General features: G+C 71.2%; 53 protein-coding genes and 1 pseudogene (2 of these 54 only partly in view). 42 read left to right on the plus strand and 12 right to left on the minus strand.

From position 1 onward, the window contains the following. Positions 1-675, plus strand: partial view of a CU044_5270 family protein gene (locus tag ACQP10_RS02420; protein WP_346017941.1) — the 3' portion only. Its footprint begins 495 nt before the window's first position; 675 of the gene's 1,170 nt are visible here — the last part of the coding sequence; its start codon lies beyond the left edge, outside the window; its stop codon occupies positions 673-675. Positions 676-764: 89 nt separating this feature from the next. Here the strand turns inward: ACQP10_RS02420 and ACQP10_RS02425 are convergent, their stop codons facing one another. Beyond that, the gene (locus ACQP10_RS02425) at positions 765-1,262 is read right to left on the minus strand and encodes a hypothetical protein (protein WP_346017940.1); all 498 of its coding nucleotides are present in this window, start codon (positions 1,260-1,262) and stop codon (positions 765-767) included. A 164-nt stretch (positions 1,263-1,426) separates the two neighbouring features. Here ACQP10_RS02425 and proC point away from each other — a divergent pair, with 164 nt between their 5' ends. The 7 genes and pseudogenes from proC (at position 1,427) to ACQP10_RS02460 (ending at position 7,484) form a co-directional block, all read left to right on the plus strand. Further along, positions 1,427-2,221 (plus strand): pyrroline-5-carboxylate reductase, encoded by a 795-nt coding sequence (gene proC, locus ACQP10_RS02430; protein WP_179820586.1) that lies wholly within the window; start codon positions 1,427-1,429, stop codon positions 2,219-2,221. A gap of 381 nt (positions 2,222-2,602) precedes the next feature. Next, a complete protein-coding gene (locus tag ACQP10_RS02435) occupies positions 2,603-3,766 on the plus strand; it encodes an acetoin utilization protein AcuC (RefSeq protein WP_346017939.1) in 1,164 nt (387 codons plus the stop codon). 125 nt (positions 3,767-3,891) lie between these two features. After that, positions 3,892-4,695, plus strand: a pseudogene (locus ACQP10_RS02440) (phosphatase); the annotation flags it as partial. Between the two features lie 322 nt (positions 4,696-5,017). Continuing rightward, on the plus strand, positions 5,018-5,221 hold the full coding sequence (locus ACQP10_RS02445) for a helix-turn-helix domain-containing protein (protein WP_179820581.1): 204 nt from the start codon (positions 5,018-5,020) through the stop codon (positions 5,219-5,221). Positions 5,222-5,488: 267 nt separating this feature from the next. After that, positions 5,489-5,587: a 30S ribosomal protein bS22 gene (locus tag ACQP10_RS02450; RefSeq protein ID WP_018654693.1), complete on the plus strand. Its 99-nt coding sequence runs from the start codon at positions 5,489-5,491 to the stop codon at positions 5,585-5,587. 23 nt (positions 5,588-5,610) lie between these two features. Further along, the gene (locus tag ACQP10_RS02455; RefSeq protein WP_389991887.1) at positions 5,611-6,636 is read left to right on the plus strand and encodes an NAD-dependent epimerase/dehydratase family protein; all 1,026 of its coding nucleotides are present in this window, start codon (positions 5,611-5,613) and stop codon (positions 6,634-6,636) included. Beyond that, on the plus strand, positions 6,633-7,484 hold the full coding sequence (locus ACQP10_RS02460; RefSeq protein ID WP_346017937.1) for a lysophospholipid acyltransferase family protein: 852 nt from the start codon (positions 6,633-6,635) through the stop codon (positions 7,482-7,484). The genes ACQP10_RS02455 and ACQP10_RS02460 overlap by 4 nt, the downstream gene beginning before the upstream one ends. A gap of 47 nt (positions 7,485-7,531) precedes the next feature. Here the strand turns inward: ACQP10_RS02460 and ACQP10_RS02465 are convergent, their stop codons facing one another. The 3 genes from ACQP10_RS02465 to ACQP10_RS02475 all read right to left on the minus strand — a co-directional run bounded on the left by ACQP10_RS02465 (position 7,532) and on the right by ACQP10_RS02475 (position 10,074). Beyond that, on the minus strand, positions 7,532-8,413 hold the full coding sequence (locus ACQP10_RS02465) for an HAD family hydrolase (protein ID WP_179820574.1): 882 nt from the start codon (positions 8,411-8,413) through the stop codon (positions 7,532-7,534). Positions 8,414-8,565: 152 nt separating this feature from the next. Further along, entirely contained in the window at positions 8,566-9,279 is a 714-nt protein-coding gene (locus ACQP10_RS02470; RefSeq protein ID WP_346017936.1) for a DUF5667 domain-containing protein, read from the minus strand. 153 nt (positions 9,280-9,432) lie between these two features. Then, positions 9,433-10,074: a sigma-70 family RNA polymerase sigma factor gene (locus ACQP10_RS02475; RefSeq protein ID WP_179820568.1), complete on the minus strand. Its 642-nt coding sequence runs from the start codon at positions 10,072-10,074 to the stop codon at positions 9,433-9,435. A 201-nt stretch (positions 10,075-10,275) separates the two neighbouring features. Between ACQP10_RS02475 and ACQP10_RS02480 the strand changes: the two genes are divergently transcribed. Next, entirely contained in the window at positions 10,276-11,916 is a 1,641-nt protein-coding gene (locus ACQP10_RS02480) for an antibiotic biosynthesis monooxygenase (protein WP_399498863.1), read from the plus strand. 21 nt (positions 11,917-11,937) lie between these two features. On the opposite strand, the gene ACQP10_RS02485 is transcribed toward ACQP10_RS02480, so the two are convergent. Beyond that, positions 11,938-12,186 carry a glutaredoxin family protein gene (locus ACQP10_RS02485; RefSeq protein WP_179820562.1) on the minus strand — a complete coding sequence of 83 codons (249 nt, stop codon included), beginning with the start codon at positions 12,184-12,186 and terminating at the stop codon, positions 11,938-11,940. A gap of 338 nt (positions 12,187-12,524) precedes the next feature. Here ACQP10_RS02485 and ACQP10_RS02490 point away from each other — a divergent pair, with 338 nt between their 5' ends. The 6 genes from ACQP10_RS02490 (at position 12,525) to ACQP10_RS02515 (ending at position 19,151) form a co-directional block, all read left to right on the plus strand. Then, positions 12,525-13,232: a redox-sensing transcriptional repressor Rex gene (locus tag ACQP10_RS02490; RefSeq protein ID WP_346017934.1), complete on the plus strand. Its 708-nt coding sequence runs from the start codon at positions 12,525-12,527 to the stop codon at positions 13,230-13,232. 97 nt (positions 13,233-13,329) lie between these two features. Beyond that, the gene (locus tag ACQP10_RS02495) at positions 13,330-14,634 is read left to right on the plus strand and encodes a glutamyl-tRNA reductase (protein WP_346017933.1); all 1,305 of its coding nucleotides are present in this window, start codon (positions 13,330-13,332) and stop codon (positions 14,632-14,634) included. Continuing rightward, a complete protein-coding gene (hemC, locus tag ACQP10_RS02500; protein ID WP_179820554.1) occupies positions 14,601-15,551 on the plus strand; it encodes a hydroxymethylbilane synthase in 951 nt (316 codons plus the stop codon). Before ACQP10_RS02495 ends, hemC begins: the two co-directional genes overlap by 34 nt. Beyond that, entirely contained in the window at positions 15,548-17,128 is a 1,581-nt protein-coding gene (locus ACQP10_RS02505; protein ID WP_346017932.1) for a uroporphyrinogen-III synthase, read from the plus strand. Before hemC ends, ACQP10_RS02505 begins: the two co-directional genes overlap by 4 nt. A 129-nt stretch (positions 17,129-17,257) precedes the next feature. After that, positions 17,258-18,244, plus strand: coding sequence for a porphobilinogen synthase (gene hemB / locus ACQP10_RS02510; RefSeq protein ID WP_433540798.1), 987 nt, complete (start codon positions 17,258-17,260; stop codon positions 18,242-18,244). Between the two features lie 265 nt (positions 18,245-18,509). Then, entirely contained in the window at positions 18,510-19,151 is a 642-nt protein-coding gene (locus ACQP10_RS02515; RefSeq protein ID WP_433540799.1) for a bifunctional DNA primase/polymerase, read from the plus strand. A gap of 135 nt (positions 19,152-19,286) precedes the next feature. On the opposite strand, the gene ACQP10_RS02520 is transcribed toward ACQP10_RS02515, so the two are convergent. After that, entirely contained in the window at positions 19,287-20,465 is a 1,179-nt protein-coding gene (locus tag ACQP10_RS02520; protein WP_346017929.1) for a TerC/Alx family metal homeostasis membrane protein, read from the minus strand. A gap of 793 nt (positions 20,466-21,258) precedes the next feature. Further along, positions 21,259-22,554, minus strand: a complete 1,296-nt coding sequence (hemL, locus tag ACQP10_RS02525) for a glutamate-1-semialdehyde 2,1-aminomutase (RefSeq protein ID WP_179820533.1) — start codon at positions 22,552-22,554, stop codon at positions 21,259-21,261. A 706-nt stretch (positions 22,555-23,260) separates the two neighbouring features. Between hemL and ACQP10_RS02530 the strand changes: the two genes are divergently transcribed. The 6 genes from ACQP10_RS02530 (at position 23,261) to ccsB (ending at position 29,254) form a co-directional block, all read left to right on the plus strand. Further along, positions 23,261-24,166 carry a LysR family transcriptional regulator gene (locus tag ACQP10_RS02530; RefSeq protein ID WP_346017927.1) on the plus strand — a complete coding sequence of 302 codons (906 nt, stop codon included), beginning with the start codon at positions 23,261-23,263 and terminating at the stop codon, positions 24,164-24,166. A 192-nt stretch (positions 24,167-24,358) separates the two neighbouring features. After that, on the plus strand, positions 24,359-24,997 hold the full coding sequence (locus tag ACQP10_RS02535) for a histidine phosphatase family protein (RefSeq protein ID WP_179820523.1): 639 nt from the start codon (positions 24,359-24,361) through the stop codon (positions 24,995-24,997). A gap of 154 nt (positions 24,998-25,151) precedes the next feature. Continuing rightward, positions 25,152-25,736 carry a TlpA family protein disulfide reductase gene (locus tag ACQP10_RS02540; RefSeq protein ID WP_389991866.1) on the plus strand — a complete coding sequence of 195 codons (585 nt, stop codon included), beginning with the start codon at positions 25,152-25,154 and terminating at the stop codon, positions 25,734-25,736. 30 nt (positions 25,737-25,766) lie between these two features. Further along, the gene (locus tag ACQP10_RS02545) at positions 25,767-26,501 is read left to right on the plus strand and encodes a cytochrome c biogenesis CcdA family protein (RefSeq protein ID WP_433540800.1); all 735 of its coding nucleotides are present in this window, start codon (positions 25,767-25,769) and stop codon (positions 26,499-26,501) included. 34 nt (positions 26,502-26,535) lie between these two features. Further along, on the plus strand, positions 26,536-28,227 hold the full coding sequence (gene resB, locus ACQP10_RS02550; RefSeq protein ID WP_346017924.1) for a cytochrome c biogenesis protein ResB: 1,692 nt from the start codon (positions 26,536-26,538) through the stop codon (positions 28,225-28,227). Continuing rightward, positions 28,217-29,254, plus strand: coding sequence for a c-type cytochrome biogenesis protein CcsB (gene ccsB, locus ACQP10_RS02555; RefSeq protein WP_346017923.1), 1,038 nt, complete (start codon positions 28,217-28,219; stop codon positions 29,252-29,254). Before resB ends, ccsB begins: the two co-directional genes overlap by 11 nt. Positions 29,255-29,380: 126 nt before the next feature. Here the strand turns inward: ccsB and ACQP10_RS02560 are convergent, their stop codons facing one another. Then, positions 29,381-29,674: a PLD nuclease N-terminal domain-containing protein gene (locus ACQP10_RS02560; protein WP_346017922.1), complete on the minus strand. Its 294-nt coding sequence runs from the start codon at positions 29,672-29,674 to the stop codon at positions 29,381-29,383. Between the two features lie 116 nt (positions 29,675-29,790). Between ACQP10_RS02560 and ACQP10_RS02565 the strand changes: the two genes are divergently transcribed. Both ACQP10_RS02565 and ACQP10_RS02570 read left to right on the plus strand, forming a co-directional pair. Continuing rightward, positions 29,791-30,723 carry a hypothetical protein gene (locus ACQP10_RS02565; protein WP_433540801.1) on the plus strand — a complete coding sequence of 311 codons (933 nt, stop codon included), beginning with the start codon at positions 29,791-29,793 and terminating at the stop codon, positions 30,721-30,723. An 11-nt stretch (positions 30,724-30,734) separates the two neighbouring features. Continuing rightward, on the plus strand, positions 30,735-30,974 hold the full coding sequence (locus ACQP10_RS02570; RefSeq protein WP_179820507.1) for a hypothetical protein: 240 nt from the start codon (positions 30,735-30,737) through the stop codon (positions 30,972-30,974). 135 nt (positions 30,975-31,109) lie between these two features. On the opposite strand, the gene ACQP10_RS02575 is transcribed toward ACQP10_RS02570, so the two are convergent. Further along, entirely contained in the window at positions 31,110-31,349 is a 240-nt protein-coding gene (locus ACQP10_RS02575; protein ID WP_179820504.1) for a BldC family transcriptional regulator, read from the minus strand. A gap of 293 nt (positions 31,350-31,642) precedes the next feature. On the opposite strand from ACQP10_RS02575, the gene ACQP10_RS02580 reads away from it, so the two are divergent. Further along, positions 31,643-31,840: a DUF4229 domain-containing protein gene (locus tag ACQP10_RS02580; RefSeq protein WP_346017920.1), complete on the plus strand. Its 198-nt coding sequence runs from the start codon at positions 31,643-31,645 to the stop codon at positions 31,838-31,840. Here ACQP10_RS02580 and ACQP10_RS02585 read toward each other — a convergent pair whose 3' ends face one another. After that, a complete protein-coding gene (locus ACQP10_RS02585; protein WP_433540802.1) occupies positions 31,841-33,238 on the minus strand; it encodes a hypothetical protein in 1,398 nt (465 codons plus the stop codon). Between the two features lie 78 nt (positions 33,239-33,316). Between ACQP10_RS02585 and ACQP10_RS02590 the strand changes: the two genes are divergently transcribed. The 17 genes from ACQP10_RS02590 to ACQP10_RS02670 all read left to right on the plus strand — a co-directional run bounded on the left by ACQP10_RS02590 (position 33,317) and on the right by ACQP10_RS02670 (position 52,056). Then, complete coding sequence (locus ACQP10_RS02590; protein ID WP_346017918.1) at positions 33,317-34,042, plus strand: demethylmenaquinone methyltransferase; 726 nt, start codon at positions 33,317-33,319, stop codon at positions 34,040-34,042. A gap of 145 nt (positions 34,043-34,187) precedes the next feature. After that, complete coding sequence (locus ACQP10_RS02595) at positions 34,188-35,465, plus strand: geranylgeranyl reductase family protein (protein ID WP_179820496.1); 1,278 nt, start codon at positions 34,188-34,190, stop codon at positions 35,463-35,465. Positions 35,466-35,592: 127 nt separating this feature from the next. Further along, on the plus strand, positions 35,593-35,952 hold the full coding sequence (locus ACQP10_RS02600; protein ID WP_179820493.1) for an NADH-quinone oxidoreductase subunit A: 360 nt from the start codon (positions 35,593-35,595) through the stop codon (positions 35,950-35,952). A 2-nt stretch (positions 35,953-35,954) separates the two neighbouring features. Further along, a complete protein-coding gene (locus tag ACQP10_RS02605; protein WP_179820475.1) occupies positions 35,955-36,506 on the plus strand; it encodes a NuoB/complex I 20 kDa subunit family protein in 552 nt (183 codons plus the stop codon). Between the two features lie 58 nt (positions 36,507-36,564). Then, entirely contained in the window at positions 36,565-37,239 is a 675-nt protein-coding gene (locus ACQP10_RS02610; protein WP_179820472.1) for an NADH-quinone oxidoreductase subunit C, read from the plus strand. Beyond that, a complete protein-coding gene (locus tag ACQP10_RS02615; protein WP_346017917.1) occupies positions 37,236-38,564 on the plus strand; it encodes an NADH-quinone oxidoreductase subunit D in 1,329 nt (442 codons plus the stop codon). The genes ACQP10_RS02610 and ACQP10_RS02615 overlap by 4 nt, the downstream gene beginning before the upstream one ends. Next, positions 38,561-39,250, plus strand: coding sequence for an NADH-quinone oxidoreductase subunit NuoE (gene nuoE / locus ACQP10_RS02620; RefSeq protein WP_346017916.1), 690 nt, complete (start codon positions 38,561-38,563; stop codon positions 39,248-39,250). The genes ACQP10_RS02615 and nuoE overlap by 4 nt, the downstream gene beginning before the upstream one ends. Further along, the gene (nuoF, locus tag ACQP10_RS02625; RefSeq protein WP_346017915.1) at positions 39,247-40,533 is read left to right on the plus strand and encodes an NADH-quinone oxidoreductase subunit NuoF; all 1,287 of its coding nucleotides are present in this window, start codon (positions 39,247-39,249) and stop codon (positions 40,531-40,533) included. The genes nuoE and nuoF overlap by 4 nt, the downstream gene beginning before the upstream one ends. Next, positions 40,530-42,953 (plus strand): NADH-quinone oxidoreductase subunit G, encoded by a 2,424-nt coding sequence (locus tag ACQP10_RS02630; RefSeq protein WP_399498870.1) that lies wholly within the window; start codon positions 40,530-40,532, stop codon positions 42,951-42,953. The genes nuoF and ACQP10_RS02630 overlap by 4 nt, the downstream gene beginning before the upstream one ends. Further along, the gene (nuoH, locus tag ACQP10_RS02635) at positions 42,950-44,287 is read left to right on the plus strand and encodes an NADH-quinone oxidoreductase subunit NuoH (protein ID WP_179820461.1); all 1,338 of its coding nucleotides are present in this window, start codon (positions 42,950-42,952) and stop codon (positions 44,285-44,287) included. The genes ACQP10_RS02630 and nuoH overlap by 4 nt, the downstream gene beginning before the upstream one ends. Then, positions 44,274-44,789, plus strand: a complete 516-nt coding sequence (nuoI, locus tag ACQP10_RS02640) for an NADH-quinone oxidoreductase subunit NuoI (protein WP_179820459.1) — start codon at positions 44,274-44,276, stop codon at positions 44,787-44,789. Before nuoH ends, nuoI begins: the two co-directional genes overlap by 14 nt. Beyond that, positions 44,782-45,738 carry an NADH-quinone oxidoreductase subunit J gene (locus ACQP10_RS02645; RefSeq protein ID WP_346017913.1) on the plus strand — a complete coding sequence of 319 codons (957 nt, stop codon included), beginning with the start codon at positions 44,782-44,784 and terminating at the stop codon, positions 45,736-45,738. Before nuoI ends, ACQP10_RS02645 begins: the two co-directional genes overlap by 8 nt. Next, entirely contained in the window at positions 45,735-46,031 is a 297-nt protein-coding gene (gene nuoK, locus ACQP10_RS02650; RefSeq protein WP_179820454.1) for an NADH-quinone oxidoreductase subunit NuoK, read from the plus strand. The genes ACQP10_RS02645 and nuoK overlap by 4 nt, the downstream gene beginning before the upstream one ends. Positions 46,032-46,101: 70 nt before the next feature. After that, positions 46,102-47,970 carry an NADH-quinone oxidoreductase subunit L gene (gene nuoL / locus ACQP10_RS02655; RefSeq protein ID WP_346019675.1) on the plus strand — a complete coding sequence of 623 codons (1,869 nt, stop codon included), beginning with the start codon at positions 46,102-46,104 and terminating at the stop codon, positions 47,968-47,970. After that, complete coding sequence (locus ACQP10_RS02660) at positions 47,970-49,499, plus strand: NADH-quinone oxidoreductase subunit M (RefSeq protein ID WP_179820451.1); 1,530 nt, start codon at positions 47,970-47,972, stop codon at positions 49,497-49,499. Before nuoL ends, ACQP10_RS02660 begins: the two co-directional genes overlap by 1 nt. Beyond that, positions 49,496-51,046, plus strand: coding sequence for an NADH-quinone oxidoreductase subunit NuoN (nuoN, locus tag ACQP10_RS02665; RefSeq protein ID WP_389991838.1), 1,551 nt, complete (start codon positions 49,496-49,498; stop codon positions 51,044-51,046). The genes ACQP10_RS02660 and nuoN overlap by 4 nt, the downstream gene beginning before the upstream one ends. 14 nt (positions 51,047-51,060) lie before the next feature. Next, the gene (locus ACQP10_RS02670; protein WP_346017912.1) at positions 51,061-52,056 is read left to right on the plus strand and encodes a polyprenyl synthetase family protein; all 996 of its coding nucleotides are present in this window, start codon (positions 51,061-51,063) and stop codon (positions 52,054-52,056) included. Positions 52,057-52,085: 29 nt separating this feature from the next. Here the strand turns inward: ACQP10_RS02670 and rarD are convergent, their stop codons facing one another. Further along, positions 52,086-53,009, minus strand: coding sequence for an EamA family transporter RarD (rarD, locus tag ACQP10_RS02675; protein WP_179820444.1), 924 nt, complete (start codon positions 53,007-53,009; stop codon positions 52,086-52,088). Between the two features lie 166 nt (positions 53,010-53,175). Here rarD and msrA point away from each other — a divergent pair, with 166 nt between their 5' ends. Then, the gene (gene msrA, locus ACQP10_RS02680; protein WP_389991834.1) at positions 53,176-53,835 is read left to right on the plus strand and encodes a peptide-methionine (S)-S-oxide reductase MsrA; all 660 of its coding nucleotides are present in this window, start codon (positions 53,176-53,178) and stop codon (positions 53,833-53,835) included. A gap of 292 nt (positions 53,836-54,127) precedes the next feature. Here the strand turns inward: msrA and ACQP10_RS02685 are convergent, their stop codons facing one another. Beyond that, a protein-coding gene (locus ACQP10_RS02685) for a tetratricopeptide repeat protein (RefSeq protein WP_433540803.1) crosses the window boundary here: on the minus strand, positions 54,128-56,567 show its 3' portion. It continues 641 nt past the right edge of the window; the window shows 2,440 of its 3,081 coding nt (coding positions 642-3,081); the start codon falls outside the window, past its right edge; the stop codon is at positions 54,128-54,130.

Genomic DNA, 56,567 nt, shown 5'->3' on the forward strand with positions numbered 1-56,567 from the left:
GAGGACGTGGCCGCCTGGCGAGAGCAGGGCGCCCCGCGCCGTCAAGGTCCCAAGGACGCCCTGCGGCCTGGCGGCCCGATCGCGGAGTGCGCCGGGGAACCGGGCTGCACGCCGAAACCGGTGGGGTGCACCTACTCCTGGCAGGTCGACCCGAAGGGGATCCTCTACGACCGCAGGATGGCCGAGCTGACCTTCGCCGACCTGGAGGCGCTGCCCAGGGACGCCGGGACGCTGCTCGAACGGTTCAAGGCGGCCAGGAGGGGGGACCAGAGCCCGTCGCAGGAGCAGAACTGGTCCTTCTCCGCGGTCTCGCTGCTGAACCTGCCGAGCCCGCCCGATCTGCGGGCGGCGGCGCTGCGGGTCCTCGCCGGCCTTCCCGGGACCCGGGTGGTCGGCGAGATCACCGACCCGCTCGGCCGCCCGGGGGTCGCGGTGCGGATCAACGCCGGTGAGACCGGCGAGACCGGAATGGGCGACGCCATGGTCCCCGTCGACTACCAGATCATCCTCGATCCCGTCACGGGCGAGATGACCGGCGAGCGCTCCACCGTCGTCCGGGACGCCGAGGGCGTGGCCGCCGGCACGGTGATCGGCTACGCGGCCTACACCGAGCAGGGATGGACCGGCGAGCGGCCCGAGCGGCCCGAGGGATGCAAGGAGGGCCCGGTCGGGTGAGGCCGGCCGCGCCCGCGCGGCTCTCCGGGAGCGGCCCGGGTCCGGTGGGGCCGGTGTGCCCCGCGGGCCCTCCCGGAAGCGGCCTCGCGTCAGCGCGCCCCGTCGACCACCTTGCGCTTGCCCAGGGGGGCCTTGAGCTTGACGGTCGTCACCTTCTTGATGGCGATGTCGATGCAGGCGACGTTCCGCGCCTTGCCGCTCGGGCCCTCCCAGAGGGTGACGGTCACCCGCCGGGCCGTCTCCTTGACGCTCACCCGGTCGAGGACGGTGCAGGGCTCCACCCCCGACCACCAGACGATCCGCAGGCTCCGGCCGTCCTTGGACGGCTTGGCGGTGAGCCATCCGGCCTTGCGGGGGTTGACGGTGTGGCCCTCGGGCCTCACCGGCTTGGGGGTGCCGTGCGTGGGCTCGGTGCGGGGCGCCACGGGTGGCACGGTGTGCGAGACCGGCTGCGAGGGGCCGGTGGCCGTTCCGGCGCCGTGCCCCGCCGGGGCGGTCGTGGTGACCGAGGCCGCGGTGCCACCGTGCTCGGCGCCGCAGGCCGTGGCCAGCAGCAGGCTTCCAGCCAGGAGAGAGGTCGCGATCATCCGCATACCCCTACAACGTCCCGGACGGCGGACCGGTTCAAGGAGACCGCGCGTCCCGCCGAGCCGGGTGGCCGGGGGTGAACGTCGCCCGGTGTCACGTGGGCGGACCCCTTAGGCTGGGGATTCACTTCTCCCGATGGTCCTCTCACGCGAGGTGCGCCGAAATGATCGCGATTCTGGGAACCGGCAAGATGGGCGAGGCCCTGCTGTCCGGGCTGCTCCGGGCCGGTGCGAGGCCGGGCGAGGTGCTGGCCACCGCGCGCCGCGCCGAGCGCGCCGCGGACCTCAGGGAGCGGTACGGAGTGCAGGTGGTCTCCAACGTCGAGGCCGCCAAGACCGCCGACACGCTGATCCTCGCGGTCAAGCCCCAGGACATGGCCTCCCTGCTGGCGGAGATCGCCCCGCACGTCCCGGGCGACCGCCTGGTGGTCACGGCGGCGGCGGGCATCACCACCTCCTTCGTGGAGGCGCGGCTGGGCGGCGAGATCCCGGTGGTCCGGGTGATGTCCAACACGCCGGTGCTGGTGGACGAGGCGATGAGCGTGATCTCGGCGGGCGCCCACGCCTCCGAGGCGCACCTGGAGCTCACCGAGAACCTGCTGCGGCCGGTCGGCAAGGTGCTGCGCATCCCCGAGTCGCAGCAGGACGCCGCGACCGCGCTGTCCGGCAGCGGCCCGGCCTACTTCTTCTACCTCGTCGAGGCCATGGTCGACGCGGGCATCCTGCTCGGCATGCCCCGCGCCGCGGCACTCGACATGGTCGTCCAGTCGGTCGTCGGGGCGGCCATCATGCTGCGCGACTCCGGGGAGCACCCGGTGATCCTGCGGGAGGCGGTCACCTCCCCGGGCGGCACCACCATCTCGGCCATCGCCGAGCTGGAGCGCCACAGCGTCCGGGCCGCCTTCCTGGCGGCCATCGAGGCCGCCCGCGACCGTAGCCGCCAGCTCGCCGCCGGCTGACCGGCGTCCGCCGTACCCGCCGACCGGTCAGCCGCCGGTCGACCGGCACCCCACCGTCCCCCGCCCGGGTGCCCCGGCCGTACGGCGTGTGCGCCCGGCCGTACGGCGGACGCTCTCGCCGCGGCTTCGCGGCGGTCGGCGTGTTGAGGCGAATAAATATGGATATTTCGCTTAGATGAAAAGCGCTCGCTCCTCCGGAGCCCCCGCTCCGGCCCCTGGGCCCGGGTGCGGTAGCGTCGGCCGGAGCGGGGGGACCCCGGGAGGGCGCGGCGTCGTCGCGCCCGGCGGGGGAGAGCCCGTGTGCGAGCAGCCCGTGAGCGAGAGCGGGGGGCGGGCCGGGGAACGCGGCGGCCCGCGCACCAGGCCGGCGAAGGAGGACCCGTGAGCCGTTCCGTGCGGGTCGTCTGGGACGACGCCCTCACCTCATACGACTTCGGGCCGGGTCACCCGCTCGCACCCGTCCGGGTCGAGCTGACCATGGCCCTGGCGCGGGAGCTGGGCGTGCTGGACGCGGTGGAGATGACCGGCTGCGCGCCCGCCACCGACGACGAGCTGGCACTGGTCCACACGCGCGACTACATCGAGGCCGTCAGGCGGGTGTCCGCGACCGGGCGGCCCGATCTGCTTCACGGGCTCGGCACCGAGGACAACCCGGCCTTCACCGGGGTGCACGAGGCGTCCGCGCTGATCACCGGCGCCAGCCTTGCCGCCGCCCGCGCGGTCTGGACCGGTGAGGCCGAGCACGCGGTGAACGTGGCGGGGGGCCTGCACCACGCGATGCCCTCCACCGCGAGCGGATTCTGCGTGTACAACGACCCGGCGGTGGCGATCGCCTGGCTGCTCGCCCAGGGCGCGACGAGGGTCGCCTACGTCGACGTGGACGTCCACCACGGCGACGGCGTCCAGGCGGCGTTCTACGACGACCCCAGGGTCCTGACCGTCAGCCTGCACGAGAGTCCGCAGACCCTCTTCCCCGGCACGGGCTTCCCCGGGGAGACCGGCGCGGAGGGCACCGCGGTCAACGTGGCGCTGCCGGCCGGATGCGGCGACGGCGGCTGGCTGCGGGCCTTCCACGCGGTGGTGCCGCCGCTGCTGCGGGAGTTCGCCCCCGAGATCCTGGTCACCCAGCACGGCTGCGACAGCCACGCGCTGGACCCGCTGGCCCACCTGATGCTCAGCCTGGACGGCCAGCGCGCCGCCTACGCCGCGCTGCACGAGCTGGCACACGAGACCGCGGGCGGGCGCTGGGTCGTCACCGGAGGCGGGGGATACGAGCTGGTGCAGGTCGTGCCCCGGGCCTGGACCCACCTGATATCCGAGGTCGCGGGCCGCCCGCTCGCCCCGGCCACCGCGACCCCGCCGGAGTGGCGCCGGATGACCAAGGAGCGGACGGGCCAGACGGCGCCGCTGACGCTGACCGACGGCAGGAAACCGGAGTTCGCCGACTTCTCCGCCGGATACGATCCGGCGGACCCGATCGACCGGGCCGTCATGGCGACCAGGAAGGCCGTCTTCCCCCTCCACGGACTGGACCCCCTCCCGTGAGCCGGCCGGGCCCGCCCGCTGCCTCACCGGGCTCTCCCGAGACCCGGCCGGATCCCTCCGCGACCCCGCCGGGCCCTTCCACGGCCCCATCCGGCCCTCCCGCGGCCCCGCCGGGTCCCTCCGCTTCTCCGCCGGACCGGGCGGCCCTCCGCGACCACCTCGTCCGCACGCGGATCGCCGGTGACGTGGCGACCAGCCGGGAGAACAACCTCGACCACTACCGGTCGCTGGCCAACCGTGACCCCTACCACCTGTTCGGGCTGACCCTGCGGGGCCGCTGGTCCTACCGGGACGTTCTGGAGCTGATGGCCCGATCCGCCGGGGTGGTGGCCGACCCGGGGCATCGGGAGGGCCAGGACACCATCGACCCGGACCTGACGATCGCCGCGGTGGAGGCGATGGGCGACACGATCGCCGGGGTGCTGCGCCGCGGGGCCCCGCGGGTCCTGATGGCCACGGGCCATCCCACGGGCCTGCTCACCGTCCATCTCGCCCTGGCCCGGCTGCTGCGGAGGCACGGCGCGATCATGATGAGCCCGGCCGAGGGCTGGTCCTACTGGGGCTCCGGGTACGGCCGCAAGCGCAGGATCCGGTACATGGACGACGTGGCCATGCTGGACGATCGGGGCGCCTTCGTGCACACCCACGACCCGGCCCCGATGCAGGCCATGCTCGGCCGGCTCGCGGAGCCCGCGGGGCCCGGTGACGGCCGGCCGGACCTGGTGATCGCCGACCATGGCTGGGCCGGCGCGGCCGGTGAGGCGGGCCTCCTCACGGTCGGGTTCGCCGACAGCAACGATCCCGCCCTCTTCGTCGGTGAGGCGGAAGGCAAGATCGCTGTCACCGTGCCGCTCGATGACAATGTGCTACCGAGGTATTACGATCCGCTTACGAAGTATCTGGTCGAGAGGGTCGTGCGGGCACTGTGAGGCGCGGGGGACGTCGTTGGGGACATCCCTATACCGGCTTTTCGCGCCTGCATTCCGCCCGCCTCGACGACCGTTTGTCAACTTTTTGGAGATTGTGGGCGACTCTAATAGGAGACAGTTGGTCCGTTCCAAGATCTAGGCGAGGGGCACGGTCCGGCTGCTGGCCAGCGAGTTTCTCCATTTCGCTGACGCGGGACTGCAGAGGCTGACAAAGTAGGGGGTTTGCGCACTCCGAGTCCCGACTTACGCTGACGGCAGTACACGTGCGTGAGCAATGGCACCAGTGGGGATAACCCGGAAACACGTGCGGAAGAGGCGTCCGATGGCTGCAGGCGAAAGACCTCTCAGTGAGGTGAAGTTCCTGACCGTGGCCGAGGTGGCCACAGTCATGAGGGTGTCCAAGATGACCGTTTACCGACTCGTGCATTCGGGCGAGCTGCCGGCCATCAGGGTCGGCCGATCCTTCCGGGTGCCGGAGCAGGCGGTTCACGACTATCTGAGGGACGCCTACATCGAGGCGGGTTGAGGCGGTGAGCCCCCCGGCGCAGGTCGGGGGGCACCGGCCGCGGGCCGTACGGAAGGGGCGACCGGCCGGCCGCCGGTCCCCGGATCCGGCCGGTGACGACGGAGCAGGAAGAGGTAGCGGCGCGCGCGGCGGCGCCGTGAGTTCCCAAAACATCCCCCGGGCATCCCCCAGGGCCGATCTACCGTGGATCGCCGGTAGTCTGTTGAGCCGGTGTGTTGTTTCGCGCACCGGTTTGACAATCTCGGCTACCAGCTACCTGGGGGTCCCGTGGGCTCTGTGATCAAGAAGCGCCGTAAGCGCATGGCGAAGAAGAAGCACCGCAAGCTTCTCAAGAAGACCCGCATCCAGCGGCGTAACAAGAAGTAGCGAAGCGGATCTGCGAGGCGTCGATGACCCACACCGTGCTCGTCACCGGGGTCTCGCGCCACATCGGCGCCCGGGTGGCGAGCGTTCTCGCGGCCGACCCGGAGATCGGCCGGGTCATCGGAGTGGACACGGCGCCGCCGCCCTCGCTGTCAAGTGATGGCGGCGTCCCCCTCGGCCGGACGGAGTTCGTCCGCGTGGACCCGCGCGGCCCCGACATCGCCAAGGTGATCTCGGCCGCCGACGTCGACACGGTGGTCCACATGAGTCTGGTGAGCGCTCCCCCCCGGAGCGGCGGCCGGGCGCTCATGAAAGAGCAGAACGTCATAGGCACCATGCAGCTGCTCGGTGCCTGCCAGCGGTCCGCCACGGTCCGCCGTCTCGTCGTGCGCTCGACCACGGCCGTCTACGGCTCCTCCCCGCGTGACCCGGCGGTCTTCACCGAGGACGCCGAACCGGCCGAGCCGCCGGCGCACGGCTACGCCAAGGACGCCTGCGAGGTCGAGGGTTACGTCCGCGGGTTCACCCGGCGGCGCCGTGACGTGACCGTCACCACCCTCAGGTTCGCCAACTTCATGGGGCCCGGCGTCGACTCGCCGCTGACCCGTTACTTCACCCAGCCCGTCCTGCCGACGGCGCTCGGTTTCGACCCCCGGCTGCAGTTCGTCCACGAGGACGACGCGGTCGAGGTGCTCAGGCGGACGGCCACCGAGGACCACCCCGGCACGTTCAACGTGGCCGGGGACGGCGTGCTCCTGCTGTCGCAGTGCGCCCGCCGGGCCGGGCTGGTCACGGTCCCGGTGCCCTCCTCGGCCTTCCAGCTCATGGGCGAGCTCGCCCGCGGCGCCGGCCTGGTCGACTTCTCCCCCGAGCAGCTCCGCCTGATGCGCCACGGCCGGGTCGTCGACACCACCGCGCTGGCCGCGGCCCTCGGCCGGCGGCCGGCGTTCTCGACCGCCGCCGCCTTCGACGACTTCCTCCGGGCCCGTGACATCGCCGGCGGCCTGCCCGCGGCCCTGATGGACCTGCTGACCCGGGCGGTGGCCCGATGAGCGACGTCGACCGGCGTGTCGCCGAGCTGCTGGCCCTCCTGCGCCGCCGCGTCACGGGCGAGTACGAGGTCGACGAGTTCGGCTTCGACCCCGAGCTCACCGACAAGGTGCTGCTGGAGCTGGTCCGCCCGCTGTACCGCGACTGGTTCCGCGTCGAGACCACCGGCATGGAGCACGTGCCGGCCGACTCCGGCGCCCTCGTCGTGGCCAACCACTCGGGCACCATCCCGCTGGACGGGCTCATGCTCCAGGTGGCCCTGCACGACCACCACCCCGCGCGCCGCGCGCTCCGGCTCCTCGGCGCCGACCTGGTCTACCGGCTCCCGCTGCTCGGCCACCTGGCCCGCAAGTCCGGTCACACCCTGGCCTGCCGGGAGGACGCCGACCGCCTGCTACGAAAAGGCGAGCTGGTCGGGGTCTTCCCCGAGGGGTTCAAGGGCGTCGGCAAGCCGTTCTCCGAGCGATACCGGCTGCAGCGGTTCGGCCGCGGCGGGTTCGTCGCCTCGGCCATCCGCGCCCAGACGCCGATCGTGCCCTGCGCCATCGTGGGGGCGGAGGAGATCTACCCCAAGATCGGTGACCTGAGCCTGCTGGCCAGGGCACTCGGCCTGCCGTACCTCCCCGTCACCCCGCTGTTCCCCTGGCTGGGACCGCTCGGCGCGGTGCCGCTGCCGTCCAAGTGGGTGATCGGGTTCGGCGAGCCGGTCAGGACCGACGAGTTCGACCCCGCCGACGCCGACGACCCCATGGTGGTCTTCCACCTCACCGACCAGATCCGCGAGATCATCCAGCAGCAGCTCAACGAGCTGCGGCTGCGGCGGGGCCACGCCTTCCCGCCGTTCTTCTGACCCGGCCTTCCCGGCGAGCCGTCCGACGGGCCGCGGCCGTACGGAGGTCAGCGGGCTCGGTGGAGGCGGCGCAGCGCGACGGCGGCCGCCACGCCCCCGGCCAGCGCCCCCACGCCCGCGGCGATGGGCAGGCCGATCATGGTGGCCTTGCGGCCGGTGCGGAAGTCCTTGATCGCCCACTGGTTCTGCCGGGCGTGGTCGCGCAGCTCGGCGTCGGGGTTGATCGCGGTGGCGTTGCCGACGATGGACAGCAGCGGCAGGTCGTTGGCCGAGTCGCTGTAGGCCGAGCATCGGCTCAGGTCGAGGCCCTCCCGGCGGGCCAGCGCGCGCACGGCCTCCGCCTTGGCGGGGCCGTGGAGCAGGTCGCCGACCAGGCGGCCGGTGTAGACGCCGTCGCTGGTCTCCGCCACGGTGCCGAGGGCGCCGGTCAGGCCGAGGCGCTGGGCGATCACCCGGGCGAGTTCCACCGGGGTCGCGGTGACCAGCCAGACCCGCTGGCCGGCGTCGAGGTGGCTCTGGGCCAGGGCGCGGGTGCCGGCCCAGATGCGGTCGGCCATCACCTCGTCGTAGATCTCCTCGCCCAGCTGGACGATGTCCTCGACCTTGTGGCCCGCCACGAACGCCAGCGCGGCCTCCCTGGCCTCGGCGATGTGCTCGGGGTTCTCACCGCCGCGGACCCGGAAGACCGTCTGGCCGAACGCGAACCTCAGCAGGTCGCGGGTGGTGAACAGGCCGCGCGAGGCCAGGCCGCGGGCGAAGTAGTAGATGGACGCGCCGCGCATCATCGTGTTGTCCACATCGAAGAAGGCGGCGGCGGTCGGGTCGGGCTCGACCATCGGCAGCGCGACCGCCGCGGCGGCCGCCACCTCCCCGGCTGCCACCTCTCCGGCCGTCCCCGCCCCACCCCGGTCTCGCAGTAGCCGCCTCATAGCCCTCAGCTTAACCGGAGCAGGCGGGTTAAACCGGTATACAACGCGTGGCCGTGAGGCGACGTACGGCGGGCGGGCGGCCCTCCGGCGGCCCGATGACGGCCCGGCGGCCGGCCCCCGCGGCGGCCCAGAACGGGGCCCGCGACGGCCCGTCAGCCCGGGGGAGCCAGCTGGATGATGTAGTGCAGATAGCCGTTGGCCCGGCGCTGATCCTCGACGTCCAGCTTGGGGAGCATGCCCTCGATCTGGTTCCGCTGTTTCTGGACGAAGCGCTTGAGCTGGCGGGAGTCGCGGACGTCGCGGCGGCGCACCCGGGTGAGGGAGGAGACCGCCGAGCGGGTGGTGTCCTCCATGTCCTTGAGGGTCTGCCGGATCAGGCGCTTCTCCCGCCGGGAGGAGCCGAGGAGCTCCTCGACCTCGTGGGCGCGGGTCTCGGCGTAGCCGAAGGAGCGGTCGGCCCGCTCGGCCTCGTCGGCGCTCAGGTGGAACAGCGTGCTCTCGGCGGCCCGCTTGAGCGGGTAGAGCGTCTCCCCGGGCATCGACCGGTAGGTGGCCAGGCCCGCCACCAGCATCACCGCCACCAGCACCGCGCTCACCAGCCGGTAGAGCGGGCCCGGGCGCGGGCACCGCACCCGGACGCCCCGCCGCCCGCGCCGCCGGTGCCGGGCGCGGCGTGCCGGGACGGCCGGTTCCGCGGGCTCGTCGGCCCCGGCGAGGTCCTCCCGGGCGGCGTTCGTCAGGCGCTCGCGCAGCCCCGCGCGGAACTCCGGCCGGGGCGCCCCGCCCATCCGGGTGCCGAGCCTCGTGACGTGGCTCCGGGCGCGTGCCCGGGACCCGCGCGAGATGCCCGGCGGCCACTCACCCATGAACGCTCCCTGCCGCCCCAGATCCGTGACGCATCGTGTCACCTGCCTAACGACGGCCCGGCGCGGCGGGTTACGCGCCGCGCGTACCGGGCTTCGCGCGCCCTCACGGGGGCCTCGCGGGGCTCCGCCGGGCCTCGCGCCGCCACACGCGGTTCAGCCGAGGTCCGACGGCAGCGCGCGGGCGAGCGCCCGGATCGCGCGGAACTGCAGCGCCTTGATGGCGCCGCTCTTCTTCCCCATGATCAGCGCGGTCTCCGCCAGCGACATGCCGTGCAGGAACCGCAGGACCACGCACTCCTGCTGCTCGGGTCCCAGATCGCGGACCGCGCTGAGCACCCGGTCGCTGACCATGGCGGTGACGACGGCGTTCTCCGGGATGTGGGGGCCGTCGAGCGGGGTGTCGATCACCTCGGCGGTCGAGACCTCCAGCCGGTACCTGCCGGACTTGAAGTGGTCGGCGATCAGGTTCCTGGCGATGGTCACGAGCCAGGCCCCGAAGTCGCGGCCCTGCCAGGTGAAGTCGGCGATCCGGCGCAGCGCGCGGAGGAAGGTCTCGCTGGTGAGGTCCTCGGCCAGCGGATGGGAGCCGACCCGGAAGTAGACGTAGCGGTACACCAGGTCGAGGTAGCGGTCGTAGAGCGCGCCGAACGCGTCCGTGTCCCCGGTCTTGGCCCGCAGGACGAGCTCGCGGAGCTCCTCCACGGCGTCCGCGCGCGCGGCGGGCTCGTCGCCGCGGGCGGGGGCCGTCCCGACGGCGGTGGGGAGGTGCCCGGCGAGCGGCCACGTGTCTGGCATCCGGTATCCCTGTGGGGGAGAGGGTGCGGCGTGCCCGCTCACTCTAGGAATCAAACGGGTGATTCCACAATCCAAACGCCAATTCATGACTTACGGTAATCGTCCGGTGTCGCGGCCTCGGGGCCGGTCCGGCCGCCGTACCGGGCCGTTCGGTCGCCCGGCTACCCGTAGGGGGCCGATGTCCGGCAGCATGGGGACACCATGGAAGTCCTCGTCGCTGTCATCGCATTCGCCGGATCGCTCCTCGCGGCCGTCGCCACCGCCGCCCTCGTCGGCCGGTTCCGCAGCGAGCCCACGGGATGGGCGGTCGCCTGGAGCCTCACGACGGCGGCGCTCTGCGTGTCACTCGGAGTGATCGGCGCAGGTCACCTGCTGGGATTCGGGGCGGGCACGTTCCGCGTCTACCAGCTGACCGGCTCCCTGCTGGCCCCGCTGTGGCTGGCCGTCGGGGTCGTCCAACTGCTGGTGCGCGGGGCCGGTATCAGGTTCGCCTCCTGGCTCGTGGGCGCCGGGTTCACGATCGTCGGCGCGGTGATCCTGGCGGTCGACCGGGTCGAGGAGGAGAAGAGCTTCGGCCGGTCCCTTCCGGTCGGGAGCGTCCACTGGGGCCTGCCGCCGACCTACGTCCTGCTGGCCGTCCACGTCGTGGCCGCGCTCGTCCTGGTGGCGGGCGTCGCGCTGACGGTGAAGCGGTGGAGGGGCGGCGACGAGTACGACGCCGACAACATGCACGCCCTCCTCGTGCTGGGCCCGACCGGCCTGGCCCTCGTGGGGGCGATGAGCTTCGCCGTGCCGGGGATGTTCACCGCGCTGCTGCTCTGCGTCACCGCGGCCGCGGTCTGGTACAGCCTGCTCCGCCCGCTGGCGCCGTACGAGGACGACGAGGACGAGGACGGGTACGACGAGGCCCCGGCGGGCGGCGCCGCCGGTGGGCGCGAGCCGGCGGGCCGCCGCGCGGCCTTCGGGCAGCCTCCCGCGGACGTCCAGGTCGCGGGGCGGCGCGCCCTCGCCGAGGAGTCCCCGCGCCGCTCCGGCCTCGGCGATCTCGTCGCCGAGTACCGTGCGGGCGAGCCGGAGCCCCAGGCCGCGGGCCGCGGGCACCGGTCCACGCCGCCCCGGCCCGCCGGGGACGACCCGTTCGGCGGCCCGGCCACCGGCATGTTCATGGCGGGCGAGTACGGCATGCCGCCCGCCGCGGGCGGGCACGACGGGCAGGCCGGCCCGGCCGACGACCGGGCCGCCTCCACCGGCGAGTACAACGTGCCGCTGAACGAGTACGGCAGGCACTCCGGCGGCCCCAGCACCGGTGAGTTCGCCGCCCCCGACTCGCCGCTGCAGCCCATGTCGGCGGACCAGGCGTTCGGCGCCCCGCAGTCCCGGCACGGGCGCTCCGCCGAGCCGTCCCCGGGCGTGCCGGGTGCCCCGGGCGGCCGCGGCCGGACACCCGGGCCGCCGGAGACCGGCGCGATGTACCCCGGGGCGGCGGCCGGGCGACCGGGCGGGGCCGGGCGCCCCTCGCCGAACATCTTCGGCCTGCTGACCGTCTTCACCCTGATCGACGGCACCGGCGAGATGTTCGACCGGCTGGCCGAGGAGACGGTCGAGGCCGTCCGCGGCGCGGAGCCCGACACGCTGATCTACGCCTGTCACGCCGTGAAGTCGGCCCCGCTCCAGCGCATCGTCTACGAGATCTACCGCGACGAGGTCGCCTACACCGAGCACCAGCGCCAGCCGCACGTCGAGCGGTTCGTCAGCGAGCGCCAGAACATGGTGCTCGCCACCAACGTGATCGACCTCAGGGTGAACGCCGCCAAGGTGCTCCCGCTGCCGACGTCCTTCTAGCCCCGGCGGGCCGGCCGTCCCTCAGGAGGCCAGCGCGGCGCGCAGCCTGGCCTCGTCGACACGCCAGAAGTCGTGCTGCACGCCGTCGACCAGTGTGACCGGGATCATCTCCCAGTACTTCTCCTGGTCCTCGGCGGAGGCGGTGATGTCGCGCTCCTCCCAGGGGACGCCCAGCTCCGTGGCGACCCGCTCGATCACCGCCCGGGCGTCGTCGCACAGGTGACAGCCGGGCTTGCCGAGCAGGGTGATGCGGTGGTCCTGCGGTGCCATGGCAGCCACCGTAGCCGAGCCGTACGGCGGTGCCGCGATCGGCGTGCCCCGCCGCGCGCCCGGAGGCGCCGCCCCGGAGGAACGCCCGGGACGCCCGAAGACGCCGTCCCGGAGAAAAGCCCGGAATGCCCGCCGGACTCCGGACACCGCAGGACGTTCAAGGACGCCGCAGGACATTTGGGGGCATCGATGACATCAGGGCCGCACGAGCGCGGATGCGTGAAGTTTCACTTTGTGCATCGCTTCACAAAGGGACTAACCTGAAAGACAGTGGCCTCACCTCGTCATCCGCCGCGTTCCGGCCGCGCCGGTCGCCTGTCCCCCTGGAGCTCCGGCACGTGATCCGCCGTCCGTCCCACGCTCGCGAACGCGGCATACCCGAGGCGACCGTCGCCAGGCTGCCGCTCTACCTGCGAGCCCTCAACGGCATGTCCGAGAGGGGCCTGGCCACGGTGAGCTCCGAGGATCTCGCGTCGGCGGCCGGGGTGAACTCCGCCAAGCTCCGCAAGGACCTGTCGCACCTGGGCTCCTACGGCACCCGCGGGGTCGGATACGACGTCGAGTACCTCATCTACCAGATATCCCGTGAGCTGGGTCTCACCCAGGACTGGGCCGTGGCCATCGTCGGAGTGGGTAACCTCGGTCGTGCGCTCGCCAACTACGGCGGGTTCGTTTCCCGTGGCTTCCGGGTCGCCGCCCTCTTCGACGCCGACCCCGAAGTGGTGGGCGACCACATCGCGGGATTGAATGTGGAGCACATCGACGATCTGGAGACCGTCATCAGGCGGCGGGGAGTGTCGATCGTGGTGCTCGCGACGCCGGCGGCGGCCGCCCAGCAGGTGGCCGACAGGGTCATCGCCGCCGGGGTCACCAGCATCCTGAACTTCGCCCCCGTCGTGCTCACGGTGCCCGAGGGCGTCGATATCCGTAAAGTCGATCTATCAATTGAACTTCAGATCCTCGCGTTCCACGAGCAGCGCAAGACGGATCGGATGAGTGGGGGACCCGCGATGGCCGAGGAGTGGCCCGAGGCGGTGGACTTGTGAACGGCGGACCAGGAAGGCCCCGGAGGCACGGCATCGCCCGGGCGGGCGCGGACACCGCGGCCGGCCGACGCCGGCCGGTGAGGGAGGTCGAGACCCGGTGAGTGTTCTCGTCGTCGGTCTGAGCCACCGCACGGCTCCCGTGGCACTGCTCGAACGGGTGTCGGTCACCGGTGACGCACTGGTGAAGCTGCTTCACGACGTCCAGCGCGACCCCGCCGTGGCCGAGGCGATGGTGGTCTCCACCTGCAACCGGGTCGAGGTCTACGCCGTCGTCGACCGGTTCCACACCGCGGTCAACGGGCTGTCGGAGCTGCTCGGCGTCCACTCCGGCGTCCCGCTCGACCAGCTCTCGGCCCACCTGTACGTGCACTACGAGGACCGTGCCGTCGAGCACCTGTTCTCGGTCGCCGCCGGGCTCGACTCGATGGTCCTGGGCGAGGGGCAGATCCTCGGGCAGGTCCGCTCGGCCCTGCGGCTCGCCCAGGAGGAGGGCACGCTCGGCGCGACGCTCAACGAGCTCGTCCAGCAGGCGCTCCGGGTGGGCAAGCGGTCCCACGCCGAGACCGGCATCGACCGGGCGGGCGCGTCCCTGGTGGGCGTGGGCCTCACCCTGGCCGGACGGGTGCTCGGCTCGATCGGGGACCGCACGGCGCTGGTCGTCGGAGCCGGCTCGATGAGCTCCCTGTCGGCCGCGACCCTGCAGCGGGCGGGCGTCACCGACATCGTGGTGGTCAACCGCACCCACGAGCGCGCCGTACGGCTGGCACAGGCGGTCGGCGGCCGGGCCGCCGAGTTCGGCGAGCTGGCGGCCGAGCTGGCCCGCGCCGACCTGGTGATCTCGTGCACCGGCGCCACCGACCTGGTCATCACCGCCGACATGGTCCCGGCCAGGGAGATGTTCCTGCTGGACCTCGCGCTGCCGCGGGACGTCGATCCCGCGGTGCGGGACCTTCCCGGCGTCACCCTCGTCGACCTGGAGTCGATGCAGGACGGCACCGCCGACGCCGACACCGACGACGGCGGGCGCGCCGAGGCGATCGTCGCGGTGCGGGAGATCGTCGCCGAGGAGGTCGCGGCCTACCTGTCGGCCGAGCGGGCCTCGCGGGTCACCCCGACCGTGGTCGCGCTGCGCAGCAAGGCCGCCGACGTGGTGGAGGCGGAGCTCGGACGGCTCGTCTCCAGGCTCCCGGAGCTCGACGGGCGGGCCAGGGACGAAGTCACCCAGACGATCAGGCGCGTGGTCGACAAGCTGCTCCACGAGCCCACCGTGCGTGTCAAACAGCTCGCGCAGTCCCCGGCGGGAGATCATTATGCCGAGGCGCTGCGCGAGCTGTTCAACCTGGACCCGAAGGTCCCCGCCGCAGTGAGATGCGCAGAGGTCGAGAAGGAGGTGGGCAGGTGAGCGACGTTTCCTCCCCGCTCAGGATGGGGACGCGCCGTAGCCTCATGGCGACGACCCAGTCCGGCCTGGTCGCCGACCGGCTCACCGCGCTGACCGGCCGGCCCGTCGAGCTCGTCGGCGTCACCACCTTCGGCGACGTGTCCAGGGCCAACCTCACCCAGCTCGGCGGGACGGGCGTCTTCGTCAGCGCGCTGCGCGACAAGCTGATCGATGGCGAGATCGACTTCGCGGTCCACTCGCTCAAGGACCTGCCCACCACGCAGGACCCGCGGGTGACCATCGCCGCCATCCCGCCGCGCGACGACCCCAGGGACGCGCTGGTCGGCACGGCGAAGCTCGCCGACCTCCCGCCCGGCGCGAAGATCGGCACCGGCTCCCCCCGCAGGATCGCCCAGCTGCGGCTGCTTCGCCCCGACCTGGAATACGTCCCCATCAGGGGAAACGCCGAGACCCGGATCGGCAAGGTGACCTCCGGTGAGCTGCACGGCGTCGTGCTGGCCGCCGCCGGGCTCGGCCGGCTGGGCCGCGAGTCGGAGATCTCCCAGATCTTCGAAGTCGAGGAGATGCTCCCCGCGCCCGGGCAGGGCGCGCTGGCCGTGGAGTGCCGGTCCGACCGGGCCGACCTCATCGAGTTCCTCGGCGTGCTCGACGACGCCGCGACCCGGGCCGCGGTGACCGCCGAGCGGGCCGTGCTCGCCGCCCTGGAGGCGGGATGCGCCGCGCCGGTCGGGGCGTACTCCGCCCACCAGGGGGAACAACTCATTCTTACCGCCGCTGTCGTCGCCGTGGACGGCAGCCGCGCGGTGCGCAAGTCCACCGCCGGAGACCCTTCGGCGTCCGCGAACCTCGGTCGCGACCTCGCCTCCGAGATGATCGCCGAAGGGGCCGGCACGTTGATAGGGGAGCAAGCACATTGAGCTCCGGAAGTACCGCCTTCGAGAGCCCCGCGGGCTTCGTCGCCTTCGTGGGCGCCGGGCCCGGTGACGAGGGCCTGCTCACGCTCCGCGGCGCCGACCTGCTCTCGAAGGCCGACCTCGTCGTGCTCGACCGGGAGGCCTACGGCGCGCTGCTGCGTCACTGCCGCCCGGAGGCCGAGGTCGTGGACGCCGCCGAAGAGGGCGCCGTCTCGCTGCGGGCCGTCACGGCGGCCAAGGACGGCCGCCGCGTCGTGCGCCTGTGCGCCGGCGACCCGATGTTCTTCTCCTCGATCACCGACGAGGTCACGGCCTGCGCGAAGGCGGAGGTGGAATTCGAGATCGTGCCGGGCGTGCCCCCGGCCACGGCGGTGCTGACCTACGCGGGCATCCCCGCGGCGGTGTCGGTACCGGAGTTCCGGGTCGTGGACGCCACCCAGGTCGAGGACTGGTCCGCCCACGCGGCCGGCGCCGGCACCCTGGTGATCTACAACGGCGTCACCGAGGCCGTCCCGATCGCCAAGGCGCTCATCGCGGCCGGCCGCCCCGACTCCACCCCGGTCGCCGTCAGCGGCGCGGGCACCACCACCGAGCAGTACACCGTGGTGAGCACCCTCGGCCGGATCGGCCCCGACCTGAAGCACGCCGGGGTGACCGAACCCGCCCTGATCGTGGTCGGCGAGGCCGTCGGCATGCGCGACCGGCTGTCGTGGTTCGAGACCAAGCCGCTGTTCGGCTGGCGGGTGCTGGTGCCGCGCACCAAGGAGCAGTCGGCCGCCCTGGTCGAGCAGCTCCACTCCTACGGCGCCGTGCCCGAGGAGGTTCCCACGATCTCCGTCGAGCCGCCGCGCACCCCGCAGCAGATGGACCGGGCGATCAAGGGGCTGGTCACCGGCCGCTACGAGTGGGTGGCGTTCACCAGCTCCAACGCGGTCAAGGCGGTCCGCGAGAAGTTCGAGGAGTACGGCCTGGACGCCCGCGCGTTCGCCGGGCTCAAGGTCGCGGCGGTGGGTGAGGCCACCGCCAGGGCGCTCGTGGCGTTCGGCGTCAAGCCCGACCTGGTGCCGTCCGGGGAGCAGTCCTCGGAGGGCCTGCTCGCCGAGTGGCCGCCGTACGACTCCATGCTCGACCCGATCAACCGGGTCCTGCTGCCCCGCGCCGACATCGCCACCGAGACGCTGGTGGCCGGGCTCACCGAGCTCGGCTGGGAGTGCGACGACGTGACCGCCTACCGGACCGTCCGCGCGGCGCCGCCGCCCGCGCCGATCCGGGAGGCCATCAAGGGCGGCGGGTTCGACGCGGTGCTGTTCACCTCGTCGAGCACCGTGCGCAACCTGGTGGGCATCGCGGGCAAGCCGCACAACGTCACGGTCATCGCGGTGATCGGCCCGCAGACCGCCAAGACGGCCGAGGAGTTCGGCCTGCGCGTCGACGTCATGGCCGACAGGCCCTCCACGTCGGCCCTGGCGGCCGCACTGGCCGAGTACGGCGCCAAGCAGCGGCAGGCCGCCGTCGGGGCCGGAGACGTCCCCCGCAGGCCCTCCCAGACCCGGAGGGGAGCCCGGCGCCGCGCCAAATAGACTGGGAACCGTGCCGCGAACGCCGCCCGCAGACCGGGGCGTCCGCGGTGGCTTTCGCGTTTCCAGCGGGCTGAAACCACACGTGTCCCCCGGCTCCTCGATCCTTGCGGCCGGGGAGAGGGAGGACCCATGACCGCCCAGTTCCCGGTCGCGCGTCCCCGCCGGCTCCGCCGTAACCCGGCGATGCGGCGGATGGTCGCGGGGACCAGGCTGCACCCGGCGGAGCTCGTGCTGCCGCTGTTCGTCAAGGAGGGCATCGATCGGCCGAGCCCGATCGCCTCGATGCCGGGGGTGTTCCAGCACACCCGCGACTCGCTGCGCAAGGCCGCCCACGAGGCGGCCGAGGCGGGCGTCGGCGGCCTCATCCTCTTCGGCATCCCCGCGGTGAAGGACGCCCGGGGCTCGGCGGCCGACGACCCCGACGGGATCGTCCAGAAGGCCGTCGCCGACCTGGTCTCCGAGGTCGGCGACACGATGGTCGTGATGACCGACACCTGCCTGGACGAGTTCACCGACCACGGCCACTGCGGCATCCTGACCCCCGACGGCGAGGTCGACAACGACTCCACCCTGGAGCGCTACGCCGCCGCGGCGGTGGCCCAGGCCCGCGCCGGATCGCAGTTCATCGCGCCCAGCGGCATGATGGACGGCCAGGTCGCCGCGATCCGCGCGGCCCTCGACTCCGAGGGCTTCCAGCAGGTCCCGATCATGGCCTACTCGGTGAAGTACGCCTCGGCCTTCTACGGGCCGTTCCGCGACGCGGCCGAGTGCGCGCCGCAGTTCGGCGACCGCAGTGCCTACCAGCAGGACGCGGCCGGGCCGGTCGGCGAGGCGCTGCGCGAGGTGCGGCTCGACCTCGCCGAGGGCGCCGACGCCGTGATGGTCAAGCCCGCGCTCGCCTACCTCGACATCCTGCGCCAGGTGCGCGACACGGTGGACGTGCCGGTGGCGGCCTACCAGGTCAGCGGCGAGTACGCCATGGTCGAGGCCGCCGCGGCGAACGGCTGGATCGACCGCGACCGCGCCATCATGGAGTCGCTGACCGCGATCCGCCGGGCCGGGGCCGACACGATTCTCACCTACTGGGCGACGGAAGTGGCGCGCAAGCTCCGGTGAGACCCGCCCGGCGAGGCCGGTGGGAGAGGCACGCGGGCTTCGGCGGAACCGGTGGGAGCGCCCTGTGACGCTGGGTGAGACCAGCGGCACATCGTGAGAACTGGGAGTTTGTCGCTTCGCTGTGGGGCGCGTGCGTTAGAGTGCGAGAACCGGTGCGGATGTGTCCCAGGTGGTGTAGACCCTGGCTGTCTGACTTCTCTTGCTCACCAGAATGTGGATATGTCCTCATCCGGGGGGTGCGAGTATGGCGAAGACGGAGGACACAATGGTGGGGGTACCACGGACTCGTCGCAGCAAACGACGTGCTCATCCGAAGCAGACGATCAGTTCGGTGCTGGAGTACGCCTCCCTGGGCTGGGCGAGCTGTCCCGGGGCCCGGCCGATGCCCGCCGGCCCCCGCGCGTGTTCCTGTGACCGCGTCGGCTGCCCCGACCCGGGCGCCCACCCGCTCTCCCGGGCCTGGCAGATCCAGGCGACCACCGACCCGGCCCAGCTGTCCCACTGGTGGCGGCACGAGCCCGAGGCGAACGTGATCCTGCCCACGGGGCGTGTCTTCGACGTCTTCGACGTACCCGCCGCCGGGGGCCTCGCGGCCCTCACCGCCATGGAGTCCAGCGGATTCATCCCGGGCCCGGTCGCCGTCTGCGGCGACCGGGTCCTTTTCTTCGTGGCCACCCGCAACGTCGCCGAGGACGAGGACGAGTGGTGGTCCTGCCCGCTCGACTACGGCCCCTCGACGATCGACGAGATGCCCGGACTGCGCTGGCACTGCCGCGACAGCTACGTCCTCGCCCCGCCCTCCACCCTCCCGAACGGCCAGACGGTCTCCTGGCTGCGCTCCCCGGACGGCCGCCCGCTGCCCGACCCGCTCCAGGTCCTCGACCGCCTCGCAGACGTCTGCGACTGACGGCCCCGCGCCCCGCACGGCCGCGTTCCTCTGTACGGCCTCACCCTTCGTACGGTCCCGCAGTCCGTACGGTCCGTCCCGTGTACGGTCCCGTACCGGTGCGTTCCCGCACCGGTGCGGTTCCGTGTCCGGCGCCTACTGTGAGGCGGCGGCTCTGGCGTCGCGGCGGTTGGCGTGGACGCTGGTGAGGGTGACGACGGCCAGGACCACGACGATGACCCCCAGCGAGAGCGGGGTGGGCACCTCCGGCACCCACGTCCAGACGCCGTGCGCCCAGTGCAGGACCAGCTTGATCCCGATGAAGGCCAGGATGACGCCGAGCCCGTGGTTGAGGTGGCGCAGCTTCGCCAGGACGCCCAGCAGCACGAAGTAGAGAGCGCGCAGGCCCAGCAGGGCGAAGGCGTTGGTGGCGAAGACGATGAAGGGGTCCTCGGTCACGCCGTACACCGCCGGCACCGAGTCGACGGCGAAGACGATGTCGGTGGCGAAGACGGCCACGATGGCCAGCGCGAGCGGGGTGAGGGCGCGGCGGCCGTTCTCGTGGACGACCAGCCGGGAGCCGCGGTAGTCGTCGGTGACCGGCATGAAGCGCCGCACCAGGCGGACCGCCCGCATCGACGACACGTCGACGTGCTGCTCCTTGTCGCTCAGCGCCTCCCGGATGATCTTCACGGCGGTGAAGATCAGGATCGCGCCGAACAGAAGAAACGCCCACGTGCCGCTCTGCAGGACGGCCGCCCCGAGCGCGATGAAGATCGCTCGCAGTACCAGGGCGCCGATGATGCCGTACAGCAGGACCCGCTGGGCCAGCGCGGTCGGGACCGCGAAGGCGGCCAGCAACAGCATGAACACGAACAGGTTGTCCACCGACAGCGACTTCTCCACCACGTAGCCGGTGAAGAACTCCACCGCCTGCCCGGAGCCGAAGGCCATCCAGAGGTAGACCCCGAAGAGCAAAGGCAGCGCCAGGTAGAAGACGGACCAGGCGACGGCCTCACGCATCCGCACCTCGTGCGGGCGCCGGGTCAGCACGAAATCCAGCGCCAGCAGCAACACGAGGACGGCGACGCTGATCCCCCACAGCTGCGGGGAACCGATCGTCTGGAGGCCCGCCGAGAGCGGATCGGCGCCGGACGGCGCGCCGGATGCTCCGAGGGCGGCGGCCTGCGGCGCGGTGGACGCCTCGAAGGCGTGGGCCGGGAGTGCGGCGGAAGCACCGAAAGCCGGGGCCGCGGTGGACGCCTCGAAGACGGTGGCCGCCGGGGACGCCACGGGTGGCGAGTGGACGGCGGGCATCGAGAGTACAGCGGACATGACGGGCATGGGACCTCCTCGAACGCGCTTGGTCGTCCGAGGTCTCCTTCACCCGCTTCGCGCGGGCGACCGCCCGGGGACGTCGTGGAACGTCCGTACTGACCGGGTCGGCTCTTGGGAAGTACTCCCCTCGCCACCCCAGAGTAGGGCACCCGCCCGGGACGACGCACTCCCCTCTGGTGGATCGGGACACGGAGGGTGGATTCACTGACGTGCCGCAGCGGGCGTTTCCCTGGTTCGGGCGGGCTGGTGGTTGCCGTGCTGGTCGTTTGTGCGTGCTGCGGTGGGTGTTCCGGCCGTTCGGGCTGGGGATTTTCCCGGTTTTTAGGGTGTTTCCCCAGTTTTAGGCGGGTCGGTGGTTGCCGGGCTGGTCGGGTGTGCGCGCTGCGGTGGGTGGGTGTTCCGGCCGGCGTTGTGGCCGGGCTCTGGTGTTTCCCGGCCTCCGGCCTGGCCTCGGGCGCGACGGTTGCTGGCGTTTTGAAGCCGGCCGGAACACCCACCCACCTCCGCGCCATACCTGGCCCGGCCGTACGGCCCGCCCGCCGCAGTCGCTTCCTTTCCGCCCGGCCCACGGCCCTCACCGCCGCTGAAGCGACCCGTTGCTCCTGGCTCAGGGCGGGCCGCCGTAGCCTTGCGGCCACACCGGCATCCACCACGGCCGCCTGGCCGTCCCGGTGCCCTTCCCGATCGACATCGACCTGGACGCGTAGAAGAGCCGCCTTCGACATCGGTCCGGCCTGCCTGCTCGACGGGATCGCCGCGCGGCCGGGTCGGGGCCGCTGACGGACGGCCCTCAGCCGGCCTGGGCGGCGGCCTTGGCGGCGAGGGGAAGGGCCTCGGCCACGCGGGTCAGGGCCTCGTCGTCGTGGGCGGCCGACAGGAACCACGCCTCGTAGGCCGACGGCGGCAGGTAGACGCCCTGGTCGAGCATGGCGTGGAAGAACGCGCGGTAGGCGGCGGTGTTCTGCGTCTGGGCCGTGGCGAAGTCCGTGACCCGATCCTCGGTGAAGAAGATCGAGAACAGGTTGCCGGCGCGCTGCAGGCGGTGCGGCACCCCGGCAGCGGCCAGGGCGTCGGCGGCGGCTCGGCCGATCACCAGGGCGGCGGCGTCGATCCGGTCGTAGACCTCGTCGTCGCAGCCGCGCAGGGTCGCCAGGCCCGCGGCGCAGGCCAGCGGGTTACCGGACAGCGTGCCCGCCTGGTAGACCGGGCCCTCCGGGGCGAGGTGGGCCATCACATCGGCCCGGCCGCCGAACGCCGCGGCCGGCAGCCCGCCGCCCATGACCTTGCCGAAGGTCATCAGGTCGGCGTCCACCGGGTCGAGGCCGTACCAGCCGGCCCCCGAGACGCGGAAGCCGGTGAGCACCTCGTCGATGATCAGCAGGGCCCCGTGCGCGGTGCACAGCTCGCGGAGCGTGGCGTTGAACCCGTCAAGGGGCGGGACGACGCCCATGTTGGCCGGGCACGCCTCGGTGATGACGCAGGCGATCTCGTCGCCGAAGGCGCTGAACGCCTCGGTCACCGCCTCGACGGAGTTGTAGGGCAGCACGACGGTGTCGGCGGCCGATGCGCCGGTGACGCCGGGGGTGTCGGGCAGACCGAAGGTGACCAGGCCGGACCCGGCCGAGGCGAGCAGGGCGTCGACGTGGCCGTGGTAGCAGCCGGCGAACTTGACGACCTTGGACCGGCCGGTGAAGCCGCGGGCCAGCCGTACGGCGGACATGGTGGCCTCGGTGCCGGAGCTGACCAGGCGGACCTTCTCCACCGGCGCGACCCGGTCGACGATCTCCTCGGCGAGCTCTACCTCGCCGGGCGTCGCCGTGCCGAAGGAGGTGCCGCCCGCCAGTGCCTCCTGCAGGGCCTCCACCACGGCCGGGTGGCGGTGGCCGAGGATCATCGGACCCCAGGAGCAGACGAGGTCCACGTAGCGGTTGCCGTCCGCGTCGGTGATGTAGGGGCCCTGACCGGACACCATGAAGCGGGGGGTCCCGCCGACGGCGCCGAAGGCCCGGACCGGGGAGTTGACACCTCCCGGGACGATCTCGCGGGCGCGGGCGAACAGGTCCTCGGACTTCTCAGTACGGCTCACGCCCTCCAGGGTAGTCACGCCCCGAGCCGCCTTCGCCGCCCCGGCCTCACTCGCCGGTTCATCCCTGCGCCTTCGCTTTCCAGGGCTGCTCCGAAGGGGAGCGACTACGGCGCCCGGCTTCGCGCTCTTCCCCACCGGTGTGGCCGCAAGCTGGGGCGACCCGCCCGGACGGGACGCTTCAGCGGCGGCGAGGACCGTGAGCCGCCGGAAAGTGAGCGACTACGGCGCCCGGCTCTGCGCTCTCCCCTGCCAGTGTGGCCGCAAGGCTACGGCGACCCGCCTCGGACGGGGAGACAGGAACGCTTCAGCGGCGGCGGGAACCATGGGCCGGGCGGAAAGGGAGCGACTACGGCGAGCGGGCCGTACGGCCGGGCCAGGTATGGCGCGGAGGTGGGTGGGTGTTCCGGCCGGCTTCAAAACGCCGGAAACCCTCGCGCCCGAGGCCAGGCCGAAGGCCGGTCGGAACCAGACAGCAACCACAACGCCGGCCGGAACACCCACCCACCGCAGCGCGCACACCCGACCAGCCCGGCAACCACCCACCCACCCAAACCCAGGGAAACGTCCCCCAAACGGGAAAAGCCCCAGACGGCGGCGAGGTCGACGGCCAGGAGGAGGTGGCTGGTTCTCCGCTTTTCATCGTTGCCCGCGCCAATAATTCAGGACAATCGAGACTTTCTTTCTAAATGGCTTTAGAATCGCTTACATGTTGGATCTCAACCGTCTCAAGGCCCTGCACGCCGTGGCGGTCTACGGCTCCGTGGGCGCCGCGGCCGAGGCGCTGATGGTGACCCCGTCGGCGGTCTCCCAGCAGCTCGCCAAGCTGGAGCGGGAGACCGGCGCGCCCCTGCTGGAGCGCAACGGGCGCGGTGTGCGGCTGACCGACGCGGCCGGGCTGCTCGCCGACCACGCCGGGCGCATCCTCGCGCTGGTGGAGACCGCCGAGGCCGACTTCGAGGCGCTGCGCGGGGAGGTCGTGGGACGGCTGTGCATCGGCGCCTTCCCCACGGCGGCCCGCGGCCTGATGCCCGGGGCGCTGCGGCTGCTGCAGAAGCGCCACCCCGACCTGCAGCTGCAGATGATGGAACGCGAGCCCGCACGGCAGATCCGTGAGGTGGCCCGGGGGGAGCTGGACCTCGCGCTGGCCCAGGACTGGTCGAACCGGCCGATGGCCATCCCCGAGGGGCTGTCGCGGGAGACGCTCCTCGATGACATCGCGGACGCGGCCCTGCCCGCGGCCCACCCGCTGGCCGGGCGGCCGGAGATCGAACTCGCCGACCTGTCCGGGGAGCGGTGGGTCAGCTCCTCGCCGGGCACCGTCTGCCACGACTGGCTGGTCCACACGCTGCGCGCGGCCGAGCTGGAGCCGGAGATCTCCTGCATGGCGGACGAGTACCCGACCCAGCTCGCCCTCGTCGCCGCCGGGCAGGGGTGCGCGATCATCCCGCGCCTCGGCCGCGACTTCCTGCCCGAGGGGGTGCGGATCATCCCGCTCCGGCCCAGACTGTCCCGCCGGGTCTATGCCCTGTGGCGTGCCGACGCGGCCCGCCGCCCGGCGATCCGGGCCGCCGTGGAAGCGCTCAAAGCCGTGGCCGCCGAACGCTGCGACTGAAGGCCGTCCCCGGGCGCCGTCGTGGACGACCGGGCGAAGGCCGTCGTCGCCGAGGCATGGCCGTCGGACGCCGCCGAAGCCGCCGAAACCGTGGTCGTCGGACGCCGCCGCCGAAGTCGCCGAAGCCGTGCTCCCGGGCGCGGTGGGGCGCCAGGTGGGGCGCGCCGTACGGATGGGTAGGCTGATGACACCATGGCCGAGACCACCATCGTTCATCTACTGCGCCACGGCGAGGTGCACAACCCCGCCAACGTCCTGTACGGCAGGCTGCCCGGCTTCCACCTCTCGGAGACCGGTGTGCAGATGGCCGAGACGGTCGCCAAGGCGATCGCCTCCCGCGACGTCGTCGCCCTGTTCTCCTCCCCGCTGGAGCGGGCCCAGGAGACCGCGGCCCCCCTGAGCGCCACCTTCGGGCTGGACGTCACGCTCGACGACCGGCTCATCGAGGCGGAGAACATCTTCGAGGGTCTGATGGTCGCGGGCGGCGACGGGATCTTCCGGAGCCCGAGCCGATACCGCTACCTGTGGAACCCGCTCCGCCCCTCCTGGGGCGAGCGTTACACCGACGTGGTCCGGCGGATGAAGGCGGCCATCGACACCGCCCGCGACGCGGCGCGCGGTCACGAGGCCGTGCTGGTCAGCCACCAGCTCCCGATCTGGATCATCCGCCTCGCGGCCGAGGGCAGGCGGTTGCCGCACGACCCGCGCCGCAGGCAGTGCGGTCTGGCCAGCCTCACCACCCTGTCCTTCGAGGGGAACCGTCTGACCAGCGTGGGCTACAGCGAGCCGGCCGGCGCACTCGTCCGGCGCCCCGCCGTACCGGGCGCGTGACACCCGCGGACGCGCTGCCAGGCAGATGACACGCGCCGGCGGGCGCGTGTCATCCGTGGACGCGCCCGCCGGACGCCCCACTGTGCCGGGGCGCGTGACCCCGCCGGTAGAGTGGCTGCTCTACCGGTTGTAGTACAGGGAGACCCCGCCACCGATGCGCGCAAAACTCTTCTTCGCTGCCGCGCTGTGCGCCGCCGTCGCCGTGTCCGTGTCCGGGTGCGCCGGGAACGAGGGGTCGCAGCCGCAGGCGGGCGACACCCGTTTCGTGGCCGGTGACGGCAAGATCACCATGTTCGACGCGGCCTCCCGCAAGGCCGCTCCCGCGGTGGAGGGGGAGACCCTGGACGGCGGCCGGGTCACGCTCGCCGCGCACCGGGGCAAGGTCGTGGTGCTGAACTTCTGGGCCTCCTGGTGCGCGCCCTGCCGGGCGGAGGCGCCGGTGCTCAAGGACATCGCGGCCAAGACCAAGGGCTCCGGCGTGGAGTTCCTGGGCATCGACTTCAAGGACCGCAAGGCCGACGCGCTGGCCTTCGAGCGGGGGCAGCAGACGGGCTACCCCAGCATCTTCGACCAGCCGGGAAAGATCGCGCTCTCCTTCCAGGGCACGGTGCCGCCCGCGGCGATCCCCTCGACGCTGATCATCGACCGTCAGGGCCGGATCGCCGCCCGCGCGCTCGGCGCGGTCAAGCACTCCGACCTGCTCGCGACGGTCACCAAGCTGAGCGATGAGTCACAGTGACCGGCGGCGGACCCGATGAACGCGGGTGTGATGAGCACTGACCTGGCCGGGACGGTGGCGGGCGGGTCGCTCGCCCTGGCGCTGCCGATCGCGGTGGCGGCGGGGCTGGTGTCCTTCCTGTCGCCGTGCGTGCTGCCGCTGGTGCCCGGCTACCTGTCGTACGTGACCGGGATGAGCGCCGACCCCCGGCGCGGCCGGATGGCCGGGGGCATAGCCCTGTTCGTCCTGGGGTTCGCCGCGGTGTTCGTGGCGGGCGGCGCGCTGTTCGGCGGGCTGGGCGCGGTGCTGCTCGGCAACGCCGGGATCATCACTCGGGTGCTGGGCGCGGTGACCGTCGTCATGGGCCTGGCGTTCATGGGCGCGATCCCCGGCCTGCAACGGGATCTCCGCATCCACCGGGCGCCGGCGGCGGGCCTGGCCGGGGCGCCGCTGCTCGGGGTGGTGTTCGGCCTGGGCTGGACACCCTGCATCGGCCCTACCCTGGGAGTGGTGCTGACCCTCGGGCTCAACGAGGGCAGCGCCGGGCGCGGCGCGCTGCTGGCGTTCGCCTACGCCCTGGGTCTCGGCCTGCCCTTCCTTCTGGCGGGCCTGGCCTACGGCAAGGCGCTGCGCACGTTCAAGGTCTTGCGCCGCCACTCACGGCTGATCACCCGGGTGGGCGGGGCCATGCTGGTCGCGGTCGGCCTGCTGCTGGTCACCGGGCTCTGGTCGGGGCTGATCGCGACGATGCAGACGTGGATCGGCGGATTCGAGCCGGTGATCTGATGAACCGGGCCGAGCGCGACGAAAGGGGGACGCGGTGAGCGAGACCGAACGGACCGGCCGGGCGGGCGTGGCCGTGGAGACGCCGTCTCCGGCCGAACAGAAGCCCGCCGTACGGCCGGCGTCGTTCGGCGTGGTGGCGTGGGCGCGGTGGTTCTGGCGCACGCTGACGTCGATGCGGACCGCGCTGATCCTGCTGTTCCTGTTCGCGCTGGCCTCGATCCCGGGATCGCTGTGGCCGCAGCGCGGCATCGCCGACGCCAGGGTCGCCCAGTACTTCCGCGACGATCCCGGGCTCGCCGAGTGGCTGGACCGCTTCTGGCTGTTCGACGTGTTCCGCGCGCCGTGGTTCGCCGCGATCTACCTCCTGCTGTTCATCTCCCTGATCGGCTGCGTGCTCCCCCGGGCCGCCGTCCACCTGCGCGAGCTGCGCAGGAAGCCGCCCGCGCCGCCGCGCAACCTCGTCCGGCTGCCGCATCACGCCTCCTTCGACGCCGGCCTGACCGTGGAGGAGGCGGCCGCGCGGCTGCGCAGCCGCCGCTACCGCGTCACGACCGGTCCCGGCTGGGTGTCGGCGGAGAAGGGGTACCTCCGTGAGACCGGCAACCTGATGTTCCACGTCGCGCTGGTCGGCATCCTGGTCGCCGTGGCCATGGGCGCGCTGTACGGCTATCGCGGCAACGTGCTGGTCGTGGAGGGGGAGGGGTTCTCCAACACGGTCGCCGCCTACGACCGCTACATCCCCGGCCAGCAGGTGAACGCCGAGTCGCTGGAGCCGTTCTCCTTCACCGTGGACGACTTCCAGGCCACCTACATCGCCCAGGGCGAGCGGCGCGGCCAGCCCCTGGACTACTCGGCCAGGCTCAAGGTCACCGACGCCCCCGGCGCGGCCGAGCGCGACTACGACCTCAAGGTCAACGAACCGCTGGACGTCAACGGCACGCTGACCTACCTGATCGACCACGGCTACGCGCCGACCTTCAAGGTCACGGACGGCAAGGGCCAGGTCGCCTACGACGGCCCGGTGCCGTGCCTGGTCGCCCAGCCGAGCACGTTCACCTCCGAGTGCACGATCAAGGTGCCGGACGCCCAGCCCCAGCAGCTCGGCATCCTCATGGGCTTCCTGCCGAGCGGTGTGCCGATGGGCGGCGAGTGGGTGTCGGTCTTCCCCGGCGCGGCCAACCCCCTGGCCCAGGTCTACGGCGTCTTCGCCGGTGACCTGGGGATGGGCAACGGCCGGCCGCAGTCGGTGTACCAGCTCGACCCGGAAAGCCTGAAGAAGATGAAGCCGCTGGTCATGAAGGCCGGCGAGCCGCCCGCGGGCCAGAAGCCCGACCTGCCCGGCGGAGCGGGGGCTCCGGTCACGCAGGCCGACCCGCTGGCCGTCGGCCAGAAGCTCGACCTGCCCGGAGGCGCGGGCTCGATCGAGTTCACCGGCGTCAAGGAGTGGGTGGCCCTGCAGATCACCCACGACCCGGGCCGGATGCCCGCGCTGGTCTTCTCGGCGCTGGCCGTCCTCGGTCTGGTGCTGTCCCTGACCGTCCGCCGCCGCAGGGTGTGGGTACGGGTGAAGAACGAGGCCGTGGCCACCGGGGAACCGGACAGGTCCGCGCCCGGCCTCCGGCACATCGAGGTGGGCGGTCTGACGCGCACCGAAGGCGGTGACTTCGGCGAGGAGTTCGCCGAGGTCGTCGCCGCCTTGAACCCAGGAGTTAAGGATGCCCGTTGAGAACAGCGGCCTCGCCGTACTGAGCGACCAGCTCGTCCTGGTGACGGTGCTGCTGTACGTCTTCGCAATGATCGGATACGCCCTGGACCTCGGCTTCGGCCGTCCCCGGTCCAGGGCGAGGGCCGCCGGGACGGAAGCAGGCGCCGACGTCGGGACGGAGGTCCCGGCCGACGCCGTGCTCGCCACGGTCGGCGGCGGTACGGCCTCGCCCGCAGTCGGAGCCGCCGGGCCCGCGGGGGCCTCCGTGGAGGCCGTGGAGGCCGCCGGGCGGGACGCCACCGCAGGGAAGGAGCCTCCGTCCTGGGCGTCGCGGGCCGGCACGGTCGCGGTGGTGCTCACCTGGCTGGGCTGGGCCGCGCACCTGTCGGCGATCCTCACCCGGGGCATATCGGTGAACCGGTGGCCGTGGGGCAACATGTACGAGTTCGTGGTCGCCATGTGCCTGGCGGCGGTGGCCGCGTTCCTGTTCATGGACCTGCGCTACCGGGTCCGCTTCCTCGGGGCGTTCGTCACGGTCGCCGCCGCCCTCGGGCTGGGCTTCTCCGTGAAGTACCTGGAGGTGCAGGCCGGCCCGGTGGTGCCGGCGCTCAACTCCTACTGGATCGCGATCCACGTGTCGGCGGCGATCATCGCCAGCGGCCTGTTCACCGTGGCCGGGGTCTGCGGCATCCTCTACCTCGTCCGCAAGGACACCGCGCTGCGGCTGCCGTCCCTTGAGGACCTGGACCGGATCGCGCACCGGGCGATCGTGATCTCCTTCCCGATCTGGACCTTCGCCGTCATCGCCGGCGCGCTCTGGGCCGACAAGGCGTGGGGCCGCTACTGGGGCTGGGACCCCAAGGAGGTGTGGGCGTTCATCACCTGGATCGCCTACGCCGCGTACCTGCACGCCCGCGCCACCGCCGGCTTCAAGGGCCGGGCCGCCATGATCGTGCAGCTCATCGCCTTCGGCTGCCTGCTGTTCAACCTCGTCGGAGTGAACGTCTTCATCGGCGGCCTGCACTCCTACGCGGAGGTGCCGGGCTGATCGGAGGGCGTCCGGGAAGAGCGTCCGTGACGGGGCGGTGCGGGGTGGTCCCGCGCCGCCCCGTCCGCGTTCCGGTGGTTCTACGGCCACCCGGCGGGTCGGTCCCGACCCGCCGGGCGCGGCGTCTCAGTCGTCGTCGCGCAGGCGCCGGTCGAGGTCGCGCAGGAAGTCGGGGTCGTCGTCCGGGCCCCGGGGGGCCTGCGGCCGCGGCGTGTCCCCGGGCAGGGAGACGCGGGGCGAGCGGGGACCGACCGGCCTGCCGAGCAGGAGCCAGAACACCCCGCCGGCCAGGGGGACCAGCACGATGATGATCACCCACAGCAGCTTGGGCAGGTTTCTCGCCTCCTCGTCCGGCGTGGTGATGGCGTCGAACAGGCAGTACAGCCACAGGGCGAGCAGTGCCAGCGCTAGCAAGGGCATGTTCCGCACTGTAGGCCATCACCGGTTCGGGTGAGGCAAGAGCCCGGTTTCGGATGACTGGTGAAGATCCACGTCGTACGGTGGGATCCGTTGCCACTTCCCCTGGAGGGCATGCGATGGCGAGTTCCGCCGACAAGGGCCGCCACCGGCGGCGCTGGTGGCAGAGCGGCCTGTCGTCCCGGCGCGTGGACGGCGGCGCCGGCAGGGCGCCGCGCGACGCTGGCCCGGCGCCGCGCGAGACGGGCCCGGTACGCGAGGCGGGGACGGCGCGCGAGACCGGCCCGGTGCGGGAGACGGGCGCGGTGCGCGAGGTGGGGGCCGGTCCCGAGCGCCGGGCCGGCACCGTGACGGCGACCGCGGCGGACCGCCCGCGCTACACCTGGCGCGACTTCGAGCTGGCGGACGAGCGGCCGAGGGCCCGGCCCAACCCGCCCGACGCCCCCGGCCTCGGCGACGGCCTGCGGCACTGCGGGCCCCTGGAGGCGATCCTGCACCGCCAGTGGGACTCCCGGGAGGGCCCGCCCTCCCCGGAGACGGTGCGGGCGGTGGAGAGCCTCGCCCGGCTGCCTGACAGGCTCAAGGAGAAGCTGGCCGAGGGGCTCACCGGGATCTACGTCGGCGAGGGCGGGGTGCCCGACCTGGACGACATGGGCTACCTGCGCGGCGCGGCGCTGCCGTCGGGCCGCGCCACCTGGGACGTCTGCGCCGGGGCGTACGGTGACCGCAAGGTGGTCGTGGGGGACCGGCCCTCGCCCACGCCCGACGTGATGATGCACGAGATCGGGCACGCCCTGGACGACGTGGACGCGCCCCATGACGACTGGGTGTCCGACTCGGCGGAGTTCGTCGCCCTCTACGAGCAGTGCGTGCCGGTGCTGGCCTCGGGCTTCCACCTGCAGGCGGGGGAGCTGGGGCGCCGGGAGTTCTTCGCGGACGCGTTCGCCGCCATCGCCTCCCGGCAGCGGCCGGCCCTGGTGGACATGCTCGGCGGCGACACGCGGATGGCGCTCAATGTCATGTTGTTCTTCAACCGGCGCTACGGAATCTAGGTGATCTGGGGATGTACGTCATCAGGCTCGCTGACGGGACTCTGCGCGTGCCGCAGAGCCTGTCCAGCGATGACGGGCGTCTGATCGGCAACGCGTACGTGGAGGTCTCGCCGGGGGACCCGGACTACGACCGCTGGCTGGCTGAGTCGCTCACCGAGGAGGAGTTCGCGCTCCGGCGGAGGCGCTGGCTGGAGGAGAACGACGAGCTGGAGCGGGAGTTCCTGGCCTTCAAGGCGGAACAGGAGGGGTGAGCGGCGGGCGTCCCGCCGCCTCGCGGGGCGCGGTCGGCGGGCCGGTTCGCCCGTGGGCCGCGCGACTCCATCGGCGATCCTGCGGCATTCCGGGTAAGGCGCGCAGGACCACCGATGAGGTGACGTCCTCAGTCGTCAGACGCGCGGGGTCTCGCCTGCCGGCCGTTCGGCCGTCAGTACGTCCTCTCCACGCAGAAGGGCGTGCACTTCCGACTCGCGGAACCGCCGGTGCCCTCCGGGGGTACGGATGCTGCTGATACGGCCTGCCGCGGCCCACCGCGTGACCGTCTTTGGGTCGACCCGGAAGAGGGCGGCGACCTCTCCGGGCGTCAGCAGACGCTCGCTGCTACTCTCCACAATCTCTCCCCCTCGCATCCCGCTTCCTGCCAGCGGGCGGACAGGTAACCAGTGTGCCGAGCGAAGTCTGATTTATCCGTGGTTTCTAACAAAGATCACGGGTTGTTACCGACTGACTGCCCGATTGTTATATGATAGAGCGTCTTTGACGCTCTCGTGGGTGTTTCTTTACAAAACTGATCTGTTGGGCACACTAGCAGTGCCCGTGCCCGGTGCGAAGAGCGTCCGCTCTGTCTTTATGGCACCGTCATGCGCCCGGATACTCCGGGGCGGCACGGACCATACGTGGAGGGTGACGTAACCTCGACGGTGTGCATCCCGTCTTCGTTTACACCGCCTCCCGGCTGGGACTGTTCGCCGTGAGCTTCGGCCTGCTGTATCTCCTCGGCCTGCGTGAGCTCTTGATCCTCATAGTCGCCGCATTCCTGGTCAGTGGGGTGGCCAGTTACGTCCTGCTGTCCAAACAGCGGGACGCGGTGAGCGCGCGAATCGCCAAGAATCAGAAGTGATCACGGCAGCGGGAACATGCCGACTCGGGCATGGTACTCGTGACCGAGCCGAGTTGTGTCGCTACCAACGAGTAGTCCCCTGGGGCAGGTGAGGAACGCCTTGACCCCGATTCCCCGGTCTCTGGTGGGATTCCACGGCAGTGCCCGGCCGGTGCGCGGGTCGATGGCCCCGATCCCCGGACGCGGAACCGCTCCAGGCCCCGCGGAGTCATGGCCCTCCGGATTGTCCAGCCAGCGTTGGTGGCCGCCGACGTAGACCGCGGCCCCGGTCGCCGCCACCGCGTACAGCGAGTCACCCCCGGTGTGGTTGACCCAGGTGGGGGAGACCTCGCCCGAGGCGCGCGGCGGGCGGGTCTCGAAGCGCGCGGCGGTGTCGCACGGCCGACCCGCCCCGCGCGGGCCTCCGGTCGTGACGACCGCGAAATAGGCGCCGTCGGGTGCGAAGTCCAGGCCGCGCACATAGCTCGGGAAGTCGCGGGCGCACCGCGCCGCGTAGAAGGCGGTCCGCCAGGCGTCGACCCGGGCGGCGCGGACGTCCACCAGGCCGAGCTGGGCCCTCGGCAGCCCGCCGAGGGTGGTGAAGTCGCCGCCGACCGCCAGCTTCCCGCCGCCGAGCGCCAGCGCGTGGACCCGTACCCGGGAGCCCCGTGGCGCGCCCGGCCGGATGCCGAACGCGGGGTCGGCGGCGCCGGTGGCGGCGTCCAGCCGGGCCAGGGCCGGGCTGGCCAGGCCGCCCGCGTGGGTGAAGCCGCCGCCCGCGTACAGCGCCGAACCGTCCCTGACCAGGGTGGTCACCGCGCCGCCGCGGATCCGGGCGGCGAAGCCGCTCACCGGCGAGCCGTCGGACAGCCGCAGCCGGGCCAGCGCGCCGGTCCGGCGGAGGGCGGGGCCGCCCGCCGCGGTGAACTCCCCGCCGGCGTAGACGGTGCCGCCGTCGCCGGCGGCCAGCGCCCGGACCGGTCGGTCGGGCCGCGGCGCGAAGCCCGGCAGGATCCGCCCGGTGGCCAGGTCGTAGGCGAAGAGGTTGCGCCGCTCCACCGCCCGCGCCGAGCCGGCCTCGCGCACCCGGCCGAACCTGCCGCCGACCACCACCGTGTCGCCGACCAGGGCGATGGCGTTGACGATCCCGTCGAGAACGTGCGGGGTGGTGTCCACCGGGTCGGCCGAGACGACCGCGGGGTGCCGGACCGTGCCGGCCGCGGCGGGCGGCGGGGGGACGGCGAGGACGGCGAGGACGGCGAGGACGGCGAGGGCCGACGCGGCGGTGACGGAGGCCCGGCGGAGAGCGGGGACGGTCGCGGCGGGAGCAGCGGCCCGGCGGAGGACGGAGGCGGCCGCCACCGGAACCGGGACCGGAACGGGGACGACGACCCGGGGAGGGGCGGTTTCGGGGAGCATTCCGCAATTACTAGCAGACCGTGAGTAACCGAGTTGCTACTTTCCGTGGAATGTCCTCGCGGGCCTAGTCTTGTCCTCATGACGCGCGCTTCGCTGGACAAGCAACCGCACGAGGTCGCCGCGATGTTCGATCGCACGGCCCGGCGCTACGACCTGGTAAACGACATCATCTCCCTCGGCCAGGTCCGGCTGTGGCGCAAGGCGACCGCGGCGGCCGTCGACGCCGGCCCCGGTGAGCTGGTCCTCGACCTCGGCGCGGGCACCGGCACCTCCACCGACACCTTCACCACCCTCGGCGCCCGCGCGATCGCCTCCGACTTCTCCCTCGGCATGCTGCGCACCGGTGTGCGGCGGCGGGGCGGCTCGGGGCTGTCCGGCGGCGGGGTGCGCGGGGTCACCTTCGTGGCCGGTGACGCGCTGCGGCTGCCGTTCGCCGACGACGTCTTCGACGCGGTGACGATCTCCACCGCGCTGCGCAACGTCCACGACACCGGCCAGGCGCTGCGCGAGATGCTGCGGGTGGCCAAGCCGGGGGCGCGCCTGGTGATCCTGGAGTTCTCCCACCCGACGAGCAAGGCGTTCGACCTCGTCTACACCCAGTACCTCATGAGGATGATGCCGCAGGCCGCCAGGCTGTTCGGCTCCAACGACGACTCCTACGAATATCTGGCCGAGTCGATCAGGGCTTGGCCGGATCAGGCCGGGCTGGCTAGGATCATCCGAGAGGCCGGCTGGGAACGGGTCGCGTGGCGCAACCTGGCCCTGGGGATCGTGGCGCTTCACCGCGCCTACAAGCCGGCGTGAAGATTCGCGGGCGTTGCCGTACCCCGCTGACACTTCTGGCCGTAAAGGGGCTAGACTTCGGGCCGACAAGTTTGTGAAGCACTTCACAAAGGAACGAAGGGCCGAATACTCAAAGGCCTCGAAGCTGTAGGACAGGACGGGTCTCGTGACCGTGCCAGCCGCCACACAGCGGAACGTCACCGAAATCGACGCCGACGTGATCGTCGTCGGCGCCGGACCCGCCGGCTCGACGACCGCCTTCCATCTCGCCCGGGCCGGCCTTGAGGTCCTGCTGCTCGAAAAGACCACCTTCCCCCGGGAGAAGGTCTGCGGCGACGGCCTGACGCCCCGGGCGGTCAAGCAGCTCATCGCCATGGGCATCGACATCGACGCCCCCGGCTGGATCAGGAACAAGGGCCTGCGGGTGGTCGGCGGCGGCCTGCGCTTCGAGCTCGACTGGCCCGAGCTGGCGAGCTACCCCGACTTCGGCCTGGTGCGCACCCGGCAGGACTTCGACCAGATCCTCGCCGCCAACGCCGAGCGCGCCGGGGTCCGCCTGCTGCAGGGCGTGAACGTCACCGCCCCGATCCTCGACGAGCGCAGCGGCCACGTCGTCGGCGTCACCGCGAAGAAGGACGGCGAGGAGGTCTCCTACCGTTCCCGCCTGGTGGTCGCCGCCGACGGCAACTCCACCCGGCTCTCCCTGGCGATGGGGCTGCACAAGCGCGAGGACCGCCCGATGGGCGTGGCCGTACGGACGTACTTCACCAGCCCGCGCCACGACGACGACTATCTTGAGACCTGGCTGGAGCTGTGGGACGGCGACACCCTGCTGCCCGGCTACGGCTGGATCTTCGGCGTCGGCGACGGCACCTCCAACGTCGGCCTCGGGCTGCTGAACACCAGCGACGCCTTCAAGGGCACCGACTACCGCGACCTGCTGCGGCGCTGGGTGGCGACCATGCCGCCCGAGTGGGGCTACGTCGAGGAGAACATGACCGTCCCCATCCGGGGCGCGGCGCTGCCGATGGCCTTCAACCGGCAGCCCCACTACACCCGCGGCCTGGTGCTCGTCGGGGACGCGGGCGGGATGATCAACCCGTTCAACGGCGAGGGCATCGCGTACGCGATGGAGACCGGCCACATCGCGGCGGAGACGATCGTCCAGGCGCTCGGCCGGGCGACCGCGGCCCAGCGCGAGCGGGTGCTGCGGGCCTATCCGAGCATCCTCAAGGACGCCTACGGCGGCTACTTCACCCTGGGCCGCGGGTTCGTGGAGCTCATCGGCCACCGCGGGGTGATGAACTTCGTCACCCGTCACGCGCTGCCGCACCCGCCGCTGATGAGGTTCGCGCTGAAACTGCTGGCCAACCTCACCGACCGGCGCGGCGACGCGTCCGACCGCATCATCAACGCCCTGTCGAAGGTGGCGCCACCGGCATGAACACCTGCTTTGTGAAGCCCGGCCAGCGGGAGGCGAGCGCGATGACCGCCCTGCCTAGACTTGCACACCACACAGACACGACCAGCTACGCGCCGGCGCGCGTGGAGATGGGAGAGGAGGCGTAGCGATGGACCTGTACGCGCCCATCCTGGTGCTCGCCGTTCTCGCGGCGGGATTCGCGATCTTCTCGGTGACGATCGCTCCCTTCACCGGTCCCAAGCGCTGGAACCGCGCGAAGCTCGACGCCTATGAGTGCGGCATCGAGCCGACGCCCCAGCCGGTCGGCGGCGGCCGCTTCCCGCTGAAGTACATGATCACCGCGATGCTCTTCATCGTGTTCGACATCGAGATCATCTTCCTCTACCCGTGGGCGGTCGCCTTCGACCGGCTCGGCGTCTTCGGGTTGGTCGAGATGGTGCTGTTCATCGTCACCGTTCTCGTGGCCTACGCGTACGTGTGGCGCCGCAAGGGTCTGGACTGGGACTAGATATGGGACTTGAAGAGAAACTTCCGAGCGGGTTCATGCTCAGCACGGTCGAGCAGGTCGCCGGCTGGGCACGCAAGAACTCCGTGTGGCCGGCCACCTTCGGTCTGGCCTGCTGCGCCATCGAGCTGATGTCCACCGGCGGTCCCAAGCACGACCTGGCGCGCTTCGGCATGGAGCGCGCTTCGGCGTCTCCGCGGCAGGCCGACCTCATGATCGTCGCGGGTCGGCTGTCGCAGAAGATGGCCCCGGTCCTGCGTCAGATCTACGACCAGATGGCCGAGCCCAAGTGGGTCATCGCCATGGGCGTCTGCGCCTCCAGCGGCGGCATGTTCAACAACTACGCCATCGTGCAGGGCGTGGACCACGTCGTGCCCGTCGACATCTACCTGCCCGGCTGCCCGCCGCGGCCGGAGATGCTCATCGACGCGATCGTGAAGCTGCACGACAAGATTCAGAACATGAAGTTCGGCGCGCACCGCGCCAAGCAGATCGACGAGCTCGAACTGCAGGCGCTGCGGACGCTGCCGCTGATCGACCAGGAGGCCGCGAAGTGACCGGCGGTTTCCCGGCGGCGGGCCCGCGCACGGCGGACGAGGAGCGGTAAGGCGACCGATGACTGACAACCTCCCCGAGATCCCGGAGGAGCCGATCGCCCGCACGGGCATGTTCGGCGCCACCGGCACCGGCGACACCTCCGGGTACGGCCGGCTGGTCGTGCGGCGCAAGCCCGAGCTGGCCACCCCGCGCCCCTACGGCGGCTACTTCGACACCATCGCCGACGAGCTGGAGCGCGCGCTCGGCGCGGACTTCGGCGACGCGATCGAGCGCGTGGTCGTCGACCGCGGCGAGCTGACCCTCCACGTCCGGCGTGAGCACCTGCCGAAGGTCGCCCGGACGCTGCGCGACGACCCGGCGCTGCGCTTCGAGCTGTCGCTCGGCGTCTCCGGCGTGCACTACCCGCACCTGGAGGGGGCGGAGCTGCACGCGGTGATCCACCTGTGCTCGATCACGCACAACCGGCGGCTGCGCCTGGAGATCTCCTGCCCCGACGCCGACCCGCACATCCCGTCCACGGTCTCGGTCTACCCGACCCACGACTGGCACGAGCGTGAGACGTGGGACTTCTTCGGGATCGTCTTCGACGGCCACCCGGCGCTGACCCGCATCATGATGCCCGACGACTGGGACGGCCACCCCCAGCGCAAGGACTACCCGCTCGGCGGAATCCCGGTGGAGTACCGCGGCGCCGAGATCCCGGCACCGGACCAGAGGAGGTCCTACCAATGAGTGCCCCCTACGACGAAGAGGTCACCGAGGGCAGGGTGTACACCGTCTCCGGCAACGACTGGTCGGAGCTGGTCGACTCCCTCAGCGGCCAGCAGGACCAGCAGCTCGTCGTCAACATGGGCCCGCAGCACCCGTCCACGCACGGCGTGCTCCGCCTGGTGCTGAACCTCGACGGAGAGACGGTCACCGAGGCCCGCACGGTCATCGGCTACCTGCACACCGGCATCGAGAAGAACCTCGAGTACCGGACGTGGACCCAGGGCACCACGTTCGTCACCCGGATGGACTACCTCGCGCCGATCTTCAACGAGACCGCCTACTGCATGGGCGTGGAGAAGCTGCTCGGCATCACCGACCGGGTCCCCGAGCGGGCCCAGGCCATCCGCGTGATGATGATGGAGCTCACCCGCATCTCCTCGCACATGGTGGCCATCGGCACCTTCGGCATGGAGCTGGGCGCGACCACGCCGTTCCTCTTCGGGTCCCGCGAGCGCGAGATGGTGCTCGACCTGATGGAGTACATCACCGGCCTGCGGATGAACATGGCCTACGTCCGGCCCGGCGGCGTCGCCGCCGACCTGCCGGCCGGCGCCGTGGACAAGGTCGGCGAGCTGCTCAAGGTCATGCCGGGCCGCATCCGCGACTTCCGCAAGATGCTCGACGCCAACCCGGTCTACCTCGCCCGCACCAAGGACGTCGCCTACCTCGACCTCACCGGCTGCATGGCCCTGGGCGTCACCGGGCCGATGCTGCGGGCCGCGGGCCTGCCGTGGGACCTGCGCAAGACGCAGCCCTACTGCGGCTACGAGACCTACGAGTTCGACGTGCCGACCGAGCGCAGCGCCGACGTCTACGGCCGCTACCTCGTGCGGGTGGCCGAGATGGAGGAGTCGCTCAAGATCATTGAGCAGGCCCTCGACCGGCTGGCCGGCCCGCTCAAGGGCGACCGCGTGATGGTGGACGACAAGAAGATCGGCTGGCCCGCGCAGCTCGCGCTCGGCCCCGACGGCTACGGCAACTCGCCCGACCACATCGCGCACATCATGAGCGGCTCGATGGAGGCGCTGATCCACCACTTCAAACTGGTGACCGAGGGCTTCCGGGTCCCGGCGGGTCAGGCCTACGCCTCGGTCGAGTCGCCCCGCGGCGAACTGGGCGCGCACGTCGTCAGCGACGGCGGCACCCGCCCCTACCGCGTGCACTTCCGCGACCCGTCCTTCACGAACCTGCAGGCCGTCCCCGCCACCTGCGAGGGCGGCATGGTCGCCGACGTGATCTCCGCGGTCGCTTCCATCGACCCGGTTATGGGAGGTGTGGACCGATGAGCCATGAGGAGGACGCCGTCGTGGGCGCGACCTATCCGCCGGAGGTCCGCGAGCGTCTGGAACGGGACGCCAAGGAGATCATCGGCCGCTACCCGAAGCCGCGTTCGGCCCTGCTGCCGCTGCTGCACCTGGTGCAGTCGGAGGACGGCTACGTCTCCGACGCGGGCCACGAGTTCTGCGCCGAGATGCTCGGCCTGAGCAAGGCCGAGGTCGTGGGCGTCTCGACCTTCTACACGATGTACAAGCGCAGGCCGATGGGCGAGTACCACGTCGGCGTGTGCATCAACACGCTGTGCGCCGTCATGGGCGGCGACCAGATCTGGGACGAGCTGTCCGAGCACACCGGAGTGGGTCACGACGAGACCACCCCGGACGGGAAGGTCTCGCTGGAGCGGCTGGAGTGCAACGCCGCCTGCGACTTCGCCCCGGTGATGATGGTCAACTGGGAGTTCTTCGACAACCAGACCCCGGACTCGGCCAAGCAGCTCGTCGACGACCTGAGGGACGGCAAGGACGTCGCGCCGACCCGCGGCCCGAAGAAGCTGTGCACCTTCAAGGAGGCGTCCCGGGTGCTCGCCGGGCTGTCCGACGGCCTGGCCGGTGAGGGCCCCTCGGCCGCCGGCGCCTCGCTGGAGGGCCTGAAGGTCGCCAAGGCCAACGGATGGAAGGCGCCCGAGGCACCATGACCACTCTCACCCCGGTCCTGACCGCGAACTGGGACCAGCCCGACTCCTTCACCCTCGACGGCTACGGCGACTACGCCGCCGCCCGCAAGGCGCTGACCATGGACCCCGACGCCGTCATCCAGGCGGTCAAGGACTCCGGTCTGCGCGGCCGCGGAGGCGCGGGCTTCCCCACCGGCATGAAGTGGGGATTCATCCCGCAGGGCGACGGCAAGCCGCACTACCTGGTGGTGAACGCCGACGAGTCCGAGCCCGGGACCTGCAAGGACATCCCGCTGATGATGGCCAACCCGCACTCGCTCGTCGAGGGCGTCATCATCACCTCCTACGCGATCCGCGCCAGCCACGCGTTCATCTACGTGCGCGGCGAGGTGCTGCACGTCATCCGCCGCCTGCGGGCGGCCGTGGCCGAGGCGTACGAGCGGGGCCTGCTCGGCAAGGACATCTTCGGCTCCGGCTTCGACCTGGAGCTGGTCGTCCACAGCGGGGCGGGCGCCTACATCTGCGGCGAGGAGACGGCGCTGCTCGACTCGCTGGAGGGCTATCGCGGCCAACCTCGGCTCAAGCCCCCCTTCCCCGCCGTGGCGGGCCTGTACGCCTCGCCGACTGTCGTGAACAACGTGGAGTCGGTGGCGAGTGTTCCCTCGATCATCACCAACGGCGCCGAGTGGTTCGCCTCGATGGGCACGGAGAAGTCCAAGGGCTTCGGAATCTTCTCCCTCAGCGGGCACGTCACCCGCCCCGGCCAGTACGAGGCGCCGCTCGGCATCACGCTGCGCGAGCTGCTCGACATGGCCGGCGGGATCCGCGCGGGCCACCGGCTGAAGTTCTGGACCCCCGGCGGGTCGAGCACCCCGATCTTCACTGACGAGCACCTGGACGTGCCGCTCGACTTCGAGTCGGTCGGCGCCAAGGGCTCCATGCTCGGCACCCGGGCCCTGCAGATCTTCGACGAGACCACCTGCGTGGTGCGCGCCGTACTGCGGTGGACCGAGTTCTACGCGCACGAGTCCTGCGGCAAGTGCACCCCCTGCCGGGAGGGCACCTACTGGCTCAAGCAGGTGCTCAAGCGGCTGGAGAAGGGTCAGGGCAGCGAAGAGGACCTGACCACGATCACCGACATCGCCGACAACATCCTGGGCCGCTCCTTCTGCGCCCTGGGCGACGGGGCCACCAGCCCCATCCACTCGTCGGTGAAGCTCTTCCGCGACGAGTACCTCAAGCACTTCGAGATCGGCGGCTGCCCGTTCGATCACGCTCCGTCCACGGTGTGGGGGACCGCATGACAGTCGAAGCGACCACCCCGGCCCAGGCGCCGGTAGACCTGGTGACCCTCACGATCGACGGCTTCCAGGTCAGCGTCCCCAAGGGGACGATGATCATCCGGGCGGCGGAGCTGCTCGGCATCCAGATCCCGCGGTTCTGCGACCACCCGCTGCTGGAGCCGGCCGCCAACTGCCGCCAGTGCCTGGTGGACATCACCGACGCCGGCAACGGCCGAGGCTTCCCCAAGCCGCAGCCGTCCTGCGCCATCGAGGCGGCCCCGGGCATGGTGGTGCAGACCCAGCTCACCTCCCCGGTGGCGGAGAAGGCGCAGCGCGGCGTCATGGAGCTGCTGCTGATGAACCACCCGCTGGACTGCCCGGTCTGCGACAAGGGCGGCGAGTGCCCCCTGCAGAACCAGGCGATGTCCAACGGGCAGGGCGAGAGCCGCTTCACCGAGGCCAAGCGGACCTTCCCCAAGCCGGTCGCGCTGTCCACCGAGGTGCTGCTCGACCGTGAGCGGTGCGTCCAGTGCGCCCGCTGCATCCGCTTCTCCGACGAGATCGCCGGCGACCCGCTCATCGACTTCTTCGAGCGCGGGGCCAAGGAGCAGGTCGGCGCCGCCGACGGGCAGCCGTTCGAGTCCTACTTCTCTGGCAACACCGTGCAGATCTGCCCGGTGGGCGCGCTGACCGGCGCCGCCTACCGCTTCCAGGCCCGCCCGTTCGACCTGGTCTCCACGCCCAGCGCGTGCGAGCACTGCGCCAGCGGCTGCTCGCTGCGCACCGACCACCGCCGCGGCAAGGTCACCCGCCGCCTCGCCGGGGACGACCCGGAGGTCAACGAGGAGTGGAACTGCGACAAGGGCCGCTGGGCGTTCACCTACACCACCGCGGCCGACCGGCTGAAGACCCCGCTGGTCCGTGACGAGGAGGGCCGCCTGGTCCCGGCCTCCTGGCCGGAGGCGCTCGCCGTCGCCGCCGCCGGGCTGGCCGCGGCCCGCGGTCGCGCCGGCGTGCTCGTCGGCGGCCGGGTCACGGTCGAGGAGGCCTACGCCTACTCCAAGTTCGCCCGGACCGCGCTCGGCACCAACGACATCGACTTCCGCTCCCGCCCCCTGTCGGCGGAGGAGACGCTGTTCCTCGCGCACGCCGTCGCCGGCAAGGGCATCGAGGTCCGCTACTCCGACCTGGAGGCGGCCCCGGCCGTGCTCCTCGCGGGCTTCGAGCCCGAGGAGGAGTCGCCGATCGTCTTCCTGCGGCTGCGCAAGGCGTGGCGCAAGAAGGGCCTGCCGGTCTTCTCGATCGCCCCGTTCGCGAGCCCCGGCCTGGCCAAGATGGGCGGCACGCTGCTGCGCGCGCTGCCCGGCGCCGAGGCCGAGGCCCTGGACGAGCTGATCTCCGGCGGCTCGCCGGCCGCCGAGGCCCTCCGCAGGCCGGGCGCGGTCATCCTCGCCGGCGAGCGGCTCGCCACCGCGCCCGGCGCGCTCTCGGCGCTGGTACGGCTGGCCGACGCGACCGGCGCCCGGCTGGCCTGGGTGCCGCGCCGGGCCGGTGAGCGCGGCGCCGTCGAGGCGGGCGCGCTGCCGAACCTGCTGCCGATCGGCCGCCCGGTCGCCGACGAGACGGCCCGCGCCGAGGTGGCCCGGGTCTGGAACGTCACCTCGCTGCCGGACACCCCCGGCCGCGACACCTCCGGCATCCTGGGCGCGGCGCTGGACGGCGAGCTGGACGCGCTCATCGTGGCCGGCGTCGACCCCTACGACCTGGCCGACCCCGAGGCCGCGCTGGCGGCCCTGGAGAACACCCCGTTCATCGTGAGCCTGGAGCAGCGGGCCAGCGCCGTCACCGACCGCGCGGACGTGGTGCTGCCGGTCGCCGCGGCGGCCGAGAAGTCCGGCACGTTCGTCAACTGGGAGGGGCGCGGCCGCACGTTCGACCAGGCGCTCCGGGTGCCCGGGGTGATGAGCGACCTGCGGGCCCTGACCGCGATCGCCGACCACATGGACGTCCACCTCGGTCTGCCCGACCCGGCCGCCGCCCGCCGCGAGCTCGGCTCGATCGGCGCCTGGCGCGGCCCCCGGGCCGCCGCCCCGGACATCGCCGGCCGCCGGGTTCCGGCCCTGCGGCCGGGCGAGGCGACCCTCGCCACCTGGCACCTGCTGCTCGACGACGGGCGCCTGCAGGACGGCGAGCCGTACCTCGCGGGCACCGCCCGTGAGGCCGCGGCGCTGGTGTCGGCGGCCACCGCGGCCGCGTCGGGGATCTCCGACGGCGACAAGATCGTCGTCACCGGCGAGCGTGGCTCGCTGAGCGTCCCGGTGCGGATCGCCGACCTGCCCGACGGGGTCGTGTGGCTGCCGTCGAACTCCGCCGGCCGCTCGGTGACCCGAGACCTGGGCGCCGTCGCCGGTGACACCGTAAAGATCGGGAGTGTCTCGTGAGGACTACTCTGCTAGCAGCGGCCGATCCGACCCTCGCCGACTTCGGCAAGGACCCGCTCTGGATCAGCATCATCAAGGCCGTCGTCATCTTCATCGTCCTGATGCTGGGCGTGCTGTTCGGCGTGTGGTTCGAGCGCAAGCTGATCTCCCGCATGCAGAACCGCTACGGCCCCAACCGGGCCGGCAAGTTCGGTCTCCTGCAGTCGGTCGCCGACGGCCTGAAGATGGGCCTCAAGGAAGACCTGATGCCCCGGACCGTCGACAAGGTGATCTACTTCATCGCCCCGGTGGTCCTGGCGGTCCCGGCGTTCCTGGCCTTCTCGGTCGTCCCGATGGGCCCGATGGTCTCCATGTTCGGCGTCGAGACGCCGCTGCAGCTCACCGACCTGCCGGTCGCGGTGCTGCTGGTGCTGGCGATGGCATCGGTCGGCGTGTACGGCATCGTGCTCGCCGGCTGGGGGTCGCGCTCGCCGTACGCGATGCTGGGCGGCCTGCGGGCCAGCGCCCAGGTGGTGTCCTACGAGATCGCGATGGGCCTGTCGTTCGTCGGCGTGTTCCTGTACGCCGGGACGCTGTCCACCTCCGAGATCGTCAGCGCGCAGGCCGGCGGCAACGAGCTCTTCGGCGTGCCGATGCCGTCGTGGTACATGATCACCCTGTTCCCGTCCTTCGTCATCTACGTCATCACGATGCTGGGCGAGACCAACCGGGTGCCCTTCGACCTGCCCGAGGGTGAGGGCGAGCTGGTCGGCGGCTTCCAGACGGAGTACTCCAACTCGCTGAAGTTCGCGGTCATCATGCTCGCCGAGTACGTCAACGTCTTCGTCGTCTCGGCCATATCGATCACCCTCTTCATGGGCGGCTGGCGCGCCCCGTGGCCGATCTCCCTCTGGGACGGCGCGAACAGCGGCTGGTGGCCGCTGCTGTGGTTCTTCGCGAAGATGGTGCTGGTCTTCGCCTTCTTCGTCTGGTGCCGCGCCTCGCTGCCGCGAGTCCGCTACGACCAGCTCATGGCCCTGGGATGGAAGATCCTCATCCCGGTCAACCTCGCCTGGATCCTTCTGATCGCCACCGCCAAGGCGTTCCGCCTGACCGGCACCGACCGGACGCTCGTGTACGCGCTGGGCGTCGTGGTGCTCATCGGCTGCGCCCTCATCTGGTGGCGCTTCGACAGCGTCCTGCAGCGGCGCAAGGAGGAGCGGGAGGCCCAGGTCCAGGCCGAGTTCGAGGAACTCGGCGCCGAGCCCGCCGCGGGCGGCTTCCCCGTGCCGCCGCTCGACCTGCCGCACTACCACGGGGTGGCGCGCAAGGAGGTTTCCAGTGGGAGCAACTGATTGGCTGAACCCCGTCAAGGGGTTCGGCGTGACCTTCCACACGATGTTCAAGAAGGTCGAAACGGTCAACTACCCCGAGGAGAAGCGGCCCACGGCTCCGCGGTTCCACGGCCGGCACCAGCTCAACCGCTGGCCCGACGGCCTGGAGAAGTGCGTCGGCTGTGAGCTGTGCGCCTGGGCCTGCCCGGCGGACGCGATCTACGTCGAGGGTGGCGACAACACCGACGAGGAGCGTTACTCGCCGGGTGAGCGCTACGGGCGCGTCTACCAGATCAACTACCTGCGGTGCATCCTGTGCGGCCTGTGCATCGAGGCCTGCCCGACCCGCGCGTTGACCATGACGAACGAGTACGAGCTCGCCGACTCCAGCCGCGAGAGCCTCATCTACACCAAGGAGATGCTCCTCGCGCCGCTCGGACCGGGGATGGAGACTCCGCCGCACCCCATGCGCCTGGGCGAGACCGAAGAGGACTACTACCGGCTGGGACGTAACAATGGGTGAGACCGTCACGTTCTGGGTGCTGGCCGTCGTCTCGGTCTCCGCCGCCCTCGGCCTCGTCTTCAGCCGCCGGGCCGTCTACTCGGCCCTGATGCTGGGCGTCGTCATGCTGTCCCTCGCGGTGCTCTACGCCGTCCAGGACGCCCCGTTCCTCGCCGCGGTGCAGATCGTCGTCTACACCGGCGCGGTCATGATGCTCTTCCTGTTCGTGCTCATGCTCGTCGGCGTCGACTCCGCCGACTCGCTGGTCGAGACGATCAAGGGGCAGCGCTTCTGGGCCGCGATCGCGGGCCTGGCCTTCGTGCTCCTGCTCGCCCTGGGCGTCGGCAACGCCGCGTTCAGCCCGGCGGTCGGCGTCGAGGGCGCGGCGAAGGAGGCGGGCGGCAACGTCCCGGCGCTGGCCCAGCTCATCTTCACCCGGTACGTCTTCGCCTTCGAGGTCACCTCGGCGCTGCTGATCACCGCCGCGCTCGGCGCCATGGTCCTGGCCCACCGCGAGCGGGTCCGGCCCAAGGCCACCCAGCGCGACCTGGCCCGCGCCCGGTTCGCCGGGCCGCAGCCGTCGCCGCTGCCCGGCCCCGGCACCTACGCCCGGCACAACGCCATCGACATGCCGGCCCTGCTGCCCGACGGCTCGGTGGCGGTCAAGTCGATCAACCGGGTGCTGGCCCGGCACGACATGGAGGACGGCGTCCGGCCCACCGACCCCGAGAAGGCCGCGCTCATCCGCCAGGTCATCGACAAGGAGAAGGCCGGCGAGCCCGACGAGGCGGCCGGCGAGGCCGCCGCGGGCGAGGGCTTCCGGGTCGAGGAGAGCGTCGCCGAGCGCAATCCCGCCGTCGAGAGTCCCGCGGCCGCCCAGGGCGCCCCGGCCGAGGACGGCGTCGCCGAGCGCGACTCCGCCGTAGCCGGACACGACCGGGAAGCGGCTCAACGAGAGGAAGGCCAGTGACCACCCACTACCTGGTGCTCTCCGCGCTGCTGTTCGCGATCGGCGCCGTCGGCGTGCTGATCCGGCGCAACGCGATCGTGGTGTTCATGTGCGTGGAGCTCATGCTCAACGCCTGCAACCTCGCGTTCGTGACCTTCGCCCGGCAGCACGGAAACCTTGACGGTCAGCTCATCGCGTTCTTCGTGATGGTGGTGGCCGCGGCCGAGGTCGTGGTCGGCCTTGCCATCATCGTGATGATCTTCCGAACCCGCAGGTCGGCGTCGGTGGACGACGCGAACCTGCTGAAGTACTAAGAGGTGGCCGGTGCAATCTCCCGTTGAGATCTTCCAGCACTCCGGTGGGGTGATCGGGGTCTCCTGGCTGATGATCGCGCTGCCGTTGCTCGGCGCCGCGGTCCTCCTGCTGGGCGGCCGCCGCACCGACCGCTGGGGTCACCTCCTCGGCGTGGTGATGTCGCTGGCCGCCTTCGTGGTGGCCGTCGCAGCCTTCGTCGAACTGCTCGGCCTGCCCGCCGGGGAGCGCCGCCGGGCGATCAGCCTGTACGAGTTCATCCCCGGCGTCGCCGACACGGGGCTGCTGATCGACCCGCTGTCGATCAGCTTCGCGCTGCTGATCACCGGTGTGGGCTCGCTGATCCACATCTACTCGATCGGCTACATGTCGCACGACCCCGACCGGCGCAGGTTCTTCTCCTACCTGAACCTGTTCGTCGCGGCGATGCTGCTGCTGGTGCTGTCGGACAACTACCTCGGCCTGTTCGTCGGCTGGGAGGGCGTGGGTCTGGCGTCCTACCTGCTGATCGGGTTCTGGCAGTTCAAGCCCACCGCGGCGACCGCCGCGAAGAAGGCGTTCATCGTCAACCGCGTCGGCGACCTCGGGCTGCTGATCGCGCTGTTCACGATCTGGTCGGTCTTCGGCTCGTTCGCCTACAAGAACCTCGGCGCCGGCGCCGTACAGGACGCGCTGGCCGGCGGCAGCCTGTCCCAGGGCACGGTCACCGCGATCGGCCTGCTGCTGCTCCTCGGCGCCTGCGGCAAGTCGGCGCAGCTGCCGCTGCAGTCCTGGCTGCTCGACGCGATGGAGGGCCCGACCCCGGTCTCGGCCCTCATCCACGCCGCGACCATGGTCACCGCCGGCGTCTACCTGGTCGTCCGGTCCGGCGCGTTCTTCGAGGCCGCCCCGACCGCGCAGCTCGTCGTGACGATCGTCGGCGTGGCCACGCTGCTCGCCGGTGCGATCATCGGTTGCGCCAAGGACGACATCAAGAAGGGCCTGGCCGGTTCGACGATGTCGCAGATCGGCTACATGATGCTCGGCGCGGGCCTCGGCCCGGTCGGCTACGCCTTCGCCATCGCGCACCTGATCACGCACGGCTTCTTCAAGGCCAACATGTTCCTCGGCGCGGGCTCGGTCATGCACGCGATGAACGACGAGGTCAACATGCGCCGCTACGGCGGCCTGTTCACGGTGATGAAGATCACCGCGGTCACCTTCTTCATCGGCTACCTCGCGATCATCGGCTTCCCGCTGCTCTCCGGTTACTACACCAAGGAGGGCATCATCGAGACGGCCATGGAGCACAACGAGATCCTCGGCTGGCTCGCCGTGCTCGGCGCCGGTCTGACCGGCTTCTACATGTCGCGGATGGTCTTCATGACCTTCTTCGGCAAGCGGCGCTGGGCCGACGACGCCCACCCGCACGAGTCGCCCTCGGTCATGACCGTCCCGCTGATCCTGCTGTCCATCGGCTCGATCGGCCTGGGCGCCTACCTGATCCTCGGCAACCGGTTCATGAAGTTCCTCGCCCCGGCCGTCGGCCTGCCGGCGGAGCTGCCCGAGCCGCACATCTTCGGCGTCGGCACGGTCGGCCTGGCCACGCTCGCACTGGTCGCGATCGGCGCCGCGTTCGCCTGGTTCCGGTACGGCGCCGCCGAGGTGCCCGAGGTCGCCCCGCGCGGCTCCTTCCTCACCGTCTTCGCCCGCCGCGACCTGTACGGCGACGCCCTGAACGAGGCGCTGTTCATGCGCCCCGGCCAGTGGCTGACCCGGATCGCGGTGTTCTTCGACAACCGCGGCATCGACGGCCTGGTCAACGGGCTGGCCGCGGGCATCGGCGGGACCTCCGGGCGGGTGCGCCGCATCCAGACCGGCTACGTCCGGTCCTACGCGTTGTCCATCCTCTTCGGTGCCGCCGTGGTCGTTGGCGCGCTGCTCTACGTAGGGACCATGTGATGCCCTGGCTCTCAACCCTGATGGCCGTGCCCGTACTGGGCGCGGTGGGTGTCTCCCTTGTCAAGAACGACAAGCTCGCCAAGCAGGTCGCCCTGGCGGTCTCGCTGGTCGTGCTGGCGCTCACGGTCGTCATGGCGACCCGGTTCGACCCCTCCTCGGCCGAGCGGTTCCAGTTCGCCGAGGTCCACCAGTGGATCCCGCGGTTCGGCGTCCACTACGGCGTCGGCGTGGACGGCATCGCGCTGGTGCTGATCGCGCTGTCGGCGCTGCTCGTGCCGATCGTGATCCTGGCCTCCTGGCACGACGCGGACGGCACCGGGGCCGCGGCCCCGCCCAAGCGGTCGGTGCGGACCTACTTCGCGCTGCTGCTGGTGCTGGAAGCGATGATGATCGGCGTCTTCGCGGCGACCGACGTCTTCCTCTTCTACGTGTTCTTCGAGGCCATGCTGATCCCGATGTACTTCATGATCGGGTCGTACGGCGGCGTCCAGCGGTCCTACGCGGCCGTGAAGTTCCTGCTCTACTCGCTCTTCGGCGGCCTGCTCATGCTGGTCGCGGTGATCGCCCTCTACGTGGTCGCCGAGAAGAACACCTTCATGTTCCCCGAGTTGATCGGGGCCATCCAGGACCCGGGCACCCAGAAGTGGCTCTTCCTGGGCTTCTTCATCGCCTTCGCGGTCAAGGCGCCGCTGTGGCCGTTCCACACCTGGCTGCCCGACGCCGCGGCGCAGGCCCCGGCCGGCGCCGCCGTGCTGCTGGTCGGCGTGCTGGACAAGGTCGGCACCTACGGCATGCTCCGTTTCTGCCTGGAGCTGTTCCCGGAGGCGTCGAAGTTCTTCACCCCGCTGGTGATCGTGCTGGCCGTGGTCGGCATCGTCTACGGCGCGATCGTGGCCATCGGCCAGACCGACATGAAGCGCCTGATCGCCTACACCTCGATCTCGCACTTCGGCTTCATCGCCCTGGGCGTCTTCGCGATGACGAAGGACGCCGGCGCGGGCGCCACGCTGTACATGGTCAACCACGGGTTCTCCACCGGTGCGCTGTTCCTGATCGCCGGGTTCCTGATCTACCGCCGGGGTTCCAGCCGCATCGCCGACTACGGCGGCGTGCAGAAGGTCTCCCCGGTGCTCGCCGGGTCCTTCCTGATCGCCGGCCTGTCCGGTCTGTCGCTGCCGGGCCTGTCGACGTTCGTCAGCGAGTTCATGGTCCTCATGGGCTCCTACGAGCGCTACAAGGTCGCGGCGATCATCGCCGCCTCCGGCGTGGTGCTGGCGGCGATCTACATCCTGTGGATGTACCAGCGGACGATGAACGGCCCGACGGCCGAGTCGGTCAAGGGCTTCACCGACCTCAACGCACGTGAGCGGTGGGTGGTGGGCCCGCTGGTCGCGCTCCTCATCGTCTTCGGTTTCTTCCCCAAGCCGATGCTCGACGTGATCAATCCCGCGGTGGACAAGACGCTCTCCAGCGTTCATGTGACCCCGTTCACCCCGGCCGTCGCTGAGAAGAAGGGGGCCGGGCAGTGAACGGCACCATCCAAGCTCCGACGATCGAATACGCGCTGCTCTCCCCGATGCTGATCGTGTTCGGCGCGGCGATCATCGGAGTCCTGATCGAGGCGTTCGCGCCTCGCTATCTGCGCAAGTCGATCCACATGCCGCTGACGCTGCTGGCGCTGCTCGGCGCGTTCGCCACCACGATCCTCGGGGGGGTGAACGGCCTGCCGACCAGCGCCTCCGCCATGGGCGCGGTCGCGGTCGACGGGCCGGCCCTGTTCGTCTGGGGCATCATCCTCATCCTCGCCTTCGTCAGCGTGCTGCTGATCAACGACGACGAGCAGTTCGTCGCGCAGGCGGCCGCCGTACCGGGCAGCTCCGACGAGGAGGAGGCGGTCCGCAGCGGCTACGCGCAGACCGAGGTCTACCCGCTGCTGCTGTTCGCGGTCGGCGGCATGCTGCTGTTCTCCTCCGCCAACGACCTGCTGGCCATGTTCGTCGGCCTGGAGGTCATGTCGCTGCCGCTGTACCTGCTGTGCGGCCTGGCCCGCCGTCGCCGCCTGCTGTCGCAGGAGGCGTCGGTCAAGTACTTCCTGCTCGGCGCGTTCTCCTCGGCCTTCTTCCTGTACGGCATGGCCCTGGTGTACGGCTACACCGGGACGGTGAGCCTCAAGGGCATCGGCGACGCGCTCGGCATGGTCTCCGGCCAGGAGACGCTGCTGCTGATCGGCACCGCGATGCTCGGCGTCGGCCTGCTGTTCAAGATCGGCGCCGCGCCGTTCCAGGCGTGGAAGCCCGACGTCTACCAGGGCGCGCCGACCGCGGTCACCGCCCTGATGGCCTCCACCGTCCTGGTGGCCGCCTTCGGCGCGGTGCTGCGCGTCTTCTGGGTCGCCCTGGGCGGCCTGGAGTGGAACTGGCAGCCGGTCATGTGGGGCATCGCGATCCTGACCATGATCGTCGGCGCGATCCTGGCCATCACCCAGACCGACATCAAGCGGATGCTCGCCTACTCCTCGGTCGCGCACGCGGGCTTCCTGCTCACCGGCGTGATCGCCACCGGCGCCGCCGCGCAGAACGCGAAGGCGCTGTCGGCCATCCTGTTCTACCTCGCCGCGTACGGCTTCACCACGGTCGGCGCGTTCGCGGTGGTCACCATGGTCCGCGACGCGGGCGGCGAGGCCGGTCACCTGTCCCGCTGGGCGGGCCTGGGCAAGCGGTCGCCGTTCCTGGCCGGAGTCTTCGCGTTCTTCCTGCTGGCCTTCGCGGGCATCCCGCTGACCAGCGGTTTCTTCGGGAAGTACGCGGTGTTCGCGGCGGCGGTCTCCGGCGGCGCGGTGCCGCTGGTCGTGGTCGGCGTGGTGAGCTCGGCCATCGCCGCGTTCTTCTACGTCCGGGTGATCGTGCTGATGTTCTTCAACGACCCCGCGGCGGACGGGCCGAGCATCGCCGTCCCCACTGTGGGGACCTCGGCTGTGGTCGCACTCGCGGCAGCGGCTACCGTAGTGCTGGGAGTTTTCCCCCAGCCGGTGCTCGATCTCGCGGACCAGGCTGCGTCCGCGTTGTTCATTCGTTAGAGGAGTAGTGCTTCATGGCTGCGCCACCGGTTGTTGATCTGCCTTTCATCGACGAACGGCTGGCGCAGGACCTCACAGCGGGGCTGGGAGAGGTCGAGAAGCTGCTGCGGGCCTCGGTGGAGAGCGACGACGCCTTCGTGACGGAGGCGTCCAAACACCTCATCGAGGCCGGCGGCAAGCGGTTCCGGGCGATGCTCGTGCTGCTGGCCGCCCAGTTCGGCGCCGCGGACGCCCCCGGGGTCGTGCCGGGGGCGGTGGTCATCGAGCTGACCCACCTGGCGACGCTCTACCACGACGACGTCATGGACGAGGCCCCGGTGCGCCGGGGCTCCCCGTCGGCCAACGCCCGGTGGGACAACACCGTGGCGATCCTGACCGGCGACTACCTGTTCGCCCAGGCGTCGGAGATCCTCGCCGACCTCGGCGCCGACATCATCCGCATCCAGGCGCAGACGTTCTCCCGCCTGGTGCGCGGGCAGATCCGCGAGACCATCGGCCCCCGCCCCGGCGAGGACGCGGTCGCCCACTACATCAACGTCCTGGCCGACAAGACCGGCTCCCTCATCGCGACCTCCGGCCGGTTCGGCGCCCTGCTGAGCGGCGCCGCGCCGGAGGTCGTCGAGCGGCTGACCCGGGCCTGCGAGGCCATCGGCGTGGCCTGGCAGCTCGGCGACGACCTGCTCGACGTCGCCTCGGAGTCGGCCGAGTCCGGCAAGACCCCCGGCACCGACCTGCGCGAGGGCGTCCGGACGCTGCCGGTGCTGCACGTCCTGGCCTCCGACGACCCCGCCGACGCCCGGCTGCGCGAGCTGCTGGCCGGTCCGGTGGCCGAGGAGGACGTCGAGGAGACCCTGCGCCTGCTGCGCGCCAACCCGGCCATGGAGCAGGCCCGCGCCGAGCTCGTCGCCTGGGCCGACCGGGCCCGCGAGGACCTGTCGGGCCTGCCCGACATCCCGGCCCGCGCCGCCTACCTGGCGCTGTGCGACTACGTGGTCGAGCGCTCGGGCTGACCGGGCCGTGGCCCCGGTGCGGGGCCTCCCTATCCGGGCGTGCCCGCCGGCTCCAGATCGCGGAGCGCGACGCGGCGCGCCTGGTGGGCGGCCCGGAGGCTGTCCCAGGTGAAGATCGACAGGGCCAGCCAGACGATGGCGAACCCGGCCCACCGGCTGGCCGGCATCGCCTCGTGGACGACGAACACCCCGCACAGGAACTGCAGCACCGGGGCGATGTACTGCAGCAGGCCGATCGTGGTGAGCGGCACCCGGATCGCGGCGGCGGTGAAGCAGAGCAGCGGCACGGCCGTGATCGCGCCGGCGCCGGCCAGCAGGAGGGCGTGGCCCGTGCCCGCGTTCGCGAAGGTGCCCTCACCCTGGACCTGCAGGTAGACCAGGTAGGCGAACGCGGGCACCAGCAGCACCAGCGTCTCGATGGTCATGCTCTCCGCGGCCCCGACCGCCGCGATCTTCTTGATGAGACCGTAGGTGCCGAAGCTGGCGGCCAGGACCAGCGCGATCCACGGCAGCCTGCCGTAGTCGACCGTGAGGACGACGACGGACAGGGCGCCCATGCCGACCGCCGCCCACTGCAGCGGCCGCAGCCGCTCCTTGAGCAGGAAGACGCCGAACAGGACGCTGACCAGGGGGTTGATGAAGTAGCCGAGCGCGCTCTCGACCACGTGGCCGGTGTTGACCGCGTAGATGTAGACGCCCCAGTTCACGGTGACGATCGCCGCGGCCAGGACGAGCAGGCCGAGCTTGCGGGGGGTGCGCAGGAGCTCGCCGAACCACGACCAGTGCCGCCGGACCGCCAGGATGGCGGCGACGACCACCAGGGACCACACCATGCGATGGGCGAGGATCTCCAGGGCGCCGGACGGCTTCAGCAGCGGCCAGTAGAGGGGGAAGAGTCCCCACATGGCGTAGGCGGCGATGCCGTACAGGACTCCTCGGCGCGATTCAGGCATGTTTCATATTTTCGCTGCTTACCACATTTAATACAAATTAGCGATGCTTCGTTAATTGTTAAGCGGCACTTACGGGAACATCGGGGTGCGCGTACTGGTTCCCCCTGTAGCGACAGGTGAGGGCGCCCGGGCCCCCTGGAGCGACAGGTGAGGAGGATGTCGGCAAATGGGCTGGCTGTTCGGCAACAAGACTTCCATGGTGTCCCCGGAGAACGCGCTGCCGGGCCGTGACACGAGGATGGCGGTGCCCGCGCGCCACGCCGTCCTCGACGCCCCGCTGGCTCCGCCGTACCCCGAGGGGACCGAGATCGCCGACTTCGGCCTCGGCTGCTTCTGGGGCGCCGAGCGGAAGTTCTGGCAGACCCCCGGCGTGGTGTCCACCTCCGTCGGCTACGCCGGCGGGTACACCCCCAACCCCACCTACGAGGAGGTCTGCACCGGGCAGACCGGTCACGCCGAGGTCGTCCGCGTGGTCTTCGACCCGGCCAGGATCTCCTACGAGGAGCTGCTGCGCGTCTTCTGGGAGGCCCACGACCCCACCCAGGGCATGCGCCAGGGCAACGACGTCGGCACCCAGTACCGCTCGGCGATCTACTTCCACTCGCCCGAGCAGGAGAAGGCCGCCCTGGCCTCGCGCGACGCCTACCGGAAGGTGCTCGCCGACGCGGGCTACGGCGACATCACCACCGAGATCGCCCCGGCCGGCGACTACTTCTACGCCGAGGAGTACCACCAGCAGTACCTTTGGCGCAACAAAAACGGGTACTGCGGGATCGGGGGAACGGGCGTCGCCTGTCCGGTCGGCCTCACGTCCGGCGAGGCGTAGACCTGAGGAGATAGTCGATTGCTGACCTGAGGTCGCCCGGTTCATCCGGTGTCGATCTCGGGTCGGGGCTGTTTCCGGCGACAATCTTCTCTACACGATCAAGGGCGGCCCGCTCCGCGGCCCGCCGCGCGTTGGGCTGTCGCCGGCCGCGCTGCGGCTCTTCGGCTGGTCGCGGTCGCGCCACCCACTTGCCCAGGCCGCCATGGCGACATAAGTGAAGATAATTCGCCCGGGAGCGATCACGTATTGCTGTAGCTGTCCTGGATGTGTCCAGCTTCTTGCTGCACTTCTGTTACCTCGGCGGACGATCCGACCTCGTGAAATAGATGCCGAGGTTGGTCAAGGAGCGTGCGAGGTCGGGGCGGTAGCGGTCGGGGTGGGCTTTCGCCAGTTCCCGGTAGATGGTGACGGCCTCTTCTGTAATCGGCAGGGCTTCGGCCGGACGGTCCAGCTCCGCGAAGCGCATGCCGAGGTTGGTCAAGGAGCGTGCGAGGTTGGGGTGGTAGCGGTCGGGGTGGGCTTTCGCCAGTTCCCGGTAGATGGTGACGGCTTCTTGTTCTGTGGACAGGGCTTCGGTCAGACGGTCCAGCTCCGCGAAGCGCATGCCGAGGTTGGTCAGGGTGTTGGCGAGGTTGGGGTGGTAGCGGTCGGGGTGGGCTTTCGCCAGTTCCCGGTAGATGGTGACGGCTTCTTGTTCTGTGGACAGGGCTTCGGTCAGACGGTCCAGCTTCGCGAAGCGCATGCCGAGGCTGGTCAAGGAGCGTGCGAGGTTGGGGTGGTAGCGGTCGGGGTGGGCTTTCGCCAGTTCCCGGTAGATGGTGACGGCTACTTGTTCTGCGGACAGGGCTTCGGCCGGACGGCCCATGTCTGAGAATGTCACGCCGAGGTTGGTCAAGGCGTTGGCGAGGTCGGGGCGGTAGCGGTCGGGGTGGGCTTTCGCCAGTTCCCGGTAGATGGTGAAGGCTACTTGTTCTGCGGACAGGGCTTCGGTCAGACGGTCCAGCTTCGCGAAGTGGATACCGAGGTTGGTCAAGGAGCGTGCGAGGTTGGGGTGGTAGCGGTCGGGGTGGGCTTTCGCCAGTTCCCGGTAGATGGTGAAGGCTACTTGTTCTGCGGACAGGGCTTCGGCCGGGCAGCCCATGTCTGACAACGTCACGCCGAGGTTGGTCAAGGCGTTGGCGAGGTCGGGGCGGTAGCGGTCGGGGTAGGCTTCCGCCAGTTCCCGGTAGATGATGACGGCTTCTTGTTCTGCGGACAGGGCTTCGGTCAGACGGTTCAGCTTCACGAAGTGGATGCCGAGGTTGGTCAAGGCGTTGGCGAGGTCGGGGCGGTAACGGGCGGGGTAGGTTTCCGCCAGTTCCCGGCGGATGGTGACGGCCTCTTCTGTAATCGGCAGGGCTTCGGCCGGACGGTCCAGCTCCGCAAAACGGATGCCAAGGTTGGTCAAGGAGCGTGCGAGGTCGGAGCGGTAGCGGTCGGGGTGGGCTTTCGCCAGTTCCCGGTAGATGGTGACGGCCTCTTCTGTAATCGGCAGGGCTTCGGCCGGACGGTCCAGCTCCGCGAAGCGGATGCCGAGGTTGGTCAGGGCGTTGGCGAGGTTGGGGCGGTAGCGGTCGGGGTGGGCTTTCGCCAGTTCCCGGTAGATGGTGACGGCCTCTTCTGTAATCGGCAGGGCTTCGGCCGGACGACCCAACTTTGAGAAGTGGATGCCGAGGTTGGTCAAGGCGTTGGCGAGGTCGGGGCGGTAACGGGCGGGGTAGGCTTCCGCCAGTTCCAGGTAGATAGTGACGGCCTCTTGGACAGCAGGCAGGGCTTCGACCGGACGGCCCAACTCCGCAAAGTGGATGCCGAGGTTGTATAACCACCGTGCACGTTCCCCCGCCTCTGCATCCGTCGGAGTACTATCCAGAATGCGTTGTGCCAGCAGAGCATGCGCCTCGGTTAGTACTAGCGAGGGATACGGCAGTACCTCATACAACGCCACCAGTGTCTCTCGCGGCGCCGGAACCGTTCCCACCTCATCGGCGACTCGCGGAAGCAATCGCTGCAGGATCTCTCCGGCGGCTTCCAGTTCCTGCGCCGCCCGAGCCAACGTCACCAGTGCACGCCGTCCCTGACGCTCGTCCAGATTCTCTAGGCACGCCGATAGCAACTCAGCAGAGCCGCTGAACTTCTGGGTGACGTGCAGCTCCGCTAGTCGATCCGGCTGCAGCCGCCCTAGCCACTCATGGTCATCATCGGGGGGGTAAAGCTCGTGCAGCCAGTCAGCTACCACCAATGAGGCAGTTACGCCCGGCACTCGCCCCACCACCTCAGCTGCCTGCCGGCGGTCTAAAGCCCCCAGCAGTGTGCCGGCCGCCACTGTTTGCTCCAGCATCAGCGTGCTCAGCCCGTTCGGACCTTGATGAAAACCCCGCGCTCGTGCACTCTGCACCCAGTAGCGCCGCTCATGGCCCAGCAGCTCTTCCAGCACATCCACCATCTTGATCCTGACCGCGCCGGCGTCGGGCCGCATCGACCGCAGCACCACCACCAGCGCCGCGGCGTGCAGGTCCAGGATCCGGTGAGGGCCGTCCCCCAACTCCACTTCAAATCGTTGCGGCACTTCCGTCTTCAACGCGGTAGCGAAGTACGGCACCGCCTCGTTCACCAGGTCATGCTCCGACTTGCCCGCCGTCACCCGCTCGGCCAGCGTGATGCCCTCGGCTCCGGCCGCGGCCACCATCTGCCGC

Origin of the sequence: Streptosporangium sandarakinum, from assembly GCF_050942225.1 — a bacterium.
Lineage (GTDB): Bacteria > Actinomycetota > Actinomycetes > Streptosporangiales > Streptosporangiaceae > Streptosporangium > Streptosporangium nondiastaticum.

Coding starts and splice junctions, on each gene's coding strand:
- ACQP10_RS02670 (WP_346017912.1), top strand. CDS start 51,061: ATGGCTGCGCCACCGGTTGTTGATCTGCCTTTCATCGACGAACGGCTG.
- msrA (WP_389991834.1), top strand. CDS start 53,176: ATGGGCTGGCTGTTCGGCAACAAGACTTCCATGGTGTCCCCGGAGAAC.
- ACQP10_RS02425 (WP_346017940.1), bottom strand. CDS start 1,262: ATGATCGCGACCTCTCTCCTGGCTGGAAGCCTGCTGCTGGCCACGGCC.
- ACQP10_RS02455 (WP_389991887.1), top strand. CDS start 5,611: ATGACCCACACCGTGCTCGTCACCGGGGTCTCGCGCCACATCGGCGCC.
- nuoE (WP_346017916.1), top strand. CDS start 38,561: ATGAGCCATGAGGAGGACGCCGTCGTGGGCGCGACCTATCCGCCGGAG.
- ACQP10_RS02565 (WP_433540801.1), top strand. CDS start 29,791: ATGGCGAGTTCCGCCGACAAGGGCCGCCACCGGCGGCGCTGGTGGCAG.
- ACQP10_RS02545 (WP_433540800.1), top strand. CDS start 25,767: ATGAGCACTGACCTGGCCGGGACGGTGGCGGGCGGGTCGCTCGCCCTG.
- ACQP10_RS02575 (WP_179820504.1), bottom strand. CDS start 31,349: ATGCGAGGGGGAGAGATTGTGGAGAGTAGCAGCGAGCGTCTGCTGACG.
- hemB (WP_433540798.1), top strand. CDS start 17,258: ATGACCGCCCAGTTCCCGGTCGCGCGTCCCCGCCGGCTCCGCCGTAAC.
- ACQP10_RS02520 (WP_346017929.1), bottom strand. CDS start 20,465: ATGTCCGCTGTACTCTCGATGCCCGCCGTCCACTCGCCACCCGTGGCG.
- ACQP10_RS02480 (WP_399498863.1), top strand. CDS start 10,276: ATGGAAGTCCTCGTCGCTGTCATCGCATTCGCCGGATCGCTCCTCGCG.
- ACQP10_RS02660 (WP_179820451.1), top strand. CDS start 47,970: ATGCCCTGGCTCTCAACCCTGATGGCCGTGCCCGTACTGGGCGCGGTG.
- nuoF (WP_346017915.1), top strand. CDS start 39,247: ATGACCACTCTCACCCCGGTCCTGACCGCGAACTGGGACCAGCCCGAC.
- ACQP10_RS02475 (WP_179820568.1), bottom strand. CDS start 10,074: ATGCCAGACACGTGGCCGCTCGCCGGGCACCTCCCCACCGCCGTCGGG.
- ACQP10_RS02605 (WP_179820475.1), top strand. CDS start 35,955: ATGGGACTTGAAGAGAAACTTCCGAGCGGGTTCATGCTCAGCACGGTC.
- ACQP10_RS02460 (WP_346017937.1), top strand. CDS start 6,633: ATGAGCGACGTCGACCGGCGTGTCGCCGAGCTGCTGGCCCTCCTGCGC.
- ACQP10_RS02465 (WP_179820574.1), bottom strand. CDS start 8,413: ATGAGGCGGCTACTGCGAGACCGGGGTGGGGCGGGGACGGCCGGAGAG.
- ACQP10_RS02515 (WP_433540799.1), top strand. CDS start 18,510: ATGGTGGGGGTACCACGGACTCGTCGCAGCAAACGACGTGCTCATCCG.
- proC (WP_179820586.1), top strand. CDS start 1,427: ATGATCGCGATTCTGGGAACCGGCAAGATGGGCGAGGCCCTGCTGTCC.
- ACQP10_RS02590 (WP_346017918.1), top strand. CDS start 33,317: ATGACGCGCGCTTCGCTGGACAAGCAACCGCACGAGGTCGCCGCGATG.
- nuoL (WP_346019675.1), top strand. CDS start 46,102: ATGATCGCGCTGCCGTTGCTCGGCGCCGCGGTCCTCCTGCTGGGCGGC.
- ACQP10_RS02530 (WP_346017927.1), top strand. CDS start 23,261: ATGTTGGATCTCAACCGTCTCAAGGCCCTGCACGCCGTGGCGGTCTAC.
- ACQP10_RS02470 (WP_346017936.1), bottom strand. CDS start 9,279: ATGGGTGAGTGGCCGCCGGGCATCTCGCGCGGGTCCCGGGCACGCGCC.
- ACQP10_RS02615 (WP_346017917.1), top strand. CDS start 37,236: ATGAGTGCCCCCTACGACGAAGAGGTCACCGAGGGCAGGGTGTACACC.
- ACQP10_RS02560 (WP_346017922.1), bottom strand. CDS start 29,674: ATGCCCTTGCTAGCGCTGGCACTGCTCGCCCTGTGGCTGTACTGCCTG.
- ACQP10_RS02630 (WP_399498870.1), top strand. CDS start 40,530: ATGACAGTCGAAGCGACCACCCCGGCCCAGGCGCCGGTAGACCTGGTG.
- ACQP10_RS02585 (WP_433540802.1), bottom strand. CDS start 33,238: ATGCTCCCCGAAACCGCCCCTCCCCGGGTCGTCGTCCCCGTTCCGGTC.
- ACQP10_RS02645 (WP_346017913.1), top strand. CDS start 44,782: ATGGGTGAGACCGTCACGTTCTGGGTGCTGGCCGTCGTCTCGGTCTCC.
- ACQP10_RS02610 (WP_179820472.1), top strand. CDS start 36,565: ATGACTGACAACCTCCCCGAGATCCCGGAGGAGCCGATCGCCCGCACG.
- ACQP10_RS02485 (WP_179820562.1), bottom strand. CDS start 12,186: ATGGCACCGCAGGACCACCGCATCACCCTGCTCGGCAAGCCCGGCTGT.
- ccsB (WP_346017923.1), top strand. CDS start 28,217: ATGCCCGTTGAGAACAGCGGCCTCGCCGTACTGAGCGACCAGCTCGTC.
- ACQP10_RS02600 (WP_179820493.1), top strand. CDS start 35,593: ATGGACCTGTACGCGCCCATCCTGGTGCTCGCCGTTCTCGCGGCGGGA.
- ACQP10_RS02570 (WP_179820507.1), top strand. CDS start 30,735: ATGTACGTCATCAGGCTCGCTGACGGGACTCTGCGCGTGCCGCAGAGC.
- rarD (WP_179820444.1), bottom strand. CDS start 53,009: ATGCCTGAATCGCGCCGAGGAGTCCTGTACGGCATCGCCGCCTACGCC.
- ACQP10_RS02535 (WP_179820523.1), top strand. CDS start 24,359: ATGGCCGAGACCACCATCGTTCATCTACTGCGCCACGGCGAGGTGCAC.
- ACQP10_RS02445 (WP_179820581.1), top strand. CDS start 5,018: ATGGCTGCAGGCGAAAGACCTCTCAGTGAGGTGAAGTTCCTGACCGTG.
- hemC (WP_179820554.1), top strand. CDS start 14,601: ATGCGCAGAGGTCGAGAAGGAGGTGGGCAGGTGAGCGACGTTTCCTCC.
- ACQP10_RS02540 (WP_389991866.1), top strand. CDS start 25,152: ATGCGCGCAAAACTCTTCTTCGCTGCCGCGCTGTGCGCCGCCGTCGCC.